The sequence below is a fragment of the Holdemania sp. 1001302B_160321_E10 genome (assembly GCF_015552275.1).
Classification (GTDB): Bacteria; Bacillota_I; Bacilli_A; order Erysipelotrichales; family Erysipelotrichaceae; genus Holdemania.
On record NZ_JADNEM010000007.1, the window covers coordinates 1 to 57,671 of the forward strand.

48 protein-coding genes (1 of these 48 running past the window's edge) are annotated in these 57,671 nt (G+C 53.3%); 43 read left to right on the top strand and 5 right to left on the bottom strand.

Going from position 1 to position 57,671, the window contains the following annotated elements:
- From I2D94_RS05585 to I2D94_RS05635, 11 genes are all read left to right on the top strand, one after another.
- Positions 1–1,568 (top strand): phosphodiester glycosidase family protein (locus I2D94_RS05585; protein WP_229056772.1); only part of this gene is annotated, 1,568 nt, incomplete at its 5' end.
- A 4-nt stretch (positions 1,569–1,572) separates the two neighbouring features.
- Entirely contained in the window at positions 1,573–1,869 is a 297-nt protein-coding gene (locus I2D94_RS05590; protein ID WP_195395924.1) for a DUF4406 domain-containing protein, read from the top strand.
- Positions 1,870–1,885: 16 nt separating this feature from the next.
- Positions 1,886–2,143: a phage holin family protein gene (locus I2D94_RS05595; RefSeq protein ID WP_195395925.1), complete on the top strand. Its 258-nt coding sequence runs from the start codon at positions 1,886–1,888 to the stop codon at positions 2,141–2,143.
- Positions 2,144–2,149: 6 nt separating this feature from the next.
- Positions 2,150–2,467, top strand: a complete 318-nt coding sequence (locus tag I2D94_RS05600) for a CTP synthase (protein WP_195395926.1) — start codon at positions 2,150–2,152, stop codon at positions 2,465–2,467.
- 323 nt (positions 2,468–2,790) lie between these two features.
- Positions 2,791–3,459: a response regulator transcription factor gene (locus I2D94_RS05605; protein ID WP_072685775.1), complete on the top strand. Its 669-nt coding sequence runs from the start codon at positions 2,791–2,793 to the stop codon at positions 3,457–3,459.
- The gene (locus tag I2D94_RS05610; RefSeq protein WP_195395927.1) at positions 3,456–4,481 is read left to right on the top strand and encodes a HAMP domain-containing sensor histidine kinase; all 1,026 of its coding nucleotides are present in this window, start codon (positions 3,456–3,458) and stop codon (positions 4,479–4,481) included. The genes I2D94_RS05605 and I2D94_RS05610 overlap by 4 nt, the downstream gene beginning before the upstream one ends.
- A 107-nt stretch (positions 4,482–4,588) precedes the next feature.
- Positions 4,589–5,107 (top strand): HD domain-containing protein, encoded by a 519-nt coding sequence (locus tag I2D94_RS05615; RefSeq protein WP_195395928.1) that lies wholly within the window; start codon positions 4,589–4,591, stop codon positions 5,105–5,107.
- Between the two features lie 212 nt (positions 5,108–5,319).
- Positions 5,320–6,846, top strand: a complete 1,527-nt coding sequence (locus I2D94_RS05620) for a DNA methylase (protein WP_195395929.1) — start codon at positions 5,320–5,322, stop codon at positions 6,844–6,846.
- Positions 6,847–6,857: 11 nt separating this feature from the next.
- Positions 6,858–7,310, top strand: a complete 453-nt coding sequence (locus I2D94_RS05625; protein ID WP_195395930.1) for a hypothetical protein — start codon at positions 6,858–6,860, stop codon at positions 7,308–7,310.
- A gap of 122 nt (positions 7,311–7,432) precedes the next feature.
- Entirely contained in the window at positions 7,433–8,575 is a 1,143-nt protein-coding gene (locus I2D94_RS05630; RefSeq protein ID WP_195395931.1) for an amidohydrolase family protein, read from the top strand.
- On the top strand, positions 8,572–9,726 hold the full coding sequence (locus tag I2D94_RS05635; protein WP_072685787.1) for an amidohydrolase family protein: 1,155 nt from the start codon (positions 8,572–8,574) through the stop codon (positions 9,724–9,726). Before I2D94_RS05630 ends, I2D94_RS05635 begins: the two co-directional genes overlap by 4 nt.
- Positions 9,727–9,943: 217 nt before the next feature.
- On the opposite strand, the gene I2D94_RS05640 is transcribed toward I2D94_RS05635, so the two are convergent.
- Complete coding sequence (locus I2D94_RS05640; protein ID WP_195395932.1) at positions 9,944–10,585, bottom strand: flavin reductase family protein; 642 nt, start codon at positions 10,583–10,585, stop codon at positions 9,944–9,946.
- 355 nt (positions 10,586–10,940) lie between these two features.
- On the opposite strand from I2D94_RS05640, the gene I2D94_RS05645 reads away from it, so the two are divergent.
- The 23 genes from I2D94_RS05645 to I2D94_RS05755 all read left to right on the top strand — a co-directional run bounded on the left by I2D94_RS05645 (position 10,941) and on the right by I2D94_RS05755 (position 44,261).
- The gene (locus I2D94_RS05645) at positions 10,941–11,708 is read left to right on the top strand and encodes an ABC transporter ATP-binding protein (RefSeq protein ID WP_072685792.1); all 768 of its coding nucleotides are present in this window, start codon (positions 10,941–10,943) and stop codon (positions 11,706–11,708) included.
- Entirely contained in the window at positions 11,698–13,716 is a 2,019-nt protein-coding gene (locus I2D94_RS05650) for an ABC transporter permease (protein ID WP_195395933.1), read from the top strand. Before I2D94_RS05645 ends, I2D94_RS05650 begins: the two co-directional genes overlap by 11 nt.
- Before the next feature lie 271 nt (positions 13,717–13,987).
- Complete coding sequence (locus I2D94_RS05655) at positions 13,988–15,409, top strand: D-alanyl-D-alanine carboxypeptidase family protein (RefSeq protein ID WP_195395934.1); 1,422 nt, start codon at positions 13,988–13,990, stop codon at positions 15,407–15,409.
- A gap of 261 nt (positions 15,410–15,670) precedes the next feature.
- Positions 15,671–17,203, top strand: a complete 1,533-nt coding sequence (locus I2D94_RS05660) for a flotillin family protein (protein ID WP_195396013.1) — start codon at positions 15,671–15,673, stop codon at positions 17,201–17,203.
- 235 nt (positions 17,204–17,438) lie between these two features.
- Positions 17,439–19,280, top strand: a complete 1,842-nt coding sequence (gene typA, locus I2D94_RS05665; RefSeq protein WP_195395935.1) for a translational GTPase TypA — start codon at positions 17,439–17,441, stop codon at positions 19,278–19,280.
- A 176-nt stretch (positions 19,281–19,456) separates the two neighbouring features.
- Positions 19,457–20,050: a YcxB family protein gene (locus I2D94_RS05670; RefSeq protein ID WP_195395936.1), complete on the top strand. Its 594-nt coding sequence runs from the start codon at positions 19,457–19,459 to the stop codon at positions 20,048–20,050.
- A gap of 129 nt (positions 20,051–20,179) precedes the next feature.
- Positions 20,180–22,117, top strand: coding sequence for a bifunctional diguanylate cyclase/phosphodiesterase (locus I2D94_RS05675; protein ID WP_195395937.1), 1,938 nt, complete (start codon positions 20,180–20,182; stop codon positions 22,115–22,117).
- A gap of 40 nt (positions 22,118–22,157) precedes the next feature.
- Positions 22,158–22,679 (top strand): nitroreductase family protein, encoded by a 522-nt coding sequence (locus I2D94_RS05680; protein ID WP_195395938.1) that lies wholly within the window; start codon positions 22,158–22,160, stop codon positions 22,677–22,679.
- A gap of 154 nt (positions 22,680–22,833) precedes the next feature.
- The gene (locus I2D94_RS05685) at positions 22,834–23,394 is read left to right on the top strand and encodes a TetR/AcrR family transcriptional regulator (RefSeq protein WP_072685806.1); all 561 of its coding nucleotides are present in this window, start codon (positions 22,834–22,836) and stop codon (positions 23,392–23,394) included.
- Between the two features lie 101 nt (positions 23,395–23,495).
- Positions 23,496–25,031: an FAD-dependent oxidoreductase gene (locus I2D94_RS05690; protein ID WP_195395939.1), complete on the top strand. Its 1,536-nt coding sequence runs from the start codon at positions 23,496–23,498 to the stop codon at positions 25,029–25,031.
- A gap of 455 nt (positions 25,032–25,486) precedes the next feature.
- Positions 25,487–28,393 carry an EAL domain-containing protein gene (locus tag I2D94_RS05695; RefSeq protein ID WP_195395940.1) on the top strand — a complete coding sequence of 969 codons (2,907 nt, stop codon included), beginning with the start codon at positions 25,487–25,489 and terminating at the stop codon, positions 28,391–28,393.
- A 141-nt stretch (positions 28,394–28,534) separates the two neighbouring features.
- Positions 28,535–29,326 carry an HAD family hydrolase gene (locus I2D94_RS05700; protein WP_195395941.1) on the top strand — a complete coding sequence of 264 codons (792 nt, stop codon included), beginning with the start codon at positions 28,535–28,537 and terminating at the stop codon, positions 29,324–29,326.
- A gap of 96 nt (positions 29,327–29,422) precedes the next feature.
- A complete protein-coding gene (locus I2D94_RS05705) occupies positions 29,423–31,042 on the top strand; it encodes a GGDEF and EAL domain-containing protein (protein WP_195395942.1) in 1,620 nt (539 codons plus the stop codon).
- 131 nt (positions 31,043–31,173) lie between these two features.
- A complete protein-coding gene (locus I2D94_RS05710; RefSeq protein ID WP_195395943.1) occupies positions 31,174–32,163 on the top strand; it encodes a hypothetical protein in 990 nt (329 codons plus the stop codon).
- Positions 32,164–33,050: 887 nt separating this feature from the next.
- Complete coding sequence (locus tag I2D94_RS05715; RefSeq protein WP_072685818.1) at positions 33,051–34,505, top strand: 4Fe-4S dicluster domain-containing protein; 1,455 nt, start codon at positions 33,051–33,053, stop codon at positions 34,503–34,505.
- 18 nt (positions 34,506–34,523) lie between these two features.
- Positions 34,524–34,772 carry a (2Fe-2S) ferredoxin domain-containing protein gene (locus I2D94_RS05720; protein ID WP_072685820.1) on the top strand — a complete coding sequence of 83 codons (249 nt, stop codon included), beginning with the start codon at positions 34,524–34,526 and terminating at the stop codon, positions 34,770–34,772.
- Positions 34,769–36,457 carry a [Fe-Fe] hydrogenase large subunit C-terminal domain-containing protein gene (locus I2D94_RS05725; protein WP_195395944.1) on the top strand — a complete coding sequence of 563 codons (1,689 nt, stop codon included), beginning with the start codon at positions 34,769–34,771 and terminating at the stop codon, positions 36,455–36,457. Before I2D94_RS05720 ends, I2D94_RS05725 begins: the two co-directional genes overlap by 4 nt.
- Positions 36,450–37,637: a SpoIIE family protein phosphatase gene (locus tag I2D94_RS05730; protein WP_072686144.1), complete on the top strand. Its 1,188-nt coding sequence runs from the start codon at positions 36,450–36,452 to the stop codon at positions 37,635–37,637. Before I2D94_RS05725 ends, I2D94_RS05730 begins: the two co-directional genes overlap by 8 nt.
- Positions 37,638–38,327: 690 nt before the next feature.
- Positions 38,328–39,149, top strand: coding sequence for a papain-like cysteine protease family protein (locus I2D94_RS05735; protein ID WP_195395945.1), 822 nt, complete (start codon positions 38,328–38,330; stop codon positions 39,147–39,149).
- A 551-nt stretch (positions 39,150–39,700) separates the two neighbouring features.
- On the top strand, positions 39,701–41,296 hold the full coding sequence (locus I2D94_RS05740) for an ABC transporter substrate-binding protein (protein WP_229056773.1): 1,596 nt from the start codon (positions 39,701–39,703) through the stop codon (positions 41,294–41,296).
- A 91-nt stretch (positions 41,297–41,387) separates the two neighbouring features.
- Positions 41,388–41,951 carry a TetR/AcrR family transcriptional regulator gene (locus I2D94_RS05745; protein ID WP_195395946.1) on the top strand — a complete coding sequence of 188 codons (564 nt, stop codon included), beginning with the start codon at positions 41,388–41,390 and terminating at the stop codon, positions 41,949–41,951.
- A 95-nt stretch (positions 41,952–42,046) separates the two neighbouring features.
- Entirely contained in the window at positions 42,047–43,411 is a 1,365-nt protein-coding gene (locus tag I2D94_RS05750; protein ID WP_072685830.1) for a radical SAM protein, read from the top strand.
- Between the two features lie 271 nt (positions 43,412–43,682).
- Entirely contained in the window at positions 43,683–44,261 is a 579-nt protein-coding gene (locus I2D94_RS05755) for an ECF transporter S component (protein WP_072685832.1), read from the top strand.
- 135 nt (positions 44,262–44,396) lie between these two features.
- Here the strand turns inward: I2D94_RS05755 and I2D94_RS05760 are convergent, their stop codons facing one another.
- Together I2D94_RS05760 and I2D94_RS05765 are read right to left on the bottom strand one after the other, a co-directional pair.
- A complete protein-coding gene (locus I2D94_RS05760) occupies positions 44,397–45,641 on the bottom strand; it encodes an MFS transporter (RefSeq protein ID WP_195395947.1) in 1,245 nt (414 codons plus the stop codon).
- Between the two features lie 244 nt (positions 45,642–45,885).
- Complete coding sequence (locus I2D94_RS05765) at positions 45,886–47,121, bottom strand: pyridoxal phosphate-dependent aminotransferase (RefSeq protein ID WP_195395948.1); 1,236 nt, start codon at positions 47,119–47,121, stop codon at positions 45,886–45,888.
- A gap of 97 nt (positions 47,122–47,218) precedes the next feature.
- On the opposite strand from I2D94_RS05765, the gene I2D94_RS05770 reads away from it, so the two are divergent.
- On the top strand, positions 47,219–48,349 hold the full coding sequence (locus tag I2D94_RS05770; RefSeq protein ID WP_195395949.1) for a pyridoxal phosphate-dependent aminotransferase: 1,131 nt from the start codon (positions 47,219–47,221) through the stop codon (positions 48,347–48,349).
- On the opposite strand, the gene I2D94_RS05775 is transcribed toward I2D94_RS05770, so the two are convergent.
- The gene (locus I2D94_RS05775) at positions 48,333–48,914 is read right to left on the bottom strand and encodes a manganese efflux pump (RefSeq protein ID WP_195395950.1); all 582 of its coding nucleotides are present in this window, start codon (positions 48,912–48,914) and stop codon (positions 48,333–48,335) included. The two genes, I2D94_RS05770 and I2D94_RS05775, sit on opposite strands and share 17 nt — an antisense overlap.
- A gap of 131 nt (positions 48,915–49,045) precedes the next feature.
- Here I2D94_RS05775 and I2D94_RS05780 point away from each other — a divergent pair, with 131 nt between their 5' ends.
- Positions 49,046–49,396: a hypothetical protein gene (locus I2D94_RS05780; RefSeq protein WP_072685838.1), complete on the top strand. Its 351-nt coding sequence runs from the start codon at positions 49,046–49,048 to the stop codon at positions 49,394–49,396.
- A 59-nt stretch (positions 49,397–49,455) separates the two neighbouring features.
- Here I2D94_RS05780 and I2D94_RS05785 read toward each other — a convergent pair whose 3' ends face one another.
- On the bottom strand, positions 49,456–50,097 hold the full coding sequence (locus I2D94_RS05785) for a YggS family pyridoxal phosphate-dependent enzyme (protein ID WP_195395951.1): 642 nt from the start codon (positions 50,095–50,097) through the stop codon (positions 49,456–49,458).
- A 52-nt stretch (positions 50,098–50,149) separates the two neighbouring features.
- On the opposite strand from I2D94_RS05785, the gene I2D94_RS05790 reads away from it, so the two are divergent.
- From I2D94_RS05790 to I2D94_RS05820, 7 genes are all read left to right on the top strand, one after another.
- Entirely contained in the window at positions 50,150–51,037 is an 888-nt protein-coding gene (locus I2D94_RS05790) for a PHP domain-containing protein (RefSeq protein WP_195395952.1), read from the top strand.
- 302 nt (positions 51,038–51,339) lie between these two features.
- The gene (locus I2D94_RS05795; protein ID WP_006059835.1) at positions 51,340–52,305 is read left to right on the top strand and encodes an ABC transporter permease; all 966 of its coding nucleotides are present in this window, start codon (positions 51,340–51,342) and stop codon (positions 52,303–52,305) included.
- A gap of 13 nt (positions 52,306–52,318) precedes the next feature.
- The gene (locus I2D94_RS05800; RefSeq protein WP_195395953.1) at positions 52,319–53,170 is read left to right on the top strand and encodes an ABC transporter permease; all 852 of its coding nucleotides are present in this window, start codon (positions 52,319–52,321) and stop codon (positions 53,168–53,170) included.
- 14 nt (positions 53,171–53,184) lie between these two features.
- Positions 53,185–54,153 (top strand): ABC transporter ATP-binding protein, encoded by a 969-nt coding sequence (locus I2D94_RS05805; protein WP_072685846.1) that lies wholly within the window; start codon positions 53,185–53,187, stop codon positions 54,151–54,153.
- Positions 54,154–54,156: 3 nt separating this feature from the next.
- Complete coding sequence (locus tag I2D94_RS05810) at positions 54,157–55,176, top strand: ABC transporter ATP-binding protein (protein ID WP_195395954.1); 1,020 nt, start codon at positions 54,157–54,159, stop codon at positions 55,174–55,176.
- A 155-nt stretch (positions 55,177–55,331) separates the two neighbouring features.
- Positions 55,332–56,927 (top strand): ABC transporter substrate-binding protein, encoded by a 1,596-nt coding sequence (locus tag I2D94_RS05815; protein ID WP_195395955.1) that lies wholly within the window; start codon positions 55,332–55,334, stop codon positions 56,925–56,927.
- 163 nt (positions 56,928–57,090) lie between these two features.
- Positions 57,091–57,671: the beginning of an ABC transporter substrate-binding protein gene (locus tag I2D94_RS05820; RefSeq protein WP_195395956.1), read on the top strand. It continues 1,027 nt past the right edge of the window; the window shows 581 of its 1,608 coding nt (coding positions 1–581); it begins with the start codon at positions 57,091–57,093; its stop codon lies off the right edge, out of view.

The following is a 57,671-nucleotide window of genomic DNA, read 5'->3' on the forward strand; positions in this document are numbered from 1 at the left end:
ACAAAGGGGACAGTGATCGTTTAATACGGAAAGGAGTGATGCTTATGTACGATTACACCTCAGCTGCTGAACTCTGCCGATGGGCAGAGCAGCAGCTCAACCGCCAAACGTTTTACCAGCTCGGCGGGATCGGCCGCTACGATTCATCCGGCCGCCGGGTGTTTGATTGCATCGGCCTGATCAAGTGCTTTTTATGGCACGATTACGGCCCGGGCAATACCAGCTACTACGGTAAGATTGCGCCGGATATCAACGCTGATCAGATGTACGCCCGGGCGACCGACAAGGGGCCGATCAGCACGATCCCTGACATCCCGGGGCTGCTGGTCTGGCAGCAGGGGCACATCGGGATCTACATCGGCAATGGCCAGGTCATCGAGGCGACGGCTAAACGCTGGGGATCCGTCGGCGGCTGCGTCGTCAAGTCACAATTTAGAGATAAAACTGCGGCGATGTACCGCGGGACATGGACACACTGGCTCAGGTGTCCTTTTTTAATGTATCCGAAGGAGGCTGAAGATATGGGTATTAAAGACAGTTACACCACAGAGGTCTACAACGGATTAACGATCCAGATTGCGCGCATGGGGCTGGATCCAGATTATGAGTATAAGGGTACAGTGGTTGGCAAGCCGTTTGGCCCTAATGCAGTACAACGATCCCAATCTATCGATGATCCAGAGTTGGAGGCGGCCAGCTGGCAGTCCTGCGGTCACACCAATGGCGGGATTTTTTATAAAGAGCCGAGTGACGGTAACTGGATGGCCAGTGGGATTGAGGTGCTAATGGGTAACGCCACTCAACTCTGGGATACACGTTTTGACAGCTGCGCTGCGCTTGGGTTTTACCACTCTGGGGAGATGATTATCGCCACCCAAGCGGAGATCAAGACTTTAGCTGCAGCTGGCCAGCTCCGCGGAGCGGTCACCGCAGCTTTTGGCGTTAAGCTCAACGGCCAGCGATGGACAGCTGGATCAGAGTTTAATTCTCAGAGGGATTACATCTACTCTAACAAATCCGGCCGAACGATCGTCGGGCAGGCGGTCAATGGTCAATACGTCATGGTGTCTGTGCCGGGTGTAAGCGGCAAGTCCGGATTAACTGGCAGCCAGCTGCCGGCGTTGGCTGATCATTTGGGTTTAACGGCAGCGGTCTGCTTGGACGGCGGAGGCAGCCGATACCTGTCCTACTGTGGATCGATCAAAACCAACACAACCCGTGCTGTAAAAAACGACATCATCATCTACCGTCGTAAAAAGGCAACACCGGCGCCTGATCCGGATCCAGACACACAGCCAGATCATCAGCCGGATGTCAGCGGTGACGGTATGGTACTGATCACCGACAAAGGGCCGTTACGGATCCGCAATGCTGTGATGGGTGACAAGATCCTTTATACAGTGCCGCAGGGCGAGCAGATCGACATTCTGGACATGCTGGCCGGCCGGCAGCGAGATGGATATCAATGGGCTTTTGTGTCCTATACGCCGCCAGGCAAGTCTGATAAGATCATCGGGTATAGCCAAGTGGATGGCAATTACTCAGTATTGGATGAAAAGGAGGACTAAGTCCATGAAAAAAGTATTTATCAGTCAGCCGATGAGAGGAAAAACAGAAGACGAAATCCTCACGGAACGAAACCAAATTATCGAAGAAATTCAGGCATCTATCGGCGATCATGAGGTCTTGGATACCTACTTTGACGACTTCGGTCCCGGGACTAAACCGTTGCAGTACCTGGCAAAGTCACTCTGGATGCTTGCGGACGCAGATTGCGCTTACTTTGCGCCGGGGTGGCAGGATGCCCGGGGGTGCCGAATTGAGCATGATTGTGCCGTAAATTATGGGATTACAGTCCTGAAGGACTAGTGGAGGAAAAATAAAAATGGAAATCACAGAAATCATCACTCAGTTTTTAATGCCGCTTGTGCTGGCCGCGTGTTACGCGATCGGCGCCGCGCTCAAATCTACGGAACGCTATCCAAACAAATACATCCCGGCCACTATGCTGTTTATTGGTGCAGTGCTTGCACCTTTGGCCACCGGCGACTGGTCAGCGCAGACTATCATGATCGGCGCGATCTCCGGCTGGGCGTCTACGGGTCTCAACCAGACAATCAAGCAGCTGTCCAATAAGGAGTAACCTCTGATGGAGGGACTTACCATCAGCGTGGCGGATATCTTATGGATCGCCGCAGCACTAAGTACCTTGACTGCTGCCTGGAAAATCATTAAAAATAACCCGATAGCTAAGCACGAGAAGCGCTTTGAAAAAGATGAAAAGCGTCTGGATGATCACGATGAAAAATTGGCAAGAGATCTTGCCCGTTTGCAGGATGCAGAAGCCGCTGATAAGATTATGTGTAAGTGTCTGCTGGCTCTGATTGATCACGAGATCACCGGCAATGGTACGGAGCGTATGAAGCAGATCAGGACAGAACTGCAGCAGTATCTTATCGACAAATAGCAAACACCCCACCTTCCATGCCAGACGGTGGGGATTTTTTATTTTGCCAAAATCGTTCAAAAAATCGTTCAAAATTTCTGATCAATATTATATAAGAGCTTAACTAAGCCTTAATTTTGACGCTTTTATGCAGATATATAATCCCGTTCGGTGCACCATTTGAAATCAAATTTCCCGGGAAACCGGGATTGAAAGTCCTGTAATCAGGACTTTTTTGTGATTTCCAAACCATGGAATCTAACAGTTTTGTTAGAGAGAGGAAAAGCCATGGCAGGAAGATTTTCTGTTAGTGTATAATAAGACCATACGAGGAGGGATTGGGAATGTTCAAAATCTTGATTGTCGAAGATGAGGAAAAAATCCGGGTGGAGCTGCAGAACCTGTTAAACCGCTATGGCTATGAGGCGCTGACGCTCTCCGATTTTCATGAGGTCGACCAACAGATCCTGCGGATTCAGCCGCATCTGGTCTTACTGGATATCAATCTGCCGGAAATGGACGGCTATATGATCTGTCGTTCGCTCCGCCAGCAATCTTCGATTCCCATCCTGATGGTGACCAGCCGCAGCAGCGATCTGGATGAGTTAATGAGCATGAGTTTAGGCGCCGACGACTTCATCACTAAGCCTTACAATGTCCAGATCCTTCTGGCGCATATTCAGGCAGTTTTAAAGCGTGCCTATCCGCAGGATCAGGGACGGCTGTTAGAGGTCAAAGGCGTGACGCTGGATTTAAGCAAGGGCTGCGTGATGCACGAAAATCAAAGCGTGGAGCTGACGAAAAACGAAATTCGAATCCTGTGGCTGTTGATGCGCAAGCAGGGCACGATCGTCAGCCGCGACGAAATCATGACTGATTTATGGCAGTCGGAGGAATTTGTCGACGACAACACGCTGACTGTCAATATCAACCGGCTGCGGCGAAAATTGGAAAGTATCGGCGTAAGCCCGGACTATCTGTCGACCAAACGCGGGCTGGGGTATCGGATATGACGTTCAAAGAATTCCTTCAGGACCGCTGGCTGTTTCTGTTGGGCCAGACGATTTTTCTGCTTTTTGCCGGGGTGCTGCTGCGGTTACTGCGCGTCAGCGGTTTCGCGCTGGGATTTCTGGCATTTCTCTATCTGACGTTGACCAGCGTCACGCTGGGCGTGGAATTTTACCGCAAGAAAACCTTTTTCGATCAGATGTTCAACTTGCTTGACCAGCTGGAAGAAAAGTATTATCTTTCTGAGATCGTCGAGTCGCCCGGCTTTGTCGAAGGGCAGAAGCTGACGCAGCTGTTCCGGATCGTCAGTAAGTCGATGAACGATACGATCGCCGAATACCGCCGCCGCAACGAAGATTACAGCCGTTACATTGAAACCTGGGTGCATGAAGTCAAAACGCCGATCGCCTCGAGCAAGCTGATCATTGAGAATCATCCTGATCCGGTGACGCGCTCGCTGGAGGAGGAGATTGACCGGATCGATCAATATGTCGAACAGGCACTCTACTACACCCGTTCCTCAGTGGTGGAAAAAGACTACGTGATCCGCCGCTGTTCGTTGGATCACATCGTCAGTCAGGTGATCAAAAATCATGCGAAAATCCTGATCTCCCGGCAGTTTTCAATTCAGCGGGAGAATCTGGATCAGATCGTCTATACCGATGTGAAATGGATCGATTTCATCCTCGGCCAGATCGTGACCAACGCCGTCAAATATCGGGCGGCGGAGAAACCTCAGCTGCGATTTGCTGCCGAAGCGCGGGACAGTCAGGTGGTGCTGACCATCGAAGACAATGGGGGTGGGATCAGCGCCCGTGATCTGCCGCGAATTTTCGATAAAGGCTTTACCGGAGACAACGGCCGGCAGGTGGCCCGATCGACGGGGATGGGGCTGTATCTGGTTAAACAGCTGTGCGAGAAAATGAATATCGGCATTCAGGCTGAATCCCAGCCCGGCATGGGAACGATGATCAAGCTGAGCTTTCCGCTGTCCGGCTTTTTGCTTCCGGAATCAATGAGTGAATAAGGCTGTGCGCTGAAACGGAAAACTTTCAAAAAGATCGAAGTTCAGGGAAAAACGCTTGCTTTTCGATCGCCTCTGATTATAATAAGGGCGAAAAGAATGGGTGAACTATGATCGAAAACAACGAAGAACAAACGGAGCTGGTAGAGCTTCTGAGAGTCTATGCGCGGGCGACGCTGAATACGGAAAAGGTGCAGTCGATGCGCGGCTATCTTCAGCATGGGGATACGACGACGCTGGATCATGCGATTGCCGTGGCGTATTACAGCCTGATGCTGGATCGAAAATGGAATCTGAACTGTGATAAAAGCAGTCTGGTGCGGGGAGCGCTGCTGCACGATTATTTTCTTTACGACTGGCATCAGCCGCATAAGGAATACGGGCTGCATGGGTTTACGCATCCCTTCACAGCGCTGCGCAATGCGGTGCAGGATTTTAATTTAAACGCCGTGGAACGCAACATCATCGCCCGTCACATGTTTCCGCTGGTGCCGATTCCGCCGCGGTATCGGGAAAGCATGATCGTCTGTCTGGCCGACAAGTTCTGTTCGCTCAACGAAACGTTCAGCTCTCAGCGCTACTGCGCGCTGGTCAAGCTGCTTTCCACAGCGTTAATTTTCCATCAATGAAGCGTCCGCAAGGACGTTTTTCTTGTTTTGGATGAAGTGGGAGTCCCGGCGCAGACTAAGCAGAGAAGACGAAGCGAAGGGGAGAGAAACGCCGCGAAGACCGGAATTAAACTTGAAAATAATTCAATTTACAGGTATAATAAATTCAAAGTCAGCTGGATTAAGGAACGGGCATCGGATTCATCAGACGAAGGGTGAAAGGGGACTTGGGTATGCAGAAGGAACGTGTGATTCTGGCGATCGATCTCAAATCGTTTTATGCTTCGGTGGAGTGCGTCGATCGGGGACTGGATCCATTGACGACGCATCTAGCGGTTGCGGATGAAAGCCGCACGGAAAAGACAATCTGTCTGGCGGTTTCCCCCTCGTTAAAAAAGCTGGGATTGGCGGGGCGTCCGCGTTTATTTGAAGTCGTTGAGAAAATGGCGATCGTCAATGCCCAGCGCCGTCAGCATGCGCCGCATGGGAAGTTGATCGGTTCATCCTGGAACGCGGAGGAGCTGGCGCGTTCTTTGCAGCTTGCGGCTGCCTATATTGCCGCCACGCCGCGGATGGCGCGGTATATTGAGGTCAGCCGCCAGATATACCAGCTGTATCTGAACTACGTTTCCCCGCAGGATATCCATGTGTATTCCATTGACGAGGTGTTCATGGACGTCAGCGCCTATTTGAATCCGTTGGGGATTTCCGGCAGGGAGCTGGCGAAGCGGATCGTTCAGGATGTGCAGCAAACGACCGGCATTACCGCGACGGTTGGCATCGGCACAAATTTGTATTTAGCCAAAGTGGCGATGGATATCGTCGCCAAGCATGTCGAAGCGGATCAGGACGGAACGCGGATCGCTGAACTGGATGAGATGAGCTACCGCCGGCTATGCTGGACACACCGGCCGCTGACCGATTTCTGGCGCATCGGCCGGGGCTATGCTAAAAAGCTGGAAGACCACGGCTTGATGACAATGGGCGATATCGCGCGCTGTTCGCTGGCCGATCCCGATCACTTCCGCAGCGAAACGCTGTTGTATAAATTGTTCGGCGTGAATGCCGAGCTGTTGATCGATCATGCGTGGGGCTGGGAACCTTGCACGATCGCGGATATCAAAGCTTATCAACCTGAATCCCGCAGTCTGGGCAGCGGTCAGGTGCTGCATTGTCCATATCCGGCAAAGAAAGCCCGCCTGATCATCCGGGAAATGACGGATTTGTTAGCGCTGGATTTGGTGGAAAAGGGACTGGTTACCGATCAGCTGGGGCTGTATGTCAGTTATGCCGCCGAGAATCTGCGCGATCCAGAAGTGCGTCGACGGTATCAGGGGCCGGTGAAAACGGACCGCAGCGGGCGTGAGGTTCCCCAATCCGCGCATGGAACAACGCGTCTGACCCGCCCCTGCGCTTCCGGCAAGCTGATCGTCGAGGCGATGCTGGCGCTGTTCGACCGAATTGTGGATCCCTCGCTGCTGGTTCACCGCGTCGGCGTGAATGCGCTGCATGTGCGGCCGGAAAGCGAGGCGGGGAGTGGGCAAAGCGTCGAACAGTTCGATCTGTTCAGCGACGCCGAAGCGATTCTGCGCCAGCGGGAACAGGAAAATGCCGATCTGGAAAAAGAGAAGCAGGTGCAGCAGGCGATTTTGAAAATCAAACGGAAATATGGCAAGAACGCCATTTTAAAAGGAACCAATCTGCTGGAGGGGGCGACGACGATCGAGCGCAACCGGCAGATCGGCGGACATAAGGCGTAAGGAGGCGGAGGATGCAGACGAAGAAAGCGGATTATTTTCCCTATGAAGACATCGTTGATCTTCCTCATCCTACCTCGAAAATCCACCGGCCGATGGCGCGGATGGACCGGGCGGCGCAGTTTAACCCGTTCGCCGCGTTGACCGGGTATGACGATGAAATCCGGGAAGCAGCCCGATTAACCAGCGAAAAGATTCTGTTAGCGGAGGATGAAAAGCGGGTGCTGGATAAAAAGCTGCAGGGACTCATGCAGCGGATCCATGAACATCCTGAACTGGAAGTGACTTACTTTATCGCTGATGAGAAAAAAACAGGCGGCGTTTACCAGACGCTTCAGGGAGTATTAAAAAAGATCGACGCGATTCAGCGGACGCTCGTCTTGATGGACGGGACGCGGATTGAAATGCAGGATATTTTACGTTTAGAAAGCAGGATCTTTGACGGCTTGCCCGAGGCGGAGGGGTAGGCCGTCTGTTTTTGATCCGCATATTGATCCATCTTTTTAAATGAGGAGTTCCTGCATCTGCGGCTTGCCTTTCCTTGTTCCTCTGGCGTACAATAAAGACATGATTCTTGAGGAGGGATTTTATGATCTGCATCACGGGCGGCACAATCCATACCGGCAAGGGGGAAGTGCTGGAAAACACCGATATTCTGATCGACAACGGAAAGATCGTTGAAGTGGGGAAGAATTTAAAAGGAAAAGCCGAAGGGTACATCGACGTTTCCGGCAAAGTCATTCTGCCGGGATTGATCGACGCGATGAGCGAGCTGGGCATGGCGATCCGGCGTGGGGAAGTGCGCGATAACGACGAAAAGAGCGATCCGCTTACGCCGCATTTAAAGGCGCTCTACGCTTATGATGGGGACTGCGTCAGCGAACAGGCGCCGTACACCTATGGAATAACCGCGTTGGCAGCCTCGCCGAGCAATTCCAATATTCTGGGCGGTCAGATGGCGGTTTTCAGAACGGCCGGCATCAATCCGTTTAAAATGTTGGTAAAGGATGAGGTGGGGATGAAAGGTTCCGTGACCGATCAGGTCAAGGAAGCCTATGGTTCCCGCAATGCAGCGCCGATGACGAAGATGGGAATTTTCAGCTTGCTGCGGGATGCGCTGCGGCAGGCGCAGGACTATGATGAGAACAAGCCGGAAACCAAGCGGGATGAAAAAGCCAAGGCGCTGAAAAAGGTGCTGGCGAAGGAAATGCCGCTGGTGATCGCCGCCAACAACGCTGCCGAGCTGCGGGGCGTGCTGCGGGTTTGCGCCGATTACGATCTGAAACCAATTCTGGCGCTGGGCTATGATATCCATGCGGAAGACGTCGATCTGTTAGATAAGATTCAGGGCGTGATTCTGGGCAATCTGTCGTATGGCTTTAACGCCTATTCGCAGAAAGCGGATTTGGAAGGATTGTATGCGCTATATAAGAAGGGACTGCCAATCGCGATGGCGACGATCGGCAACAACCCTAATGGAAAGGAAGGGCTGATCTGGACGGCGGCGCGGATGATGCGCGCCTGTGGGGACAGCGAAGCTGTGTTAAGCATGCTGACAAGTCAGGCGGCGAAGCTGCTGGGCTGTGCGGATCAGATCGGTTCGATTGAAGCGGGCAAGGACGCGGACTTCGTCATTTGGAGCGCCAATCCTATCGAAACCTATGAAGGCCGGGTTGAAAAGGTCTTCATGCAGGGCAAGGTCGTCTATGTTCAGGGAGGTTATCAACAATGAAGCTGATTAAAAATGGAACCGTCATGACGATGGGGCCGCAGGGAACGCTGCAGGCCGATATTCTGATTGAGAACGGGAAGATCGCTGAAATTGCGGAAAACATCACGGCGGAAGGCGCGGAAATCATCGACGCTTCCGGGCTGCTCGTCTTGCCGGGGCTGGTCGACGCGCACAGCCACATCGGCGGCTTCGACACCAAGACCGGCGCGCAGGATCTCAACGAAAGTGTCAATCCGGTTACGGCGCAGCTGAACGCCTATGACGGCGTGGATCCGTTATCGCCGCAGTTTGCCTCCGCTTTGGAAACCGGCATCACCGCCAGCGGGATCGTGCCGGGCAGCGCCAATGTGATCTGCGGTCTGGGCTGCGTGATCAAATCTGCCGGGGCCAGTCTGGCAGAGCGCTGCGTGAAGCAGCCGTTTGCGCTGAAGGCTGCGGTCGGCGGCAATCCGAAGGGCGTCTACGGCAAACGCAATCAAAGTCCGATGACGCGCATGGCGATCGCCGAAACAATCCGCGAATACTTCCATCAGGTTCAGGACTACCGCAAGAAGAAGCAGGAAGCCGGGGACGATCCGGCCAAAATGCCGAAGTTCGATCAGGGGTTGGAAAACGGCGAGCTGGTGCTCGATAAAACGATCCCGTTAAAAATTCATGTCTATCAGCACGATATCCTGACGTGCATCGAACTGGCGAAGGAATTCGACATCCGGATCACGATCGACCATGCTTTAGGATCCAGTGATTTTCTTGATGAAATCGAAGCGGAAAAAGACCGGCTGGCGATTATCTACGGTCCGATCGGGGCACAGAAGGGGCAAAACGAGCTGCATTTGGTCGATACCGGCTGCTTGAAAGATCTCGATGAGCGCGGCGTTTTGTGCGCGATCATGACTGACGGTCCGGCCCGCAATCCATGGATGATTCTGGCTCAGGCGGGGGAAGCGGTACGCTTCGGCTGTCCGGCGGAGCGCGTGCTGCGGATGATCACGATCAATGCGGCGACAATCCTGGGCTGCGAAGACCGGATCGGTTCGCTGGAAGTTGGCAAGGATGCCGATCTTGTCCTGTTTGATCATAACCCGGTCGTCTCCACTGCGGCCAAAGCGCTGCTGACCATGGTTGACGGCGAGGTCGTTTACCGCCGGTAAGTGGATTCCCTTTGCCTGCGTTATTGTGGAAGCGTGCCTCTGTGTCTCTTTGAAAGAAAACAGGGAAGATCGCGATTTATGACATGTTTTTGCGATCTTGGTAAAAAAGACTGGCCGATCAAAGCGTTTGGATAAGCTTTGGACGGCCAGTCTTTCTGTATTGGAAAAATTAAGCATACCGCAAGAGGAGGAAGCACCTGTCGCATGGCAGGCTGTGCTAATCCCGCTTTTCAATCGTGAGCGAAGCGATGATTGAGGGATTCGGCTCGCCGGTGCTCAGGTTCTGTGCGCCGGGCATTAACAACATATATCCCGCTTTCCCGCATCGGCTTTCCGGGGACAGATCGGCGTCGATCCAACAATGCCGCACCTGGCCCACAACCATTGCGGTGATTCCAGCCCCGCTGAGATCCTCCATGGATTTCAGCGAACATTCCAACGTGAGAAAACTTTCCTGAATGATCGGCGCGGAAATCGTGCGGGCGTTTTCCAGCGTGAAGCCGCCGGCGGAAAACTCATCGGCGTCCAGTTCGTTTTGACGGATGGTTTCGATCAGCGCATCATAATAGTGCACCGGCAGAAAATTGACCGCAAAGCCGCGGGTCCGTTTGATATTGGCATAGGTGTGCGTGTGCTGATACAGATTGCCGAGCACGGCGAAGAACGCCGTTCTGTCGCCATGGAAGCAGCTCCAGCTGTGAAAACAAACATTCGGCTTGCCATTTTCCTTCCACGTCGTCACGGCAAATAAGACCTGTGGGATCGCTGCGGCCAGCTCCAGATGGGAAAACAGATCAAATTCCTCCGGATAGGCAGGCTGGAAACAGGCTGGTCGTTCGATTCCGATTTCAATTTTCATAGTTTTCCTTTCAGCAGGCTTGCATGGCCCTGCGGATTCCCGGATTTTTAGTCCCGAATCCTCCTGCCTTGATTATACACTCTCTTTGTTTATTCGCGGCGCAATAACCCGACGTGCGAAGAAAAATAGGAAACGATATCGCTGAATGATGAATCTTACAATTCTGTTAGCGAGCTGTAAGTCCCTTCTAAGGTACAATAGACAGGACAAGCTTATAATAAAGCCGTAATCAAGGAGGAATCATAAAATGAAAACATTCAATAAGATTCTGATTGTATGCCAGGTTTTATTTCAGGTCATTGTGTTGGGCCAGGACGGCCTTGGCGATATTCATTAATAAAGGAAGGGAAAACTTATGGAAACGATATTACAGGTAAAACAAATTGAAAAGATTTACGGCAATAAAGGAAGCATCACCCGGGCGATCGAGGATATCAGCTTCGAGGTGAAGAAAGGGGAGTTCGTCGGGATCATGGGACCCTCTGGTTCCGGCAAAACGACGCTGCTCAACTGCATCTCGACGATCGACACCGTGACCAGCGGCCACATATTGATCGGAAAGGACGACATTACCAAGATGAAAAGCAGCCAGCTGTCCAAGTTCCGGCGCGAACAGCTCGGCTTTATCTTCCAGGATTTCAATCTGCTGGATACGCTGACGGCGTATGAAAACATCGCGCTGCCGTTGACGATTCAGCGGGTTAATCCGAAGAAGATCGACAGCCGCATTAAAAAGCTGTCAGTTCAGCTGGGAATTGAGGAAGTTTTGAAAAAATATCCGTATCAGATGTCCGGCGGCCAGCAGCAGCGCGTCGCCTGCGCCCGCGCGATGATCTGCCATCCGTCGCTGATTCTGGCTGACGAGCCGACCGGAGCATTGGATTCCAAAGCATCAAGAATGCTGCTGAACAGCTTTGAGGTGCTCAACAAATCGCTGGAAGCCACGATCTTGATGGTTACCCACGACGCCTTTACCGCCAGCTTCGCCCACCGCATTTTGTTCATCAAGGACGGCCGGATTTTCAATGAATTAGTCCGCGGCGGCGACGACCGCAAGACGTTCTTCAACCGCATCATCGAGGTCGTCAGTTTGTTGGGAGGGGACACCAACAATGTACTTTAAAATCGCGCTTGGCAATGTCCGCCGCAGTATCCGGGATTATGGCGTTTACTTTCTGACCCTGACCTTCGGCGTCTGCCTGTTCTATGTCTTCAATTCCATCCAGTCCCAATCCGTCATGCTGGCGCTGAGCCAGTCGCAGGCGAAAATGCTGGTATTGTTAAACAATCTGATGCAGATTTTCTCGGTGTTTGTCTGTATCGTTCTGGGCTTTCTGATCGTTTACGCCAATAACTTTCTGATCCGGCGGCGTAAAAAAGAACTTGGCCTGTATCTGGTGATGGGCATGAACAAAGGCACGGTGGCCCGGATCCTGATGATCGAAACCGTGATGATCGGCTTGTTGGCCTTCGCGGTCGGTCTGGGCTTGGGGATTCTGGTCTCGCAGGCGCTGACGGTCGTCACTGCCAATCTGTTCATGGTTCAGCTCAAAGCCTTTGAGTTTATCGTTTCCTTGAAAGCGATTCTGTTGTCGGCGCTGTTTTTCGGCGGGTTGTATCTGATCGTGCTGATCTTCAACAGCGTGGTCGTCAGCCGCTATAAGCTGATCGACCTGCTTCAGGGGGATCGGCATAACGAAACGCTGAAGCTGCACTCGATCGGCTTGTCCGTCGTGCTGTTCATCGCCAGTCTGATCATTCTGGGCTGTGCTTACGCGCTGATCCTGGACAATGGCTTTGTGATGTTCACGCTGGAGTTCACCGCCTCGATCGTGCTTGGTTCGATCGGGACCTTCCTGTTTTTCTTCTCGCTGTCCGGCTTCCTGTTAAAGTTTGTGCAAAGCCGCAAGAGTTTCTATTACCGTAATCTGAACATGTTTATCATGCGTCAGCTGAACAGCCGGATCAATTCGGCGTTCGTGTCAATGACCGTCATCTGCATCATGCTTTTGTTGACGATCGGCGCGTTGTGCACTGGATTGTCCTTTGGTCAGGTCCTGGCGGGCGACGTTGAAAAGACTTCGCCCTATGACGCGACCGTGTATGTCTATGATACGCAGACGCTGGGGTTCAGCTTATCTCAGGACTATCGCGAGCGGGGTCTGGATCTGGATGGCCTGGCCCGTGAAGCCGCCGATCTGGATCTGTACGATCTGGCTGTGAAAATCAAGGATTTCAGCAGCCCGGAAGTCATCGCGACGATGCAGAACAGCACGTCCCATGATGTCGGGGAAATGGCGATTGATTTCCTGCCGTTGTCCCAGCTCAACGCTGCCCTGACGATGCAGTCAAAACCGCAGGTCACGCTGGCGGAGAACGAATATCTGATCACCTATTCGATGAACGCTGCGGAATCGGATATCTTCAAGGCGGTGAAGGAGCACCGCGAGCTGACGGTCGATGGCAGGACGCTGACGGTGAGCCAGCCCGCGATGTTCTTGCAGCTGCAGAATTTCAGCGCTTACGGCAACTTCTTAACGATCGTGCTGCCGGATTCGTTTTTCGTCAATAAAATTCCGGCCAGCCAGTCTTTTAATGTAAATTACAAGGTTTCAGCCGAGGAAGGCGACGTGTTGTTGAATGAAATGGCGAAAACGTATGGAAAGCAGACCGGCCTGGCCTACAACGCGGTTACCCGCGGGGAAATGTTTGAGGCCTCCGGGGGCATGAAGCTGATTCTGTCCTATATCGCCGTCTATCTGGGCCTGGTTTTCCTGATCGCTTCGGCCGCGATACTGGCTTTGCAGCAGCTGTCGGAATCTGCGGACAACGTGCATCGGTACGCTCTGCTGCGAAAGATCGGCGTTGAGGAAAAGATGATCCGCCGCTCGCTGTTCACCCAGATCGCAATTTATTTCCTATTCCCGTTGGCATTAGCCATCGTGCATTCCATCGTCGGCGTCAGCGCGGTGATTCAGTCGCTGGTGGCGCTGGTCAAAATTGATATTGGCAGCCAGGTATTGCTTGTCGGCGGGTTCCTGGCCCTGATCTACGGCGGTTATTTCCTGATCACCTACACAAGCAGTCTGAGCGTGATCCGCGACCGCGTACAAGCCCGCCGTTTGGAATAAGCTCGGCATGACCCCCTGATGAAGGCTGGCGGAGAATGGACTCTGCCAGCTTCTTTTTTGGCGATGAAGACAAGCGCCGATCAATCGGAGGAATACAAGGCCAAAAGACCGACAACCCGCGCTTAAGCTTTCTCCCGCCTTGTTTGATCAGAAAATCGTAATCATTAAGGAATAAAAGTTAAGCAGATTGAGAAAAATGAAAGAAAATCGCAAGGAACATCGACAGGACTTTTGTTATAATAAGAAGGAATTCAGCGAGGAGTTTTGCAACGTGAAAAAAAGAATGATTCAATTAAGTTTACTGGCGCTGGGTCTGACACTGACGCCGGTTCATGCGGAAGTCTCTGGCCGCGCGCTGATCACGGCGGATTCCCGGATCGGGGAAATCGTGCGCCAGGATGCGCCGAGCTTTGAGGATGGGACTGCTTATTTGGAAGAGGATGCGGATTTTCCGCAGATCAAAAGCGATTTTGTCTACATGGTCGATATGGACACCGGCCAGGTGATGATTGACAAAGGCAGCGAGGATCAGATTTATCCTGCTTCCATGACGAAGATGATGACGCTGTTAGTGGCGATTGAAAACGCCCCGGCGCTGGACAGCACGATGACGCTGGGGCCGGAGGTGTTCGCCGGACTGGCAGAGGCGCACGCTTCGGTCGCCGGGTTCAAGCCGGGGGAAATCGTATCGGTCAAGGATCTGCTTTACGGTCTGTTTCTGCCTTCGGGGGCGGATGCCGCCCAGGCGCTGGCGCTGGAGGAAGCCGGCAGCGAAGCGGCGTTTGTCGATTTGATGAATGAAAAAGCCGCGGAGTTGGGGATGTCGGGAACGCATTTTGTCAATACGTCCGGGCTGCATGATCCCGATCACTACACGACGCTGCGTGATCTGGAAAAGCTGATGCGCTACGCTTTGGAAAACCCGACGTTTAACGAGATTTTCCAGACCCGCCGCTACACCGCCACCCCGTCGCTGCACCCCGGCGGGCTGGTGTGGGAAAGCACGCTGTTCGCGAAGATCTCATCGACCGATCCTACCAAGATCGCCAACGATTCGATTCTTGGCGGCAAAACAGGGTATACCAATCCGGCCGGTCTGTGTCTGGCTTCGATCGCGGAGAAAAACGGCACGCGGTATCTGTTGATCACCGCGCATGCCCCGGTATCCAATACCCCGTATCACATTCTTGACGCCGCTCACCTCTATGATTATTTCTATGACCATTACAGCAAGCAGACCGTTTTGACGGCTGATCAGACACTCTTGGAAACCAAGGTTCCGTTTGTCCTGTTCAACGACAAGCTGACATTGAAGGCCGGGACCGACGTTGTGCTGAACCTTCCCAACGGCGATGATCGGTCTGCGCTGCAGATCGAAACCCAGCTGGATGGCAAGCTTCAGGCGCCGATTGAGGAAGGTCAGCGCTTGGGCACGGTGACAATCACCCGCACCGACACGGAAACTCCGCAGGAATTGGCTCGGATCGAGCTGACCAGTCCGCGCAGTTACAAACGCAGCGCGCTGCTCTATGGCTTCCATCAATTTCAGCTGTGGGTAAAAGCGCATACCGTCTTTTTCGGGTTAACCGTGCTGGGTTTGGTTCTGTGTCTGATCTTGATTCGCGATTACCGGCGGGAACAGCGCCGCTACAAATCGGCCAGGAAGAAACGCAAGCGCCGTCCGCATCTGTGATTCAATAATGAACTGACAGGAGATTCGATTCCTGTCTTTTTATATGGAAATAACGGAGGGAGATAACTGCTGAATAAGAATTTTGTGAATATATTTACAAAATGGAAAATCTATGCTAAACTAAGATCAACAATTTGATAAGATAAATAAGAGAAATAAATTATCGAAGCAAATTGCCGGAAAGAGGTGAGGAATCGGCAAACAGAAAGCAAGCAAGGCGCCACCACAAGTGAAGGAGGGATGTTTGTGTTGGAAGCAGTAATGGCTTATCAGAGTTTGATCATCGTGCTCGTCATTGCTGTGCTCGTCATCGTAATTTTGACGACCGGCTACATCAAAGCGCCGCCCGATACGGCGTATATCATTTCCGGCCTGCGGAAGAAAATTATCATCGGCAAGGCCAGTATTAAAATTCCTTTCTTTGAACGGATGGACCGGCTGAGTCTGAAGCTGATTCCGATCGACGTCAAGACGTCTACCGCCGTGCCGACCGCGGATTACATCAATATCCAGGTCGACGCCGCCGTCAATATCAAGATCAGCAGCGACAGCGGCCGGTTGTCCGTCGCCGCAGAAAACTTCCTGAATCAGGATACGGATTACATCGCCCGCGTCGCGCGCGAAGTGCTGGAAGGCAACATGCGCGAGATCGTCGGCCGCATGAAACTAGAGGAAATGGTCAGCGACCGGCAGAAATTCGCGGAGCTGGTCAAGGAAAACGCGATGCCGGATCTGGCGGCGATGGGACTGGACATCATCAGCTTCAACGTCCAGAACTTCTCCGACTCCAACGGCGTGATCGACGATCTGGGCATCGACAATATCTCGCAGATCAAGAAGAAAGCCGCGATCGCCAAAGCCGAAGCGGATAAGGAAATCGCCGTGGCGAAGGCCGAGGCCGACCGGCAGGCCAGCGATGCGCGGATCAATGCCGAGCGCGAGATCGCGATTAAAAACAACGAGCTGGAAATCCAGAAGGCTGAACTGAAAAAGGAAGCGGATCTCAAACAGGCGGAAGCCGACGCTGCATATCAGATCGAACAGGAAACCCAGCGCAAAACGATTGAAATCACATCGGCCAACGCCAATATTGCCAAGCAGGAACGCGAGGTTTTGTTGAAGGAAAAAGAAGCGGAGGTCAAGGAAAAAGCACTGGACGCGCAGATCCGCAAGCAGGCGGAAGCGGAGAAATACGCGCAGCAGCAGCGTTCCGACGCCCAGCTGTACGCTCGCCAGAAAGAAGCGGAAGCGCGTAAATTTGAAATCCAGCAGGAAGCGGAGGCGCAGAAAGCCAAAGCCGACGCGGAGCGGTATACGAAGGAACGCGAAGCGCAGGGCATCCAGATGGTCGGCGAAGCGGAAGCGGAAGCCGCCCGGGCCAAGGGCATTGCCGAGGCGGAAGCGATGGAAAAGAAAGCGCTGGCCTATCAGAAATACAACGACGCCGCAATGGCGGAAATGTTGATCCAGATTCTGCCGGAGGTTGCCGGCAAGATTGCCGAACCGTTAAGCCAGATTGACAAGATCACGATTATCGGCGGCGAAGGCAGCGGATTGGACGGGGTGTCCAATAACGTGCCGGCCGTCATGGCGAAATTATTTGAGTCGATGAAGGAAACCACCGGCATCGACCTGAAGGAAATCGTCCGGGCTGGCTCCTATGACGCCAAGGTTAACCGCAATCTCAACGTCCGCGGCCTGACGCTGCCGTCTTCAACGGAAGTGTCCCAGCCGGAAACAGAAGCCGAGCCCGCCGCTACGGTGCAGGAGGAAAACGAACCGGTCGCTGACTGACCGGTTTTCGTTTGCTTGAAATTCATGGATTCTCACAAACTGCAAAGCGTCCGGGATTGTCCCATTCGGGAAGAAACGGGAGAAAACCGGGGTCTCAACAAGACGTGAGGAAGTCGTTCCATCGCGTTTTTCAAAATTTGTCAATCTTCGATTTATCGCTTTGTTATGCGGTTTTTGTTGTAATTTAATGATAATGCGTCTATAATAAATCACTGTGTAAAGGAATGGTACTTTTATGGCATATCAGAAGATTATTAACATCGCGGTCATTGCCCACGTCGACGCCGGTAAGTCGACGCTGGTAGATGCGTTTTTAAATCAGAGTCACGTTTTCCGGGATAACGAGGAGACGGTCGACTGCGTTATGGACAGCAACGATCTGGAACGGGAACGGGGAATTACGATTTATTCCAAGAACTGTTCCGTGACGTACAAGGATTACAAAATCAATATTGTCGATACTCCGGGCCACGCGGATTTTTCCTCCGAGGTTGAACGGATTATCAAGACGGTCGACACCGTCATCCTGCTGGTGGACTCCAGCGAAGGACCGATGCCGCAGACCCGCTTCGTGCTTCAGAAAAGTCTGGAATGCGGTCTGCGTCCGATCCTTCTGATCAACAAGATCGACAAGAAGGATGAACGGGCTGATCAGGTTATCGACGAGGTTTACGATTTGTTCCTCGATCTGAACGCGACCGATGAGCAGCTGGATTTCCCGATTCTTTACGGCATCGCCCGTCAGGGAATTGTACGCTATCAGCCAAATGATGAAAACGAGGATATCATCCCGTTGTTCGAAACGATCCTGAAGCATTGCGAAGCGTATCCGGATTTCACGGAAGAGCCGGTGCAGATGCAGGTTTCCGCTCTGGCTTACGACGATTACATCGGTCGTTTGGGCATCGGCCGGGTTTATGAAGGAACGCTGAAAGAGGGCAGCACAGTGATTCTGTGCAATGACGAAGGCCGTCAGGAACGCCGTAAAATCAATCAGGTGTTCGTGTATAAGGGCTTGAGCCGGATTGCGGTTTCGGAAGCCCAGTGCGGTGAGATCGTCATGATCTCCGGCGTGGCTGATATCTCGATCGGCGATACGCTGTGCGATCCGGAAAGCATCCGGCCGCTGCCGATGATCCGGATCGAAGAACCGACCCTGTCGATGAACTTCATGGTCAACACCTCGCCATTTGCCGGACAGTCCGGAAAATATGTCACCTCCCGCAACATCCGCGAACGGCTGGAAAAGGAACTGGAAGTCAACGTCGGCCTGAAGGTCGAAGAAACCGATACGACCGACTGCTTCAAGGTTTCCGGCCGCGGCGAGCTGCATCTGTCGGTCCTGTTGGAAAACATGCGCCGGGAAGGCTATGAAGTGGCGGTCTCCAAGCCGGAGGTCATCATGCACAAGGTCGACGGCGCGCTGTACGAGCCGGTTGAGGAAGTCGTGTGCAGCGTCCCTAACGAATATTCAGGCACGGTCATTTCCAAACTGAATCTGCGTAAGGGAATCATGGTCGATATTCAGGATGAAGGCAGTTATACGCGAATTTTATACACGGTTCCGACGCGCGGCTTATTGGGCTACCGTTCGGAATTCATCAACGATACGCGCGGGGAAGGCACGATGGTTCGCCGTCTGGCCGGCTATGAAGCCTACAAGGGCGATATCCCGCAGCGGGCCAACGGCGCGCTGATCTCTACGGAAACCGGCAAGGCGATGACCTACGCGCTGTGGAATATCCAGGAACGCGGCCAGCTGTTTGTATCCCCGCAGACCGAGGTCTACGAAGGCATGATCATCGGGATGGCGGCCCGGAATATGGACATGGACGTCAATCCGCTGAAAAACAAGAAGATGACGGCCGTTCGTTCCACCGGCAACGATGAAGCGATGAAGCTGGTTCCGCCGAAGATCATGTCGCTGGAAGAAGCACTGGAATTCATCAACGACGACGAACTGGTCGAGCTGACGCCGACCGATATCCGGATCCGCAAGAAATATCTGACCGCGCTGGAACGCCGGCAGCACATGCGCGAGCTGAACAAGGCCGCGGCGGAGCTGGAAGAAGAATAAACCCTGAAACATTCGTTTGATCGCGGATGTTTTTTCTTTCGCGCGCCAGAGTGGATCCGTCAGACGAATGCCCGTTGTTTTTCACCGAATCCGCCGGTATAATGAAGTTAAAGAAAAAGTCAGCCTTGCGCGCCGGAATGGATCCGCAAAGCGATAAAATCGAACAGGAGAAATTGATGATGGATCAGAATCATGTTCAAACTCACGCCGGCCCCTACTCTCTCAGCGTATTCTACAAACTTTCCACGCGCTCTGATTATGCTTTATTAAAATGGAATTATCTGATCATCTGCTGGGGCGAAGCGCTTTTATTGATGGGACTGGGAGTTTTATTTATCTTGCGGGGGACGGACTTCGCATTAGCCTGTTTTCTTATCTTTGGCGGAAGTTTCTTTTTCGTCAGGGCGTGTGCTACACCCAAAATCATCAAATCCATGGTTCAGCATGCGATCAATGAAATAATCGAAGAAAATTTCAGATCGAAGACCGGTTATACAATCCGCTTTTCCTTTGGCGAGGATGCATTTGAAGTCAGCACGGAAAACAGCTGGAGCCGATTGAACTATGCCGAATGTTACGGTTATCTGGAAGATCCGGAATTTCTTTTTGTCCAACCGCAGAAGAATAAAGGATACCCGTTAGAAAAAAAGCATTGTGATCCCGAGCTTCTGGATTTTTTGAAGCAGAAGCTGACAAACAGAGAGCCTGTTAAGCCTTCTGTAAAGGCTTTCCTGAAGGAAACGTTTAAGTTGGCAACAAGTAAAATCTAGGAAGGAGAGAGCTGGAAGAACGATTTTTCCATCATTCGCGGCGATCACTCTTGAATTGTAATTGCTTTCAGAAATGGTTATAATGAAAGCGATTGAATAACGAACTAATTCAAAGAAAAGAGGGAGCGTATGTCCTGGAATATCGCGGCGGAGTGCATCTCCATTGTTTTCTTATCGATCATTCTGGTGTATGCCCACAAAGGCACGCTGCTGCCGTCGTGGAAAAACCGGATGTTTCAGTGCTGTCTGGGGGCGACCTTTGCCGCGATGGTATCGAACGTCCTTTCAACGCTTATGCTGGCCAGTCCGCATTGGGTTGAATCGTGGCTGTGCTGGGGCGTGACGGAAATCTATTTTTTAGCGACGCCGTTAATGGGGCTGGCGTATTATTGCTACACGGCAGCGACGATTTTCGAGGAACACGCGGGGGGACGGCTGGCGTTAATACTCGGCGTTTTGCCCGGCGTTTTCTATGCCGCGCTGGTGCTGCTGAACCCTTTCACAGGCGCGTTGTTTTCAATTCGCGCGGGGATGTATCTGCGCGGCCCGCTGATCATTGCAACGTATCTTATTTTTTATTTCTACTGCCTGATTTCGGTGCTGCTGGTGCGGCGGTACCGCCGCTGGCTTCAGCCGCAGATTTATCGCATTCTATTTGTTTTCCCGCTGATCGCCTGCAGCGTCATCGTAGTCCAGCAGCTGTTTCCCCACGTCGTCTTAAGCGGTTCGGCGGCGACGACGGCGATCCTGTTGATTTATCTCTATCTGCAGAACAAGCAGATCTCTCTGGATCCGTTGACCGGATTGGGCAACCGCCTTGAATTTCAGAAGCTGATCAACCTGTCGATGCAGCGCGGCCGTTCGCTGTTTTCAGTCATGGTGATTTCGCTGCGCGACTTCAAGCAGATCAACGATCACTTCGGCCAGCGAACCGGCGATCACTTCCTCAAGCAGATCGCGGCGACGTTGAAAACGATGGCGGCGCCGTATCCGGTATACCGGTTTTCCGGCGATGAATTCGCACTGCTGATCCACAACCGCACGCCGGAAGAAATGGAAAAACTCCAGCAGGACATTCTGGCCCTGTTTAACAAGCCGTTTCACGTCGACGGATATGAGTACCGGCTGCACGCGGTGATCGGGCTGGCAGCTTATCCCAACAGTGCGGAAAATCTTGAAGGCTTGATCAACGGGCTGGAATACGCGGTCAATCAGGCGAAGCTGCATCACTGGCCGACATGCTATTGCGATCCGGCGATGCTGGAAGGGATGCGGCGGCGCACGGAGATCATTGAAATCTTAAAACAAAAGCTGCAGGAAGCGGCGCTGGTTATGGTTTATCAGCCGATTGTGGCGGTGAAGACCGGACGCATCAGCGCGGTCGAATCACTGATGCGGATTCCCGAAAGCCCGTTGGGAGCGCTGTCTCCGGCTGAATTTATACCGATCGCTGAGGAAACCGGTTTGATCATCCCGATGACCTGGCAGATTCTGCGGCAGATCTGCGCGATGATCGCCCGGCTGCAGGATCAGGGAATTCCGCTGCCGGCGGTTCACGTCAATTTCTCGGCCGTCCAGCTGGTTCAGCCGGAGCTGGCGGAAACCGTCTTGCAAACGTTGAAAGAATGCCGGACCGATCCCAAACAGATCATCATTGAAATCACCGAAACAGCTCTGGCGGAAAATCCGGAGGAAACGATCCGCTTTGCCCGGGCGATGATGGAACATGGCGTGAAGATGGAGATGGATGATTTTGGCACCGGCTATTCCAACATTGATTCAGTCATGCACATGCCGCTGAGCACAGTGAAGCTGGACCGCAGCCTGGTCGTGTCGGCGGTGGAAAACAAGCGCAGCGCGACGATGCTCGGATATTTGATACGGGTCTTTCATGAATTGGGGTATGAAGTACTGGCGGAAGGGGTGGAAACATCCCGACAGGATCAGTTTGTGCGAGCGGAAGGCGTCGATCTGATCCAGGGGTTTTATTATTCCCGGCCGCTGACGGAAGCGCAGCTGGCCGATTTCCTGACGCATTTTCATGATCGTCAGCCAGCCGGCGCTTGACGGACGCGGTATAATGGAGACAAAAAGGAGGGTCATTGAAATGTCAGAAGCTACGATCAAAGATCTTCAAACACGCCGGGCAATCCGTCGTTTTCACTCCGAAGCCCCATCTGCCGAACTGCTGGATATCGTCTTGAAAACAGGAACCTATGCGCCAAGTGGTCAGGGAAAACAATCGCCGGTGATCATCGCCGTTCAAGATCCCCAGCTGCGCGCGCAGCTGACGCGCATGAACGCCGAATATGCCAAGCCGGGCACCGATCCTTACTATGGCGCGCCGGTGATCATTCTGGTGCTGGCCGACAGCACGGTCAGCACCTGGGTTGAAGACGGCAGCTGCGTGCTGTGCACGATGATGCAGGCGGCGCATGCGCTGGGATTGGGCAGCGTGTGGATTCACCGCGAACGCCAGATGTTTGACAGTGAGGAAGGCAAGGCGCTGTTAAAGGCCTGGGGATTAAGCGGGAACCTGCGCGGCGTCGGTGCGCTGGCGCTGGGAATTCCGGAAGGCGAAGCGCCGCAGCCCAAGCCGCGCAAAGCCGATTATATCCTGAAGCTGTAAACGCAGAAAACGCTGGTTCGCCGGCGTTTTTTGTACTTTCAGCCAGGCATGGTGGGAAAGTAGGGAAAAGCGATTGTCAAGCCGTGATCCTTTCGCTATCATAGAGAGGGTTAAACGCGGCGGACAAACGCCGCCAGCGGGAAGGAGGATGAAAATGACGATTGCGATCAATCAGAATGAAGAAGAACTGGAACAATGTCTGTTCGACGCGCTGATCGAGCTGATGCGGCGGATGCCGTTAGACAAACTGACCGTCAACGATCTGCTGAAACAGGCGCATGTCAGCCGTTCCAGCTTTTACCGGCGTTATCAGGACAAATATGATCTGGTCAACAAGAGCTATCAGAAAATTCTGGATAAGACGCTCTATACCTTTCTGGACGGCTGCGGCTGGCATGATTCGGTGAAGGCGCTGTATCAGGTATTTCAGGAAAATCTGTTTTTCTTCCAGAACGCGCTGCGCTCGCACGATCCCAATTCGCTGCGCAACTATATCTTTCAAATCAGTCTGAATTTGTATGCGGAAACGCTGGAACGCAACGGCGAGGACATTCAGGACTGGCATACGATGGCGATGCTGCGGGTACACATTTACGGCAATCTCGAGCTGATGTGCGAATGGGTGGAAAAGGGCATGGATCGGGATATCGACGAGATGATTCAGTTGTCTTTCGACACGCTGCCGGAACAATTTAAGCCATATTTCAACGACTGATCGTGAAGCTGCGGACAAAGAGAAACAAAAATGCCGACCTGTTTCTTGAATCTTCTTTCTTTGAATTGGATAATAAAATCACAAAGCAGGAGGAAAGAAACATGACAAAGAAATCAATCAGCCGCCGGGATTTCCTGAAAGGCGCCGCTGCTTCCACATTGGGACTGGCCGCCGTCGGGATGTTGGGCGGATGCAGCAGCGAGGATGCGCCGAAGGCCTCGGCGTCCACGATCAGCTGGACAAAGGAAACCGACGTGTTAATCGTCGGCGCCGGCGGCACCGGGGTGTGTGCAGCGGCGGCTGCGGCGGAAGCCGGGGCCAAGGTGCTGGTTCTGGAGAAGGCGGGCGTAGCCGGAGGGACAACCAATCTGTCCGGCGGCGTCATGCAGGCAGCGGGCACAACCTATCAGAAACAATTTACGCAGTATCAGGACGATACGCCGGAAAAGCATTTTGAATGCTGGATGGCGGAAGGCGAAGGACAGCTGGACGAAGCGCTGGTCAAGGATCTGGCGCTGGGCGCGCCGGCGGACATCGAATGGCTGGCCAGCACCTGCGGCTTAAAATGGACGAGCGTTTACGGTCATTGCCACGTTCCTTATGTAAAGGACGACGTCCTGGCTGATCGGATTCACGTCTATGAAGGCGGCGGCGCTTCCGGCAGCGGCGGAATCTACGTGCAGGCGGTTTTAAAGGTTGCCGAGGGCTTGGGCGCGGTCGTGGAATATGAAACTGAAGTAACCCGGCTGATCACAGACAATGGCAAGGTGATCGGCGCAGAAGCGGTTCAGAACGGTCAGACGATCACGATCAAGGCGAACAAGGGCGTCATCCTGGCAGCCGCCGGCGTCGACCAGAACGCCGAAATGGCGAAGGAACTGAATCCGCAGCAGTATTGGGATGATACGACGCAGATCTGTCTGTGCGTCGCTACCGATACGGGCGACGGCATCCGCATGGGAATGGAGCTGGGCGCGGCCTATGTCAGCGGCGGCACAATCGACTTCTGCGGCAAGACCGGCGCGGCGACGGATAACCGCAAACCGGTATTCCCGTCGTTCATCGTCAATCAGGCCGGACGCCGGTTTGTCTGCGAGGACGCAACATACGCTTATCATTACCGTGCGATCTATCAGCAGGAAATGCAGCTGCAAGGCCCGACGTATATGATTTTCGGCGCGAGCAGTCTGGAAGCGGACGGTGCGCCATGGACGGCGGAAACAGTAGCCAAGGACGTCGCCGACGGCGTGGTGATCACGGCGGATACGTTGGAGGATCTGGCGGAAAAGCTGGGCATCGACGCGGCAGGCCTGGTCCGGACGATGAAGGACTGGAACGAAGATGTTGCGGCTGGAAAGGATCCGTTTGGCCGCAAGGACGGCCTGGAGCCGATCAGCGGCCCATTCTACGCCTATAAGAATACCGCGTATAACTTGGGCGCGTTAGGCGGCTTGAAGATTACGACGGATTGCGAAGTGGTCGACGTCAACGGCAAGGTGATCGAAGGCTTGTACGCAGCCGGCTTAAATGCCGGAGGCTGGGTTGGCCCGTACTATCCCGGCAGCGGCACCGCGGTCATCGGCACCTGTCACTTCGGACGCAAAGCCGGGGCTGCGGCGGCGAAGCGCTCAGCGTAAACGGCAACCGGTGAAATTCATTACAATCTCAGAGGTACGCAGTGGAAGAAACGGGGCAAACATCTCCGGTTCTTCCGCTTTTTAATTGGTTTTTCAACGGCTTTAACCCGGGACCCGTTTGAGAAATTTGGGCAATCGTTCGGATTCAGGCGCAGTATGAATGCCAAACAGGATCTCTTTGTCTGTCTGATTCACATCCTGCCGTCAATTCCAGCTTAAAAGATGGCGCATACGCGGTGCATCATGAAGCAATCCAAAACAAAAACGTAAAAAGTGAACGATTTAGGGTAAGAATGGCGATCCGGCGGAGAGAAACCGGAATATTCCCCAATTTCTGACAAATCAATGATATAATCCTATTATAGAACAATACAGAAATATACAAGACCATGACCGCCGGGAAACGGGCAGCGGCCTGAACCGGACCGCTCCTCAGGAAGGAAAGAGAAAGCCGTATGAAAAAGCGCAGTCTGATTTTAATGCTTGGATTCTGCCTGGGATTGTGTTTCAGCGTCCCGCGATTGCCGCCGGCTTCCGTGAAAGCGGAAGCGCCTCTCATCCGCGTCGGCTACATTGACTACGCCGGCTTTATAGAAGAAACCGGAACGGGAAAATACACCGGCTACGGCGTCGAACTGCTCGAGCGGATCAGCCGGATTACGGGCTGGCGCTATGAATATGTTTATGGCGACTGGCAACAGATTCTCGATCAGTTAAATGAAGGCGCGATCGACCTGGTCATGACCGCGCAGTATACCGAAGAGCGCTCCGGGCGGTTTCTATTTTCACACCAGCCGATCGGCGAGGAGCTGGCGGTTGTGTACGCCCGCGAAGACGCGGCGGTGTATTATGACGACAGCGCGGCGATGAACGGCTTGCGCGTCGGGCTGCTTCAGGGCAGCTATCAAAATGAAAGCTGGCAGAGATATGCGCAGGAAAAGGGGCTGGATTGTCCGCAGACGGAATATAAGACGGAAAATCAGCTGATGGAAGCGCTGCTGTCAAACCAGGTCGACCTGATCATCAGCGGCGGGCTGGCGCTGCATAATGAAGCGAAAGCCGTGCTCAAGCTGGAACCGGCGCCGTTTTACATCATTACCAACCAGAACCGGCCAGATCTGATGGCGCAGATCGACGAAGCGCTAAAGGAAATTCAGCTGGCGGATCCTTATTTTGAAGCTCATCTGTACGACGAGTATTATGGCGACAGCCAGTATTCCGTGCAGCCGCTGTTCACCCGCGAGGAAGACGCCTATATCCGCAACGCGGGGGAAATTCCCGTCGGTCTGGACGGTTCGCAGATTCCCTTTGCCGGTATGGAAAACGGCAGGCTGAGTGGCATCTGGCCGCAGCTGCTGGCGCTGATCGAAAAGAAATCAGGGCTGCGGTTTGCGCTTACTCCGCAGCCGCCGCATGCCGATTACGTCGCGTTTCTCGAACAGAATCCCCGTCAGGCACTTTATTGCGGCATTACCCGGCGGAATCTGCGGCTGACGCACAACGCCGCTGTTCAGCTCAGCGATCCGCTGCTGCAGCTGGATCTTATGGTTGTGGTCAACGCAAAGGATTTCGGCGGGGAAAGTGCGGAAGGGTTCAGTCTGATCGTAACGGAAAATACCGCGGTCAATAGCGAATTCTTAAATCAGATGCCATCCGGTCAGATCCTCTATGCTGATTCGCTCTATGAGTGTCTGCTTGCGGTCGCCGATCATCACGCCAACGCGACGGTCTGCGATTCCTATACGCTGAATTATTACAGCTGGAAACCGGGGATCAGCGATCTGCAGGACAATTACCCGCTGGAATTCCCGGCGCTGCAGCCCTGTTTCGCCGCCAGCGTCGATCTCGATCCACTGCTGATGACAATCTTGAACAAGACGATCGCCTGTTTGTCGCAGAAAGAAATCAATCAGATCATTTATGATTCCACCCTCGGCCTGCACTATAAACCCTCATGGATGGACTGGCTGAAAGCCAACCGCTATCTTGTCGCCTCGCTGGCTCTGGCGTTGATTCTGGGCGTCACGCTGCTGCTTTACCGCAGCCGCAAGCAGACCGAGGAACAAATCCAGCGGCGGCGCACGGAAATGTTCAGACACAAGGCGGAAATGGACCGGATCAGCGGTTTGTACAACGAGGATACGTTCACGGAGAAAGCCCGGGCCCTGCTGATGCAGGATCCGCAGCCCTACTACCTGATCTACATCAACATCCGGCGCTTCAAGATTGTCAACGAACTGCTCGGGGTGGAACAGGCCGATCAGCTGTTAAGTCATATCGGCAGCCGGCTGCAGGATTATTGCCGGCGCTATCCCGGCTCGCTGGCGTGCCGGATTACGGCGGATCATTTCATGTTGATGACGTCCTGCGAAGCGTATCAGGCCAATGGCCGTGAGGAGATTCTCAGCGACTATCCCAGCGATCTGAATCTGTCTCTGGAATACGGCGTGTATCCGATCACCGATCGCTCGCTGCCGATGAAGCTGATGCAGGACCGCGCTGCCCTGGCGGCTAAAAACCGGATCGATCCGATGTTCAGCGAGGTCGGCTTCTACACGGATCAGCAGCGCCAGCGGATCATCCGCGAGCAGCAGGTTCTGGATGAAATCGAGGGGGCAATGGAGCGCGGGGAGATGATCATTTATATCCAGGCGAAATACGATATCATCGCCCGCCGCGTGATCGGCGGCGAAGCGTTGGCCCGCTGGCGGCATCCGACCCGCGGTTTGTTAGGGCCGGGGCAGTTTGTCAGCGTCCTGGAAGAAAACGGCCTGATCATGAAGCTGGACTATTATATCTGGGAAAAGACGTGCCAGTTTCTGCAGCGGCAGCGCCATCTCCATGCGCAGGTGCTGCCGATATCGGTCAACGTCTCGAAGTATAACTTCTACCGCACCAATCTGGTCGCTCTGTTTCTTGATCTGATCGCAAAATATGAATTGAAGCCCGCAGATTTGCAGCTGGAGATTACGGAGACTGCCTGCGCTGAGGATACCGAACAAATTTACGCGGTGATCCGGCAGCTGCAGCAGGCCGGCTTTACCGTGCTGATGGACGATTTCGGGGCCGGTTATTCCTCGCTGAACATGTTCAAGGATGCGCCGGTGGATATCATCAAGCTGGATATGGGCTTTATCAGCTCTGATGAAAACAATGCCCAGCGCAGCGGCGCGGTGATCGCGTCGATCGTCAATTTATCCCATTCCCTGAATATTCCGGTGATCGTCGAAGGTGTGGAAACACAGGCCCAGGTTGATTTCCTGAAATCCATTAACACGCGCTACATCCAGGGCTATTATTTCTCCCGGCCGGTGTCGGAGGAGGACTATGCCGCGCTGTGTTGTGCGAAGGATGAAGCTTGAAGCCGGCGGATCGGCGCTGACAAAACATTTTCCAAAGCAGGCGCAAACCTGCGGGAAAATGTTTTTTTCTGAGCTGTGAAAGGGAAAAACGCGCCCGGGATGAGTGAATTCTGGTACAATAAGGCCAGGAGTGATGATTCGATGATAAAACTGTTGGTCTTTGACGTCGACGGGACGTTGTATGATTTAAACCGCCATGAAATACCGCGCTCATGCCGGGAAGCGATCGCACAGGCAAAGCAGAACGGCCTGATTTTTGTGATTGCGACCGGACGGACGCATTACGGATTGGGCGCGGCGCTTAACGCCTTGAACCCCGATTACATTTTGGCGGTCAACGGCGCGGTGGTCGCCGACGGTCAGGGACGGATTCTGGCGCATCATGATTTATCGCGGGGACAGGTGGAGCGCGTCAACGCGTTCTGCCGTTCTCATCAGGCGGGGCTGGCCTGGAAGTTTCTTGACCATTGTTATATTTATCAACATCCGGAGAAGATTGACTGGCTGCAGCCGCAGAAAGAATCGGATATCGGACCGGAACCGTTTATCGACTGTCCCACGCAAGACCGGCATCTGAGCGCTTTGCCGCAAAGCGCGAGCGTGCATGCCGAGCCTGAGGCGGTGGATGAAGTCTTCCATGCCGATTCAGAGTTGGCGTTTCTGCGCTATTCCGCCGACGGCTACGACGTCGTGAGCCGCGGCATGAACAAGGCGGTCGGTTTGCGGGAGCTGATCGATCAGTTGAAAATTGCGCCTGAAGAAGTCGCGGCGTTTGGCGATAATTACAACGATGTGGAAATGTTGAAGCTGGCCGGCACGGCAGTGGCGATGGGCAACGCCGTGGAAGAAGTGAAGGCGCTCGCGGATTATGTCACAACTTCGTCCGATCAGGACGGCATCGCCCGGGCATTAGCGCATCTGGGCTGTATTTGACGCTGATTTAAGTCGGAAAACGATCCGTTTAGGTAATCAATTTGAAATTTGGCAGGAATTCCCTAAAATAGAAAAGGATACGAAAGGGGAAAACGGATGCCTACGATTTTGGACAACGCTCTGTTCACCGCTTTTTCCGAAGCTTCTGAACAGGTTTATATCTATGTCTGCGACGTCAAACGGGATTTGTCTCACTGGTCGAAAAATGCCGTGACCTTTTTCGGCCTGCCGGGCGAATATATGGAAAATGCCGCTGCTTTGTGGAAGGCAAAAATCCATCCGGAAGATCGCGGCCGATACCTGAAGGACATCGCAGACGTTTTTTCCGGCGTCAAGACGCACCACAGCTGTGAATACCGGGCACTCAGCCAGAGCGGCGATTATGTGTGGCTGGAATGCCGCGGCACGATGATGAAAAACGAACAGGGTGAACCGTGGTTGTTCGTCGGAATGATGACGCGCCTGGACGCGCGCAATAAAATCGATCCGCTGACCGGTCTGCCGACGATGCGGGAGTTTGCCGAACTGGACTTTACAGATATCAAAGGCGTGGCGATGGTCGTCGGCTTCGATGGTTTCCGCGAAGTCATCAACAATTATGGATACCGCGGAGGCGATGAAATTCTTGCGGATTTCGCCGTAAAGCTGCGTCAGGTCTGCCCGATGGCGGCGACGCTGTACCGGTTTGAAGGCGATGAATTCGCCGTTTTGATTCCCGATGGCAGCCGCAATCAGGCCGGCAGCGTGTTTGAAGCGCTGAGGCAGGCGGCAAAAGAGCTGGGCAGCCGGCAGGTCAGTCTGGAAATCACCGGCGGCGCTGTCTGCGTGCCGCAGGATGGAACGACGCAGGAGGCGCTCATCAGCAAGCTGGAACATTCTCTGGCCCATGGCAAGGCACACCGGCGTTCTCAGCTGGTCTTTTTCAGCCTTGAGGTTTCGTCCGAATACCGCCGGATAAGTGGTTTGAAGCAAATGCTGGCGCGCTCTGTCAATCATGCGTGCGAGGGCTTTTCAATGGTTTATCAACCGTTAGTCGATCAGGATCACCGCGTGGTCTGCTGCGAAGCGCTGTTAAGGTGGAATGCCGATCCCGACGTCGGGGAAATGATCCGGCTGTTGGAAAACACCGGGGAAATTCTTCCGGTCGGCCGCTGGATCGTCCGTCAGGTGTTTGCCCAGGCGCGCTCCTGGCAGCGCAAAAGTCCGGATTTTATCACCGGGTTTAACGTTTCCTATTTGCAGTTTAAGGATCCAGGGTTTGCCGATTTTCTGATCGCGGAAGCCCGGCGGTTGGAAATCAACCCGCATCAGATTGCGATTGAGCTGACGGAAAGCTGTCAGGTCGAGGACTTTGAAGGACTGGCGCAGGAATTTGCCCGCTTGCGGGCGTTCGGCTTCAATCTGTCGCTCGACGATTTCGGCATCGCGTATTCCACGCTGCTGCTGATCCGCAACCTGCCGGCCGATTCCGTGAAGATCGATCAATCGTTTATCCGGGATTTGAGCGAACAAAATCAGGTGGATCTGGCGATTATCGAAAGCGTCGTGTCGCTGTGCTGCAAGCTGGAAATCAGACTGGTGGCTGAAGGGGTGGAAAACGCCCGCATCCTGAAGCTGTTAAAAGCTTATCCGATCACGCTGTATCAGGGCTTTTATTTTGCCAGGCCGATGATGGCGACGCAGCTGGAGCCGCTTATCGGCACGATTCTGCCCTAGATCAAACCCAGACGGAATGTTTTCCGTCTTTTCTTTTGTACAAGATTATCCCGTTGTCTCTCATTTTCTGAATTTTTGAGGATTAAGGTGGCCGCGTGTGGGAAATACTGCAAGGGAAAGCAGGTGATTGGATGCGTGCAGCACAGATCCGCAGAGAAGAAATGGGACTGCATTCCCTTGGCGAAAAGAAAGATTATTTTGAAGGCTGGTATTTCCGGCTGTGCGACCCGCGTTGTTCGCTGGCGGTGATCGTCGGTTTCAGCCCGCAGCATTCAGCCGCGCCGTTTTTTATTCAGACGACGGATACGTTGACGAATCAATCACAATGGGCGGAATTTGGCTGGCAGGACGCGGTAGTGCGGCAGTCGCCGTTTCATCTGACGCTGGGAAGCAACGAATTTTCGCTGACGCGCGTGAAGCTCGATCTGCCAAAGCTGAAAGTCCGGCTTCGTTTAAGCGGCTTGACGCCGCTGCCGTTTTCCCGGTACGCCCCGACGATCATGGGACCGTTCGCGTATTTGAAAAATATGGAATGCGTGCATGGCGTGATCAGCCTGCATCATCATGCGGAAGGTCTGGTTATTGCCAACGGACGTTCGCTTCCCGTAACCGGCGTGGGTTATCTGGAAAAGGATCGCGGCACTTCGTTTCCCCAGCGCTATCTGTGGTTTCAGTCCAACCAGTGCGGCGTACCGGATTCGTGCTTCTTCCTGTCGCTGGCCAGTATCCCGTTAGGACCGCTGACATTTAATGGTTGCCTGCTTGTCGTCAAGTTGCGCGATCAGCTGCATCGCTTTGCGACCTATACCGGCTGCCGTCTGGAATCGCTGCGCTGCCGTCAGTTTAAAGAGGGTTCCGGGTGGGCGAAGCTGCGGTTTCATCAGGGCGGCTGGCAGATCCGGATCCGTCTGGAATGCGGTCCGGCCTGTTCGCTGGCTTCGCCGCACAACGGGCGGATGCAGGGCCAGATTCAGGAAAGTCTCAGCGGCCGGGCGCATGTGACGCTGCTGCATCATGGCGTGAAGGTTCATGAAAGCCTGTGGTCGCAGGGCGGCATGGAGCTGCAATGGGAAAAAGAGGAAGATCAGAACGCGGAATACAGTAAAAAAGGGTTGTCCTGAAACGGCAACCCTCAACATTTTTATTATAGCACGAAAAAAATTTGAATGAAAGGGCTTACTTTTTTGAAAACTCTGTTTATAATGAAGTCGAAGATAAGGAAAGAGATCTTCAAACAGAAAAAGCTGATCCCTCAGACAGCCGATCAGAACGGTTGAGTCCGTTAAGGAGAGAACCTAGTTTCTCAATGAATCCATTAAGGCTGATAAAGTAAGAGGAGCGAAGCTTTCAGAATAAACGGAACGTTTATTCTAAGGAGGTTAAAGTAAATGGAACCTGGACAGAGAGGATACCGCCGCTAAACGCCGGCGCTGCGCGATGAATCGCAGATCCGTGTGATGCTTCTTACAACTTCCCATTTTGCTGAAAATTTACAAAACAGCCATCGAACAGATAAACAGCCATTTTGTGAGGATTAAGGGTAAACGCGAGGAAGAAATGAGAACGGTTTGGTTTCAGCAGTGGAATCGAATTGATGTCATAGAGAGAGTTGCGGAAATGTTGGAAAACAGCCGCTGCGGTTCATCGGTATAAATAGAATCAATAACATAGATGAAGAACCTGCAAAAAATGCGGGTTCTTTTTTCGTGCTTTGATTTCCGTTGATAACGAGCATCGGGAAATAAGCCGGTTTTGCTTCTTAGGTCTCTGTTTCAGCAGAATGGCGGCAGCAGGAAGCCGGAACGAGAGTTTTGAGGAACAGCGCCGTTTAAAGGTTGTTTTTCAGCCTTGAATTTCCCAGGAAATAGTAAGTTTAACGATTGTTAAACAAGCTTACAATTATTTTGAAAGCACTTGCGGAATATGCGATAATAAAAGTAGGTTTTCAGAATTGAAAATCAGCGCTATCTATGGTAATGTGAATTTGTTAGCAATGGAGGAGAAAACAATGTCCATGTTCAATCACGAAGCACGTCAGTTCAAGTTCGACGTGCTCAAGGAAATTTCACAGCTGGCTTATGAAGGAAAATTGACGGACGACAGCGCGGCCGCGATCAGCCGCAAACTGATCCCGGGGCGCAAGGCGGAATTCCGCTGCTGCGTGTATAAGGAAAGAGAAATCCTGCGGCAGCGCACGCGCCTGGCGTGCGGGAAAATGGCGGATGAAGCTGCGGCATACAATCCGCGTCAGATCGTTCAGGTGATCGACGCGGCGTGCGACGGCTGCACGATCCGCAAGATTCAGATCACCGACAACTGCCGCAAGTGCATGGCGAAAGCCTGTCTGGCTTCGTGTAAGTTCGATGCCATCAGCATGGGGCTGCACCGCGCCCAGATCGATTATACAAAATGCAAGGAGTGCGGCGCCTGCGCCCGCAGCTGTCCATACAACGCGATCGTCGTCACCGAGCGGCCGTGTTCCCAGCACTGCCCGGTCGACGCAATCCGCTGGGATGAAAATGGGATCGCTCAGATCGACGAAACCAAATGCATCAACTGCGGCGCCTGTCAGGCCGCCTGCCCGTTTGGCGCGATTGAGGATATGTCATGGATCGTGCCTGTCGTCAGCCTGTTGAAAATGGGAACGCCGATGTTTGCGATTGTTGCTCCAGCGATTCAGGGGCAGTTTGACAACGCCACCCTGCCGCAGATCAAGAAAAGCATTGAGCTGCTGGGGTTTGAAAAAGTCTACGAGGTCGCGCTGGGCGCGGACGCCGTCGCGTGGGAGGAACAGGCCGAGCTGGCGGAAAAGATGGAAGCCGGCGTGCCGATGACGACCTCCTGCTGTCCGGCTTTTGTCAACCTCGCAAAGATGCACTTCCCGCAGATTTACGAAAACAATATGTCGACCGTCGTTTCACCGATGATGGCGCTGGCCCGCAAGCTGAAAAAAGACCATCCGGATCACGGCGTGATCTTTATCGGCCCATGTCTGGCGAAAAAGCAGGAAGCGATGGAATCCTTTACCGCCGTTGATTACGTGCTGACCTTTGAGGAAATCGCGGCGATGATGATCGCCAAACACATTGATCCTTCGGAAGTAGAGGCGAAAGAGGAAGACTATCCGTCGATCTTCGGCCGCAACTTCGCTCAGGGCGGCGGTGTTGGCAAAGCGGTCGCGCAGGCTGCAAAGGAAAAAGCGATGGCCGCGCCGGTGAGCGTGTACGCCGACGGCTGCATGGAATGCAAGAAGCAGCTGACGTTAATGAAGTTCGGCAAGTTTACCGGCAACATTCTGGAAGGCATGGCCTGTCCGGGCGGCTGCATCGCCGGGCCGGCGGTCATCGAGCCGCCGATGGTGGCAAAAGGCCGGATGGCGAAAGAAAATAACGGCCAACAGAAAACGATTGAGGAATCGCTGGAAAGCTTTGATTTTACCGGCGTGCCGATGCATCGAAAATAAGCGAAAAGGAGAAGCGACATGGTCACTGTTGAAGTTTGTATTGGAAGCGCCTGTTACGTCAAGGGCAGCAATGAAGTCGTCACAATTCTGCAGGAGTTAATCAAAGAAAAAGGCTGGGAAGATCAGGTCAATGTAAAGGGGGCTTTCTGCATGCAGGTCTGCACACAGGGCCTGGGACTGCGCGTTAACGGCAAGCAGCTGCTGGGTGTCGGTCTGCATAATGTCAGAGAAGTGCTCGAGCGGGAAATTACGGCGGCCCTGGCATGAGCTACATCCAGCTGTCCGAGGCGAACTGCCGCAACTGCCTGCGCTGTGTGCGCGTCTGTCCCACCAAGGCGATGACGTATCAGAATCATCAGCCTACAATTCTTGAAGACGAGTGTATTCTGTGCGGCAAATGCTACGCAATCTGTCCGCACAGCGCCAAAAAGGTTCACAGCGACGTCGATCAGGTCCGTCAGTGGATCGCTCAGGGTCAGCCGCTGGCCTTAAGCATCGCACCGTCCTTTGCGTCGGTCTGGCCGGACTATCCGCGGCTGAAACGACAGCTGAAAGCGATCGGGTTTCAGGTGATCGAGGAAACGGCGGTCGGCGCCCGGCTGGTTTCTCAGGCTTACATGAAGCTGATCGAGGAACATCAGATGAAAAACATTCTGTCGACGTGCTGTCCGGCCGTCGTCACCTATGTTGAGAAAAATTTTCCGGAACTTGTCGATCAGCTGGCGCCGGTTGTGTCGCCGATGATCGCGCATGGCTATGATTTGAAAGAGCGTTATCCGGGTGTGAAGACGGTGTTTTTGACGCCATGCATCGCGAAGCAGAAGGAAGCTGCCGATCCGCGCTTTGCGGGGGCCATCGACGCGGTGTTAACGATGCCGGATCTTTCTGTCTGGCTGAAAGACGAACCTGTAAACGAGGATGAGGAACAACCGGAAGTCCGATGGGAAAGTCTGAAAGCCAGCACCGTACGAATGTATCCGACCCCCGGCGGGGTGATCCGCACCTTAAGCAGTTCGGACGAAGTGTACGAGCGGGTCAGTGCGGAAGGCATGGACCGCGTCCGGGATGCGCTGAAGTCGATCGCTCAGGGACACATGGAAGGCTATTTCTTCGAACTGTCGGCTTGCGAACAGTCCTGTCTGGGCGGTCCGCTGTTATGCCATGTCGATCACAGCGAATGGAGAGCGCGCAGCGCGATCCGACGCAACATGGATCCCCAGGATCAGGTGCGCCTGGCCCAGCTGCCCGCCAATCTGCGCGCGAAGTGGCAGGCCGATCCAATCGAGCGGACGACGCATACCGAAGAAGAAATTAAGGACATGTTGTTTTTGATGGGCAAGACGACGCGGGAAAAGGAGCTGGACTGCGGCGCCTGCGGTTACGAAAGCTGCCGCGCCAAAGCGATCGCAGTGCTGGAGGGCAAAGCGGATCCGAAGCTCTGTCTGCCCTACGCACTCGAGCACGCCCAGTCGATTTCCAATCTGATCATCGAGAACACACCGAATGGAATTCTCGTGCTGGATGAGCATAACTGCGTGCGCGAGATCAATCCTGCGGCGCTGAATATGATGAATTTGCAGGAAATTGATCCGATCGGCATGCCGGTCGAGTCGATTCTGCCGGATCAGGGGCTGCATGAGCTGCTTCAGGATTTTGTCGGCGTCCAGTATTACCGCTGCGAATATCCGCAATATCATAAAATCTTAAACCACGCGATGATCTCGATTGAGGATCACCGCTATGTCATCCTGATTTTAATGGATCTGACGGTGGAGGAAACCAAGGAGAAAGTCATCCGCCAGATGCAGATGAAGACGGCGGAGGTTGCGCAGACCGTCATCGACGATCAGATGCGCGTCGTTCAGGAAATCGCCAGCCTGTTAGGCGAAACGACGGCGAAGTCCAAGGTTGCCTTAACGCGGCTGATGAAAGCGATGGATGAAGATGATTGAAGAAAAAATCCATGTGGAAACGTCGTTTTCCTCGCTGATCAAAAAGAATGAGGAACTGTGCGGCGATAAGGTGGCGATCCGCTATTGCGATCAGTTCTGCATTCTGGTTTTGGCCGACGGGTTGGGCAGCGGGGTGAAAGCGAACATCCTTTCCACACTGACCAGCACGATCATCTGCGAGATGATGGCAGAGGGTGCGACGCTGCAGGAAGCGGTCGATACGATCACTGCGACGCTGCCGCAATGTCAGGAGCGCGGAATCGCGTATTCCACGTTTACCATCGTTCAGATTTACTACGACGGGACGGCGCATCTGATCGAATTTGATAATCCGGCCGCCGTGATCATGCGCCGGGGCACCTGTATTGAATTGCCGCGGACAACGCGGGTGATCGGGCAGCGGCGAATCCGGGAAAGCAGCTTTCAGGTAGAGCCAAACGATTTCATCGTCGTGTTTTCCGACGGGATTATCCACGCCGGGGTCGGTACGTTTTTGAACTTCGGCTGGGATCACGCCGATGTGGAAAAACATCTGACGGAATATTGCCGCTCGACTGATCCGGCACGCGAGGTGACGCGGATTTTACTGGCCTGCGTCAACGATCTGTATCAGGGCCAGCCAGGCGACGATTCGACGGTGGCCACGGCCAAGATCGTGCCGGCCACGGAGGCCCGCGTGATGGTCGGGCCGCCGGAACATCCGGAGGACGACCGCAAGGTGGTCGGCCGTTTATTAAGCGCCACGGGGAAGAAAATCTGCTGCGGCGGGACGACGTCCAACATTGTTTCACGGATTACCGGCAAGGAAATCCAGATTGAAAACCTGTTATCCTTAACCTCCGACGTCCCGCCGATGGCCTATATCGAAGGGCTGGATTTAGTGACCGAAGGGGTGCTGACGCTGCAGAAAGCGAATGAATATCTGCACGAATGCGCTCAGTCGCCGCAGTTTTACGAGCAGTTTCTGCTGACGAAGCAGGAAGACGGCGCGATCTTGCTGACGAAAATGTTTTTGCAGGACTGCACGAAAATCGTGTTCATGGTCGGCCGTTCCGATAATCCCGCGCACCGCCAGTTAGCCTATTCGACGATCTCGCTGCGGGCAAAAATCCGGATGATTGAACGGATGGCTGAAAATCTCAAGAAGCTGGGCAAGATCGTCCAGATCGAGCTGTATTAAACAAAAGGATAATCGGGAATGAAATTGACGTGCAAAGAGCGAAGATGCATATTGCCTGATGCTGAAGAATGGGACGATCCATTGTGGAATTTCCCAGTTGGCTTTGCGGACGTGGTTTATGGAGAAGTTGATAGAGAAGTAGAAAAGCTGCCGGATCTTGCGGCAGTTTTCATTTGGTCAGAAGGCAGCCGGAACCAATCGTTTCTCCTAAGGAAGAACACCGCTGCGCAATCATGCAGGCTTCAGCCAGAGAAATTGTTCAAAAGTTTAGTGTGGCTAAACAGATGATATCACTTTATTAAATTTATACTTGCGCTGACGAATTTTTTTGATATAATTTTTTCGTGATTGAAGTTAAGGAGGGATGGGAAAACAGACGATCACGCCCGTTGATTTTGAATGATGAGTACCACGTCATTGCCGGTTGAAAACGACCGGCCGCATGACCTGATGTTCCACGAAGAACAGGCCTCGGACAGCCGGGTCAAATGCCGAAATTGAAACAGGGTTACCCTTGTTGATGCCAAAGCGTAATGCTTTGAAAAAGTTCTGTGACACGCAATCACCAAGCGGCCAAAAGCCATCGTCTTGTCTTTCTATCCTGAAGCGCAGGGAGCGCACCGGAAGAAAATTGAAGAAACGAAAAGAACTGTTTTTGTTTTTCTATTTTGAAAGGGGAAGTATCATTTTATGAAAAAATTATTGACTGTGCTTTGCGCACTGCTTTTCATTGCGGGCTGTTCCGCCGCGCCTGCCGCGCCGACGCCTCTGGCTTCTGCGGACTCCGTCCCAACTCGCTCAGGCGGCAACTTTACGGATCAGATGAAACTGGCTTACCGCGATGATCTGGATCCGGAAGCCGGCGCGGATGCGGTTGAGCGGCAGGGCGATCATCCGGATTCACCTTATTTTTCCACGGTTGACTTTTACAATGCCGAAAGTACGGAAACGCTGACGATTCTGCCGCATTTTCAGACGATGCAGCAGACTTCGGAGTGGTCCTGCGGGGTGGTTTCCGCGCTGTTGGTTTTCAACTATTATGATCAGCTGGGCGAACAGACCGAGCGCACACTGGCAGAACTGCGAAGCAACGGCCTGACCCCGGAAGCGACCGACATGGAATCCATGATCGCGATCTTTAATCAGGTTGGCGGCTTCGATCTGGAAAGCAGTCTGGATTATCCGGCTGATCAGCTGGAAGCGGCCTTTCCATTAGAACGGTTTGAAGCCCTGCTGAAGGAAGGCACGCCGGTGATGGTCGCCTGGAACGACTGGGGCGGACACTGGCAGGTGGTGATCGGCTATGACAACATGGGAACGGAAACGACGCAGGATGATGTTCTGATCGTCGCCGATCCTTACGACACGACAGATCACAATCAGGATGGCTATACCGTCTATGGGGCGGAACGTTTTTATTACAACTGGACGATGTATGATTTCTTCGAAGAACAGGGAATGGAGAATCAGCGGGATCTGATGTTTCTGATCGCCACGCCGTCCGCCGGCTAACTTATCCAGATCAAGATCAAAGCTTTTCATCTCCGCTGTGGAAACTGACTGCGATTTTCTGAAAGCTGAAATAGAGAAAACAAACATGGAGAATTAATTTTCAGAAAATACTGAAAAAAGAATTGACAAGTTTTTCGGTCTGCGGTAAACTAATCCCATCAGCACAAATGCATAGATCAGGAAATGAGAAACTGGAACGTCGGGTTTAAGAGAGCTGCCGGAAGGTGCGAGGCAGTACGGACACCGGGGACAACTGCCCTGTTAGCAGCGAACTGAAAGGCATGGCCGAGTAGGGGAAGCCGGGAATTCCCGTTATAGAAGAAGACATTCTCGCAAGTGCGACGATGTCCGCAGAGTGATCCTGTTTTAACAGACAGGATAATAGGAGTGGTACCACGGATTGATCATCCGTCTTCTAATTGGAAGGCGGATTTTTTGTGTTTGATTAAAGGGGGCTTGAGGGCGTGAAACTGGGGAGACAAACCGGAGTTTCCGGAGCACTGCTTTTCTGAACTGCAGGGTTAAGCGAAATTCAGAAAAGGAGAAAATTAATGATGAAAAACTGGGTAAAGAAAATTATCGTCGGCGTCTGCGCCGTCATGTTAACAGCCTGTGCTGTTCAGGGAGAGAACAGCGCCGCACCTGCCGCCACCGCGTCGGACGAACCGGTCAGCGGAGGAACCTACATCGTCCGCGGAGCGGGCGATCCGTACAGTTTCAATCCGGATTTGAAAGTCGACGACTGGGGCGTCGTCGCCTATCAGAATATCTTCAACCGGCTGGTCAAGCAGACGATTTCCAATGAAGTAGTCGGTGATCTTGCGGAAAGCTGGGAATTTTCAGAAGATGGCCTGACGCTGACGTTCCATCTTCACGAAGGTGTGAAGTGGCATGACGGCGAGCCGTTCAGCTCCGAGGACGTCAAGTGGACGTTTGATAAGATCCGTACCGAAGGATATCAGTCCAACAGCTTCAAGCAGCTGAGCGAAATTACCTGCCCGGATGCAAATACCGTCGTATTCCATCTTTCCGAGCCGAATTCCGGGATTGTCGCCACGATCGGCTGGCTGGGAACCTTCATCATGCCAAAGCATATCTACGATACGCCGGAGTACGATTGGTCGACCAATCCAGCCAACTTCCAGCCCGTCGGCACCGGTCCGTTCAAGTTTGTTTCGTATGAAAAGAGCGTTGCGATCCGCATGGAGCGCAATGAGGATTACTTCAAGGGCGCGCCGTATATCGACGAATTAATCGTTTCGATTATTCCGGATGAATCGACAGCGTTCCAGGCATGGCAGAATGGCGAAGTCGACGACATTCTCGGCAAAGCCCCGTCTTCGGAAATCGCCGCGCTGAAGCAGGATCCGAATTACAACGTTTACCAATATGTCGCCACCGGCCGCGTTTATCTCTCGTTCAATCTGAAAGAAGGTCCGTTTGCGGACGTGCGCGTTCGTCAGGCGGTTGACATGGCGTTAAATCGTCAGGAAATTCTCGATAAGGCGGCCAAGGGCATCGGCAGCGTCCCGGAAACGTACATGACGCCGGTCTTTGACTGGGCGATGAGCGACACCGCGCGGATTCCGGAGATGGATCGGGAAGCGGCAAGGAAGCTGATTGAGGAAGCCGGCTATACCCAGGACGAAAACGGCTATTATTTCACCTGCACGCTGGACACGTTTGAAAGCGGCAACTTCAAGGATACCGCGACGGTCATTCAGGCCCAGCTGAAAGAAATCGGCATCGAAGTGAAGCTGAATATTTCAGAAATCGCCAACTTCCAGACCAAGGTGCTGGATAATTACAACTTCGATATGGCGATGAACTCCGGTTCGCAGGGCCCGGACGCCAACGCGATTGAAAACCGGATCGGTTCCAACGGTTCGCTGAACATCTCCAAATATGCCAATCCGGAAATTGACGAATTGTTGAAAGCGGGCATCGCCGTGTCGGATAAAGCGGCCCGAGGGGAAGTGTATAAGCAGATTCAGGAAATCCTGAAGCGTGATCTGCCGATGGTCATCGTTACCGATGAAATCTACAGCTATCCGATCAAGGCGACAATTCATAACCATCCGTTATCCACTGAAAAGTCCACGACGCTGGGGACCAACGAGTTCTCTGAAGTCTGGATCGAGCAGTAAGCCGAAAACTATGAATCTAAACAAATCCCCGGTTGTGTCGTTCCGGGGATTTCTTTTGGTTTTCGCATCGTGCTATAATGCGGGCGAGGTGATGGGAATGATCAGAACCCGGCAATGGATCATGGATAACTTTATGGCGCTGGCGCAGGAAAAACCGCTGAACAAGATCACCGTAGCGCAGATCGTAGGACGCTGCGGATTAAATCGAAACACGTTCTATTATTATTTTGAGGATATCCCGTCTTTGGTGGAAGCAATCTTTGCCCAGCAGGCGGCGGCTTTGCTTCCCGAGCAGCGGGATACGCTTTCGCTCCTGGACAGTCTGGATCAGGCGCTGGCCTGGTGTCAGAAGTATCGGCAGGCGGCCCTGCATATTTATCATTCGGCCAGCCGCGAATTGTTTCAGCAGCATCTGACCGATCTGATCGGCAATACGCTGGACGCTTATGCCTGTCAGGCGGGACTGGATGGAAAATATGAACCGGAAGCTCTGAAGACTGTGCTGCATTTTTACCGCTGCCTGCTTTTGGGGGTAACGCTGGACTGGCTGGACCACGATATGCGCTATGATCTCAAGGAGGAAGCGCGAAGTCTGATCACGCTGGCGGAAAACGGCGCGCTGCTGCCATCTGAATATTCAGGCAAACAGCCTTGATTGTCTGATCGTTTTACACCTGGCGAAATCTGTCGCTGGGTTTCTTTTTCTGGCTTTCCTATAATGAAACCAGTGGAAAAAGGAGAAGCTAATTTATGAAAACGATCGAAAAAATGAAATCCGCTGCTTTGGAAACCGCTGTTAAAACAGCGTTGGCGTATCTGGAACGGGATCCGGAGGCCAATATTCCCAAGGTGATGAAGCTGGTGGATCAGGTTTGCCCTGAGGACTGGTACGCGTCTCAGCGCCGGGCGGTGCGCGAGGTGATCGAACAGAAGAATCATTGGTATGACCTGATGCTGAAGCTGTATGATCTGGACGCCGGCGTCCGGAAAACATTCTTCACCAATTTCATTATCAACGCCTCCCTCAGAGGCAGCGCCCGTCAGATTGAAGCCTCGGCTGAAAATCAATGCAATGTTCCGTGGGCGATTCTGCTGGATCCGACCTCGGCGTGCAATCTGCGCTGCACCGGCTGCTGGGCGGCGGAATACGGCCATCAGCTGAATCTCAGCGTGGCGGAAATTGACAACATCATCACTCAGGGCAAAGCTCTGGGGACCTTTATGTATATCTATACCGGCGGGGAACCGCTGATGCGCAAAGCGGATCTGCTTACGCTCTGCCGGAAGCATCCGGATTGCGAGTTTCTGGCGTTTACCAATGGAACACTGATCGACGAGGCGTTTTGCGAAGCGATGCTGGAAGTGAAGAACTTTGTACCGGCGATTTCACTGGAAGGCTTTGAAGAAGCCAACGACAGCCGCCGGGGCGCGGGGTGTTATGCGAAGGTCCGCGCGGCGATGGCGCTGCTGAAGCAATACAAGCTGCCCTTCGGCGTATCGACGTGTTATACCAGCGCGAATGTGCAGGATGTCAGCAGCGAGCGGTATTTCGATCAGATGATCCGGGACGGCGCGTTGTTCGCCTGGTTCTTCCACTACATGCCGGTCGGCAATGAAGCGGCGCCGGTGTTATTGCCTTCTGCGGACCAGCGGGCCTGGATGATTCAGCAGATCCGCGGCTTCCGCAAGACGAAGCCCATCTTCACGATCGACTTCCAGAACGACGCCGAATATGTCGGCGGCTGCATCGCCGGCGGCCGGCGTTATCTGCACATCAATGCCAACGGCGATGTCGATCCGTGTGTGTTCATCCATTATTCCAATGTGAATATCCGCGAGCATACGTTGCTAAAAGCTCTGCAAAGCCCTTTGTTTATGGCTTATTATCACAACCAGCCGTTTAATGAAAACATGCTGCGGCCATGTCCGATGCTGGAAAATCCGGAAATCCTGCCTCGGCTGGTCAAGCAAAGCGGCGCTGTTTCGACAGATTTGCAATCGCCGGAAAGCGCGGAACATCTGTGCGCGAAATGTCAGAACTACGCGCAGGTGTGGGCGGTTCGTTCCCAACAGATCGCAAACGAACTGCATCCGCAGGGAAACTCTGACAAGTAAGCGGTTTGCTGAGAAAACCCGGCCGGTCATGAGAATCGGCGCGGGTTTTTCTCTTTTTTCTGCGGCTTGGCCGAACTGACCCACGTTAATCTGGCCGGGGGCTCACGCTTGGAAAATCAGTCGTATAACCCCTCAATAAATAATAAAAAAGTTTTCCCCCGCCATTCTTTTTGTATTACAATAAGGAAGACCGCGGCGCCGGTTTTCTCGGGAATCCTGTGGGAAGCGGATTTTCTACGCGGTATTCTGAAAGCAAAAAGGGGGATTTGAAATGAAAAAAAGGACGCGGACGATGGCGTTTATCGCTATCTTTGCGGCGATCAATTACATTGTTTTCAGCTATTTGAAGATCGACATCCCATTGGCGGCCGGATCTTCAGTCGCGATCCACGTCGCAAATGCGATCGTGGTGGTGTCGGCTTTTTTGTTAGGACCAGCCGAGGGGGGCGTTGCCGGAGCGATCGGCTTGTCGATTGCCGACTTGCTGGATCCGCGCTATGTCGCATCCGCACCGAAGACATTTTTCCTGAAATTCTGCATCGGCTATCTCTCCGGAAAAGTCGGACAGAAGCTGGGACTGGCGCAGGCCGCAGATTCCAGACAGGCGGCTCAAATCGCAGCGATCAGCGCGGCGGCGGGCCTGGGCTTCAACGTGGTCTTTGATCCGATCATCGGTTATTTGTTCAAACGGTTTATTCTGGGGATCAATGCCGAAGCCGCGGCGATCATCCTGACCTGGACCGGCGGTGTTACCGCCTTCAACGCCGTGATCTGCGTCTTTGTTTCCGTATTCTTGTATATGGCGTTAAGAAAACCGTTCGCCAGTATTTACGGGCGGAAGGAGAGTTAAGGCAAAACACGTCCGGGCGGAAAAGGAAACAAGTTCTCTCAAACAAAAAAGAAAAACCACCGCAGGAACAAGCTTCTGTCATGCGGGCAGAGAGCAGGATTCCATTCGGTGGTTTTTTTGTGGACCCGCGGGATTTCAGACTTCCGGATTCAATTCCGCCTGGATGAAGCGTTCCTTGATTTCCGGATAGACAAACAACAGAATAAACGGCAGAATCGAGATCAGGCTGGAAACGGTGCCCAGTACGCTCAGATCGACGAATTCCGCGATGAACCCGAAAGCCAGCGAGGATAACGCCTGACCGCCGCTGGAGGCCATCATGATAAAGCCGGAAATCATCGCCCGCTTTTCCCGCGGGATGACCAACATGAACGCGGCGTTGAGAATCGCGTTGGCCACGGCGCTGACAAAATAGCTGATCAGAAAGGTGAACGCCAGCGAGTTGAACGTCTGCATCGAATAACAGACGGCAAACAACAGGGAACTTAACGGAAAACCGAACAACATCAGCCGGATCCGCAGCTCCGGTTTGATATTCAGCGTGCCCATGAAAATCGTGCCGATCAGCGCGGAAATCGACTGCAGCGACATCAGATAGCCATACTGTACGACGTCCAGCCCCCGGCCCAGACAAAACGGCAGGAACACGGCGCCCATGCCCGAGCCGAAGAAATTGGCGGACACCGCGATGATGACGATCAGGCGGAAGCAGCGGTCGTTGAACACATACTGGGCGCCCTCTTTCAAATCGGCAAACAATGTTTTCAGGTTGATCGGCATGCCTGTCTTGGGCGCCCGCGGCACGTCGATGAAGCATTCGGTGAACGCGGAGATCAACAGGGAAACCCCGTTGAGCAGGATGACGAAGGGAACGCCGAGAAACGCGATGATCGCTCCGCTCAAGCCTTTGCCGGCCATCGCGACGAGCGAGCGCATGCCGCCGGAGAGCGACTGCGCCCGGACCAGATCCTTCGGCATCACAAGATCGGTCATGACGGTCATCGAAGCCGGTGTGAAAAACGCGTTGCACAGGGCGGCGATGAAAGCTGTAGCCAGCACCATCCAGACTTCCAAGTGCTGGCTCATCGCGATCAGGCCCAGTCCGATCATCGTTAAGCCGCGGATCAGGTCCGTGCCGACGATCATCCATTTGCGGTGGCTGCGGTCGATGATCGCGCCGCAGAAGGGGCCCAGGATCATCGCGACAAACATGGAGATGCTTGTCAGCAGACCCATTAATGCGGTGGATCCGGTTTTCTCATAGACCCAATAGCCGATGCAGATGCTGTAAAGCACATCGCCGAACGTGGAGAACAGCGTACCCTGCCACAGCAGGATAAAATTTTTATTCCAGAGCTTCAGTGTTTTCGTTTCATTCATGACGTCCACCTCTTGTTAGTTCCATAATATGACAAAGCGATTAAACTGTCAATTAAAATTATGAATTATAAAATAAAAATAATTAATTTATTCTTTTAAATTTTGATTTTTAAAATAAAAATGATGAAAGAACAGTTGTTTGTTCGAATAAAGGGGCCAAGCGGGGGCCGGTCTGAGCGAAGGGTAAAGCAAACCCTGCCAATGTCTCGGCAGGGTTTACTTAAATCCAAAGAAAATGTGAACTTTATTGCAGCGAATCCAGAATCGCTTTCATCCGCCCGGCCAGTCCCTGCACTTTTGACAGACTCAGCGAACAGAGTGCGACGCGGATTCCTTTGTTGACCTTGACGGTGTAGATATGATTGTCGATCAGCTTCTGGTGATATTGATCACGCAGCGCGTTATCCTTCATCTGCAGCGTTACAAAGAAACCTTCTTTATAAGGATAACAAAGCAGACCGCAGGCAGCGGCTTCTTCGATGAAGCACTGGCTGCGCTGTTTCAGCAGATCGACATAGCGCTGTTTTTCTGCCTCAAAGCCAGCGCGGTTTTCCGTCGTGATCCAGGTGAAGTTTTCCATCGCGGCGTTGGGGATGTTGCTCCATGTGGCGCGGGCGGTCTTTTCGAAAACGATCTCGGCTTCGCGCACGCGCTGGGCGTTTTGTCCCAGAATTAATGCCGCCCCGCAGCGCAGGCCGTAAGAGGTCAGCGTTTTGGAACAGCTGAACGCGATCACGGCCAGCACGTTTTCATTTATTTCATTAAGGCAGCTCAGATAATCGCGGCTGTGCAGGCCCTGATAGCTGTAATCAATATAAGCGATATCGTTGAGAATCACGCACGGTCCCTGTTTGCTCAGCTCGTTGAGGAAGTGGACGATTTGCCGCCATTCCGCCAGACTCATGGAATAGCCGGTCGGGTTGTGGCATGGATCATTGATCACGGCCAGCAGCCGTCCCTGCTCGCTCATCACCTGGCGGCAGACGCTTTCAAACGAAGCGAAGTTGAAGTGATCGTCGTCAAACATCGCGTAGGAAGCGGTCTTCAGCCGGGCCTGGGCGGCCATCAAGTTGTACGATCCCCAGCAGATTTCCGGCAGGACGACGGTTTGTCCCGCTTCCAGAACATTGATCATCGTCATGTTGACGGCGCCGGTGCCGCCCGGGGTAGCGATGACGGAGGCGTTTAATTTGATCGGCTGATCCTGCAGCACCCAGTTTCTGACCTGAGTCCGGTAGCCAGGATTGCCGGTGAAGCTGGCGGCGTAAGCCGCTTTGACTTCCTTGGCGATCGCGTTGTAGTGATCGAAGACATTCTGGTAGGCGACAAGTCTGCCCTGTTCATCGTAAAGGGAGCCGATCGTCGCGTCGACGACGGCCTCTGCGCCATGTTCGGCGATATCCTGCTTCGCCATCGAAACGACGGCGAAGACGGTATCTTCAATCGGCTGCAGATCGGCGGATTGTTTCATAAAAGACATCGGGATCATCTTCTTTCCTTGATTAATGTCTTGATTATAACTGAATTGCACAGAATTGAAAAGAACCTTTCATACAATGAAAAGAAAGGAGGCAATTATGCGAATTCATGAAGAAGTACGAAAAATGCCGGTCAGTCCGATCCGGACCTGGACTGCGCGGCTGCATGAGTCCGGTGCGCGGGCGCAGCTGACGCTGGGCGAACCGGCGCAGAGCACGGATTTGAGGATAGCGGAAGCCGCGTCGGAAGCGCTGCGGCAGGGCCTGACGCACTATCCCCCAGCCGCCGGACTGGCCCCGCTGCGACAACAGCTGGCAGAGCGCGAACGAGCTTTGCGCGGCTGGACGTTTCATCCGGAACAGATTCTGATCACCAATGGGGCACAGGAGGCGCTGGCAGTCTGCTGCCTGGCGTTATTAAATCCCGGCGACGAGGTGCTGGTGATGGATCCCGGCTATCCCGGCACGCTCAGCGCGATCGCACTGGCGTCTGCCGTACCGGTGTTCTGTTTGACCGACGATCAATTTCAGCCGGAGTTTGCGGCGATGGAACGTGCGGTCAGCGCGCGGACCCGGGCGATTATCGCCGCCAGTCCGAATAATCCGACCGGTCAGGTTTTATCTGCCGACGCATTAGAGCATCTGGCAGCCCTGGCGGAAAAGTATGATCTGGCGCTGATCCTGGATGCGGCTTACGAACAGTTAAGCTGGAAACCGCTGAATTTCAAGGGGTTGCGGTCTGCCCGTCACCGCGTGATCTTCGTCGGCAGCTTTTCCAAGACGTATGCGATGACCGGCTGGCGGCTGGGCTGGATCAGCGCTCCCCGGCGCTGGAATCCGGCGCTGCTGAAAACACATCAGGCGCTGGTCTCGGGCGTGGCTGGATTTGTGCAGAAGGCCGGCTGCACCGCGCTGACGCTGTCGGCTGCGCCCTGGCGGCAGACTGTTGAAAAACAATGCGAACACGCCTGGCGGCGGCTGAATGAAATCGGTTTATCCTGTCTTTGTCCGGAAGGCAGCTTTTACTGCTTTCCGTCGATCGTCTCAACCGGTTTGACCAGCGAACAATTTGCGCTTGCGCTGGCGGAACAGGCCGGCGTCGCCGTCTTGCCGGGAACGCTGTTCGGCAGGCGCGGAGCAGGTCATGTGCGGATATCGGTCGGCGGCGAGTGGGAAACGCTGAACTGGGCGCTGGATCAGATCGAAAAGTTCGTCAAAGCAGCCGGCTGAAGGCCAAAAGCAAAAACAGCAGCGAAGGCAGGTATTCACTGCCTTTTTCAATTCTTCGGACAAACGGCAGCACCGGGCAGAGATTGCCGGCCATGACCAACAGGAAATTCACAAGCGCAAAACACAGCGCTGTCGAGCCCACCGGCGCTCCATCCAGAGCGAAGCTGAATCCCAGCACGGCGTTGTCCAGACTTAACGCCAACCCCAATAACAACGCTTCGCGGCTGCTCAGACGCTGGTTGTGATCCAGATCGGAGCTGGCCGGGTCGTTGATCATCGTGATCAGCGTGGGTGAACCGGATCTGCGTTTTTTTAACGCCTCTGCAAACGACAGGTAAGCCAGACAGAAAAACAACACAAAGCCTAATCCCCGGGCGGCGCCCTGGGGAATGGCGGCCGTCATTCGCCGCGCGGACAACATCACCGCACTGACGATCACCAGCGGGCAAAGCGAGATGAAAAGCAGCTGCGGCAGACAGATGCGGATTTTTTTCAGCCGGAAGGTGAATCCGCTGAAAAAACCGTCCAGACTGACCAACAGGCTTAAAAAGATCAGATGGGCCATAACACTCCTCCTCTATCGTCAGGGTATGAGCGGCCCGGCCGCGCTGTCCAGGCGAAGAACCCGGGAAGTTTTCTTTGTCAGATTCCGTCGAAGTCATGTATAATAGAGGACGTTAAGTTAGGAGTGAGTTTATGAGCTTTGCCAGAAGATATGGCATTCCCTTTCTGATCATGATCGTCAGCGGCCTGATCGTGCGGCTGTTCAATATGTATCTGCCGGTTTCGATCCGTTCGACGCTGGTGACGATCGCGATCGCAATCAGTTTGTTCGCGTTCGGCCTGAGTCTGCATATCCATAAAAAAAGACGAGATGAGTCATGGTTTAAAAAACTCGTCATCTCGTTCTTCCTGATGTTTTTCGTGTTATGGGATCTGGGCTATATCGTCTTCCCGCAGCTGAAATCCATTTTCAACTTTCTGGGGATCCAGGGGTTCGTTATCTATATGGTTTATGTGTACTGCGGCTGGGCGTTTTTTGATTGATCCGCTGCCGTTGTTCCCATTAAAAACGAAAAGCGCAGCCCCCGGGGGTGTGCGAAGGCTTAATCTTCGAACAGAATCGTCCCCAGGCGCAGCTGCGTGGAGCCTTCGCGCAGGGCGATCGGGTAATCGTGACTCATCCCCATCGAACAGATCGTAAACTGCGGGCCGCCGTAGTTCTTTTTCAGCCGATCAAATAAGGCGCGGGCCTGACGGAAGACGGCGGCAATGGCGGCTTCATCCTCCACATGCGGCCCCATCACCATGATTCCTTCGGGAATCAGATGTTCAAACTGGCTGAGTGCTTCAAAGAAAGCGTCGGCCTGGGCGGCTGCCAATCCGGTTTTGGTCGTCTCCTGGGCCAGATTGAATTCACTCAGCACGCCGATCGTCCGGCTGAGGCGGGCGGCTTCCTTGTCCAGCACGGCCGCCAGCTCCAGCGAATCCAGCGAACAGACGCGGTGCAGATAAGGCAAAACGGCGCGGACCTTGTTGCGCTGCAGGTGGCCGATAAAATTCCAGCGGATATCGGATGGCAGCTGCGGCGCCTTCTGCAGCAGCTCCTGTGCCCGGTTTTCTCCGAAATCGCGCGCGCCGCGATCGTAATAAGCCTGGATCTGGGCGATGGAGCGATGCTTGGAGACGATTAAAAGCTCGCATTGGTCTTGACATTGATGAAGAATGGTTTCATAAAGCTGCGGCATACTATCCCTCTTTTCTTGGGATATTATACCACTTTCAAAGGAGGAATGAACGATGAAAGCAGATCTGCACATCCACTGTTCAGCCAGTTTTGACGCCACGGAATCCGTGGAAACGATCCTGCGCCTGGCGCGGGAAAAGCATCTGGACCTGATCGCGATCAGCGACCATAATGAGATCGACGGCGCGCTGAAGCTGGAGGCCAAGGCGCAGGAAACGGGGATCGAAACGCTGCGGGGCATTGAAATCGACTGCTTCTTCGGCCGCAATATCGTACATTTGTTAGGTTACGGCTGCGATCTGCGTGATCCCGGCTTCACGCGCTTAAAGAATCATTACATCGAAGAGCTGCGGCGCACCGGACGTCATCGGCTGGCATTGATCGAGGAGCATTACGGCTTGAAGCTAAACGAAGCGGCGATCATCGCACGGGCGCACGGCCGGCCGTATACCAACGTTGAAATTACGCAGGAGCTGCTTGAAACTCAGGCTCATCCCGATCTGAAGCCATATCAGACAGGCGCACGCAGCGCCAATCCGATCGCCAACTTCTATTGGGATCAGCTGGCGGTGGGGTGTTGGGGCTATGCCGAAATGCGGCTGCCGGACTGGCGGCAGGTTGTGGATTATGTGCATCGCTGCGGCGGAGCGCTGATCGTCGCTCATCCGATGCAGAATCTGAAGCTGGACGCCGCGGCGGCGGAAGAACTGCGTGAAGGCGGAGCGGACGGCTTTGAAGTTTACAGTTCTTACCATGATGAGAAAGGCCGGCGGTTTTATCATGAATTCTGCCGGAAATGGGGACTGGCCGAAACTTTCGGCAGTGATTTTCATGGGGCGACCAAACCGAATATTGATTTGGGAAAGACGGGCTTTGACGGCGACTGCGCGGCGATGATCGCGCTGCTGAAAGCCCGGATCGCGTACTGGCAGGCGCGCTGAACAAGGCGCGCCCGGCTTATTTCAGGGGCTGAAAAAGGAGATGTCCGGCGGCAAATTTGAACAAGTTCCGTTTACAAGCGCTTTCTGAAAACGAATGTAAAAAATAAGAAAAACGGCGCAAAATGGTAAAAAAAACGGGAAAATTCTTTTCAGGTTATTCCATTTGACAGATTTTCGTGTATAATAGAAAGCAATGAAATTATGTTTCATTGAATGTAAAATTATGAAAATTTTACATTTTTATTTTCCCGTTTGAGAGGACAGAGGAAAAAGATTTTTAGGTAAAAGGAGGAAATCTTGAAATGAAACGTTATATTGGAAAACGTGCATTGAGTGGTCTTCTCGTTGTCCTGTTGTCAGTCTGCTTCAACTTTACGTTGATCCGTCTGGCTCCGGGCGATCCGATCCGCATTATGGCGGGCACGGATAATCCAAACGAAGAGATGATCGAAGCACTGCAGCAAAAATATGGCCTGGACAAATCCATTCCGGAGCAGTTCGTCATGTTTCTTGGCAATGTAGCGAAGGGGGACTTGGGGTATTCTTACATCAGCGACGAATCCGTCATTAAACTGATCGGTGAGAAGATCGGCCCGACACTGGCGCTGTCGTTAACCGCGGTGCTGCTGTCCGTCACCATTGGTACATTGATAGGAATCTACGCTGCACGAAAGAACGGGTCCAAGTTTGACCAGTTCGTGTGCAGTATCTCGTATGTGTTCGACGCGACGCCGGGATTCTGGCTGGGGTTAATGATGATTCTGATCTTCGCTTCGACGCTGAAATGGTTCCCGACCTCGGGCATGGTGAACCTGAGAGCCAATTATAAGGGGTTTGCGTACTTCGCCGACGTCTGCCGCCATCTGGTGCTGCCGATTACGACGATGGTGCTGACGCAGACGCCGTATTACTTCCGAATTGCGCGTTCTTCCGTCTTACAGGTGATGTCGGAAGATTTCATCACGACGTTCAAGGCGACCGGCATGAAGGAAAGCCGGATCTTCAACAAGTATGTTCTGCGCAACGCGATTCTGCCGACCGTGACGGTTTTGGGCATGTCGCTGGCGTTTTTGCTTTCGGGTTCCGTCTTAATCGAAACGGTTTTCGCATGGCCGGGCATGGGCCGACTGATGTTCAGCTCGATTTCCAAGCGTGACTATCCGGTGCTGACTGGAATTTATCTGGTCACGTCCGTCGTTATCTGTATCGCGATGATTCTGGTCGATATCCTCTACGGCTTTATCGATCCGCGGATCCGCTACGACTAGGAGGAACAGTACAATGAAAAAAGACAATGTTTTTCAGGCTGCGATGCGGGTGTTGAAAAAGAACTCCCAGCTGCGCACGGGCGTCATTCTTCTGATCGTCTTATTGTGCATCGCTTTCTTCGCGCCGATTATCGCTCCGTGCGATCCGTATAAATTATATGATGCGCTGGTTGCCGGACCGGGCACGCCGGGACATATCCTGGGTACCGACGGTCTGGGCCGCGACGTTTTAAGTGAGATTATCTATGGGACGCGGACGTCGTTAATGATCGGCGTCGTCGCCGCGAGTATTTCCGGTATTCTGGGTACCTGCATCGGCGGCATCGCGGGTTTCTTCGGCGGCAAGATCGACCGGCTCATTTCGGAATTCATGAACTTCTTCCTGATGACGCCGTCGTTCTTCCTGATTCTGATCATCGTCGCGCTGTTTGGCAGCAACATCATGTACATCATGATTGTTATCGGCCTGACTTCGTGGACCGGCAATGCGCGTTTAATGCGTGCGCAGGCGATCTCCTTAAAGGAGAGAACGTTCGTCAAGAGCGCGCAGGCGATGGGCGAAAGCCGCTTCAGCATCATGTTCAAGCACATCATTCCAAACGGGATTTTCCCGATTATCGCGCAGACCACGATGAACGTCTCCAGCGCGATCCTGTCCGAAGCCGGCCTGTCATTCTTGGGCTTAGGCGATCCAAATGTCGTCAGCTGGGGTCAGATTATCTACCATGGCAAACAGTACATGCCGAAGGGCTGGTGGATTTCCACCTTCGCCGGCGTTGCCGTTGTCTTCACCGTTCTGACATTCTTCCTCATCGGTGACGGCCTCAACCGCGTGCTCTCGCCTAAGATGGACGCCAATAACTAGGGAGGAAGGAAAAAATGGCATTATTAGAACTGAAAAACGTCAATGTACGTTATATTATGAAGGACAAGAAGGTCCATGCCTGCCAGCATGTCAGCCTGGAAATTGAGGAACAGGATTCGATCGGTATCGTCGGCGAGTCCGGTTCCGGCAAATCCACGCTGGCCAGCGCCGTTCTGCGCCTGCTGCCGCACCGCATCACGCAGGTCGACGGCGAAATTTTGTACAACGGCAAGGATCTGTTAAAGTTAACGAAGGATGAAATGGATGCGCTGCGCTGGACCGATCTGTCGATCGTATTCCAGAAGTCGATGAGCGCGCTGAGCCCGGTTCACAAGGTCGGAGCGCAGATGGAAGACGTTTACCGCGTGCATTTTCCAAACGCGGACAAGAATGAAATCAAACAGCGGGTTTACGATCTGTTCAAGGTCGTCAACCTGTCTGACCGTGTTTACGAGTTATATCCGCACGAACTGTCCGGCGGCATGATGCAGCGTGTTTCAATCGCGCTGAGCCTGCTTCACAATCCGCGCTTACTGGTTCTGGACGAAGCGACAACGGCGCTGGACGTCGTTACGCAGAGTCAGATCCTGCGCGAGATCATGAGTCTGGAACAGAATCTGAACGTAACCCGGATTATGATTACCCACGACGTTTCCGTCGTCGCCTCGACCTGCAAGAAGATCGCCGTCATGTATGCCGGCCGATTGATGGAAAGCGGCGAGACGAAGGACGTCTTAGTCAATCCGCAGCACCCATACACGCAGGGTTTGCTTAAATCGTTCCCGTCCTTTAAGGGCGCCAAAAACGATCTGCGCGGGATTCCGGGTTCGCTGCCGGATTTAAGTCAGGAAATTCCAGGCTGCGTCTTCGCGCCGCGCTGCCCGTTTGCGACTGAGAAATGCCGCACGGTTGAGCCGGAATTGAAGACGGTCAACGAGAAGGGCAACTGGAAGGTTGCCTGCCACAAGGTAGGAGGTGAATAAGCGATGTCGGATACAGTAAACTCAGATGTAGTTATTCAGGTCAAAGACCTGACCCGCTGGTATATCCAGAAAAAAGTGACCAAGCAGGATGGCAAGGTCAGCAAGAAACAGACGATCAAGGCTGTCGACGGCGTCAGCTTTGAACTGAAACGGGGCGAAACCTTAGGCGTTATCGGCGAATCCGGATGCGGTAAGTCGACGCTGGGCCGCGTTTTGATCCATTTGGAAGATCCGACGGCCGGTGAGATTTTATATCACGGTGTTTCCAGCACTCAGCTGAAAAAGAAGGATCGGCTGGCTTTCTGCCGGACCTGCCAGATGATTTTCCAGAATCCGTTTGATACATTTGATCCGCGGTACACGATTGAAAAAATCTTCATGAGCACGATGAAGCTTCACAAAATCGGCGCCAATGATGAAGAACGGCATAACATTATGATCAAAACGCTGGAAGACGCCGGAATGGCGCCGGCCACCGATTATATCTACCGTCACCCGCATGAACTGTCCGGCGGTCAGCTGCAGCGTATTTCGATTCTGCGAAGCATGCTGCTGCGCCCGACGTTCTTAGTTGCGGACGAACCGGTCAGCATGCTGGACGTTTCGATCCGTGCGGATATCATCAATATGCTTCAGACATTAAGCAAGGAAGAAAACACGGCGATGGTTTTCATCAGCCATGATATCGCGACAACCCGTTATATTTCCGACCGGGTTGCGGTCATGTACCTGGGCCGGATTGTGGAAACGGGCGTTACCGACGAGGTTCTGCACAATCCGCAGCATCCGTACACCAAGGTCCTGATTTCCAACTGCGCATCTTTGGATCCATTGGAAAAACGCGAAATCATCGAAATTGAGGGCGAACCGCCGACCCCGATCAACACTGGCCCGGGCTGCTACTTTGCCCCGCGGTGTTATCAGGCTTGCGAGAAGTGTTTTAAAGAATATCCGGAAGCCCGTGATCTGGGCAACGGACATATTGTTTCCTGTCATTTTGTCGGCAACGACGCTGAAAAATAAACAGCGGTTCAGGCTCATCTGTGATTGACGGATGAGCCTTTTTTCGAACTTTTCTTCCTTCATTCACGAGCAAGGCCGCGTGGGAAACGACCTTGAGGGTGGGGAGTTTACCGCTCCGGCAAGGAAGCTGAAATAGAAGACAAGGAGAAAGAAAGATGAAATTTGCAAGAAAAGCACTGACTGCGCTGTTGGCGCTGGCGATGCTGGCCGGTTGTTCTTCTGCACCGAAAGAACCTGCCGCAGCGCCGGAAAACCCGTCCGAGGGCGAACAGACGCCCGTTCAGGGCGGAACCTACATCATCCGTCAGGCTACCGATCCAGGCAGCTTTAACCCGGATGTCAAGGGCGACGATATGGCGACCTACACGGCGACCAATGTCTTCAACCGGCTGGTAAAGACAACGGCGTCGACCGAAATCATTCCCGACCTGGCTGAAAGCTGGGAATTCAGTGAGGACGGCAAGACGCTGACATTCCATCTCTATGAGAATGTGAAGTGGCATGACGGCGAACCATTCAGCTCGGAAGACGTCAAGTGGACGCTGGATATGATCCGCACCGAAGGTTTCCAGTCCAACAGCTTCAAAATGATTGAAGAAATCACCTGCCCGGACGCCAACACGGTTGTCATTCAGATGAGCTCTCCGAGCGCCGCAATTTTAAGTTCGTTAGGCTGGCTGGGGACGTTCATTCTGCCAAAGCACATCTACGAAGGTACGGATTGGACGGCCAACGAGGCTAACATGCATCCGATCGGCACCGGCCCGTTCAAATTTGAAAGTTATGAAAAGGGTCAGGCGATCACGTTAGTCCGCAATGACGATTACTTCATGGGCGCGCCGTATCTGGACAAGCTGGTCATCACGATCATCCCGGATGCCAACACGGCTTTCCAGGCGTACATGAACGGCGAAGTCGACGATCTGATGCTGAATATCCCAAGCAACGAAATCGCCGGCTTAAAAGCCAATCCGGACTACACCGTTTACGAACGGGCATCCAACAACCGTACCTATCTGACCTTTAATTTTGACGAAGAACCGTTTAACGACGTGCGCGTGCGCGAAGCGGTCAACCTCGGCATCAACCGCCAGGAAGTTCTGGATAAGGCGGCGAAGGGCATCGGCGCAGTGCCGCAGTATTACATGACGCCGGTCTTTGCCTGGGCGATGAACGACGCGGTGACGATTCCGGAACGGGATGTGGAAAAAGCTCGTCAGCTGCTGGAAGAAGCCGGGTATACCGCCGACGCTAACGGCATGTACATGAGCGTAACGCTCGATCTGTTTGACAGCGGCGATTTCAAGGATACCGCGACGGTATTGCAGCAGAATCTGAAAGAAATCGGGATTGACGTGAAGCTGAACATCACGGAAATGGGCACCTGGCAGCAGAAGGTTCAGGTCGACAGCGATTACCAGATGGCGATGCTTTCGGGATCGCAGGGACCGGATGCTTCAGCGATTTCGATGCGCGTGCATTCCGCCGGCGCATTTAACCTGGCGCATTGCAAAAACGCAGAACTGGACGCGTTGTTAGACGAAGGCGCGATCACGACGGATCAGGCGGCCCGGGCTGAGATCTACAAGCAGGCGCAGGTCATCCTGGCGGAAGAACTGCCGATCGTTCCGGTCAAGGAAGCGACGTTTATTGTCGCCGTCCGCAATACGATCCATGGGCATCCTTATTCTGAGGAAGGTATCCATACCGTAGCTTCCAATGAATTCTCCCGTGTCTGGGTCGAAGAATAAGCAGAAATATTCAGGAAAAAGAGTTTGTGGTCAGACTCTTTTTTCATTGGATTGAAAAACTTTCTGAAAACTGCGAAGAATGATGAAAAAGAGATTGACTTGATTTACAGGAAGGGATAAACTGAAATTAATCTCTAGGGGAGAAAGAAAGGATCATAAGTTTATGAAGAAACTGATTCAAAGCCTGGCGGTGATCTTGGCTCTGGCGCTGACACTGACCGGGTGCGGTGGGGAAGGCAAGCCAGCGGCTTCACCGGCAACGGACGACAATTCGCAGATCAGCGAACCCAAGCAGGGAGGAACGTACGTGATGCGCAGTCACGGTGAACCGAACTCGTTTAACCCGAACATGAAAACTGACGATCTGCAGCTGCCTGCAACTTACAACATCTTTAACCGGCTGGTTAAGATGACGGTTGATAGCAGCGTCGTTCCCGATCTGGCGACAGATTGGGAATTCAGCGAAGACGGAATGACGCTGACTTTCAATTTACGCGAAAATGTAAAATGGCATGATGGAGAACCATTTACATCCCACGACGTTGTCTGGACGTTTACGCAGGTGCTTAAAGACGGTTATCAATCGAATACATTGAACATGATCGATTCGGTTACGGCCGACGGAGATTATAAAGCTGTCTTCCATCTGAAACAGCCGGACGCCTCGGTTGTCAGCGCGCTGAGCTGGCTGGGAACCTGGATTATGCCGGCCCATTTATACGAAGGTACGGACTGGACGCAGAA

What these genes read in the sequence shown, in the direction of transcription:
- I2D94_RS05720 (WP_072685820.1), top strand. Translation starts at nt 34,524, where the DNA reads ATGGTCACTGTTGAAGTTTGTATTGGAAGCGCCTGTTACGTCAAGGGC.
- I2D94_RS05695 (WP_195395940.1), top strand. Translation starts at nt 25,487, where the DNA reads ATGAAAAAGCGCAGTCTGATTTTAATGCTTGGATTCTGCCTGGGATTG.
- I2D94_RS05805 (WP_072685846.1), top strand. Translation starts at nt 53,185, where the DNA reads ATGGCATTATTAGAACTGAAAAACGTCAATGTACGTTATATTATGAAG.
- I2D94_RS05610 (WP_195395927.1), top strand. Translation starts at nt 3,456, where the DNA reads ATGACGTTCAAAGAATTCCTTCAGGACCGCTGGCTGTTTCTGTTGGGC.
- I2D94_RS05620 (WP_195395929.1), top strand. Translation starts at nt 5,320, where the DNA reads ATGCAGAAGGAACGTGTGATTCTGGCGATCGATCTCAAATCGTTTTAT.
- I2D94_RS05795 (WP_006059835.1), top strand. Translation starts at nt 51,340, where the DNA reads ATGAAACGTTATATTGGAAAACGTGCATTGAGTGGTCTTCTCGTTGTC.
- I2D94_RS05770 (WP_195395949.1), top strand. Translation starts at nt 47,219, where the DNA reads ATGCGAATTCATGAAGAAGTACGAAAAATGCCGGTCAGTCCGATCCGG.
- I2D94_RS05785 (WP_195395951.1), bottom strand. Translation starts at nt 50,097, where the DNA reads ATGCCGCAGCTTTATGAAACCATTCTTCATCAATGTCAAGACCAATGC.
- I2D94_RS05775 (WP_195395950.1), bottom strand. Translation starts at nt 48,914, where the DNA reads ATGGCCCATCTGATCTTTTTAAGCCTGTTGGTCAGTCTGGACGGTTTT.
- I2D94_RS05715 (WP_072685818.1), top strand. Translation starts at nt 33,051, where the DNA reads ATGTCCATGTTCAATCACGAAGCACGTCAGTTCAAGTTCGACGTGCTC.
- I2D94_RS05630 (WP_195395931.1), top strand. Translation starts at nt 7,433, where the DNA reads ATGATCTGCATCACGGGCGGCACAATCCATACCGGCAAGGGGGAAGTG.
- I2D94_RS05740 (WP_229056773.1), top strand. Translation starts at nt 39,701, where the DNA reads ATGATGAAAAACTGGGTAAAGAAAATTATCGTCGGCGTCTGCGCCGTC.
- I2D94_RS05765 (WP_195395948.1), bottom strand. Translation starts at nt 47,121, where the DNA reads ATGTCTTTTATGAAACAATCCGCCGATCTGCAGCCGATTGAAGATACC.
- I2D94_RS05650 (WP_195395933.1), top strand. Translation starts at nt 11,698, where the DNA reads ATGTACTTTAAAATCGCGCTTGGCAATGTCCGCCGCAGTATCCGGGAT.
- I2D94_RS05760 (WP_195395947.1), bottom strand. Translation starts at nt 45,641, where the DNA reads ATGAATGAAACGAAAACACTGAAGCTCTGGAATAAAAATTTTATCCTG.
- I2D94_RS05725 (WP_195395944.1), top strand. Translation starts at nt 34,769, where the DNA reads ATGAGCTACATCCAGCTGTCCGAGGCGAACTGCCGCAACTGCCTGCGC.
- I2D94_RS05685 (WP_072685806.1), top strand. Translation starts at nt 22,834, where the DNA reads ATGACGATTGCGATCAATCAGAATGAAGAAGAACTGGAACAATGTCTG.
- I2D94_RS05800 (WP_195395953.1), top strand. Translation starts at nt 52,319, where the DNA reads ATGAAAAAAGACAATGTTTTTCAGGCTGCGATGCGGGTGTTGAAAAAG.
- I2D94_RS05615 (WP_195395928.1), top strand. Translation starts at nt 4,589, where the DNA reads ATGATCGAAAACAACGAAGAACAAACGGAGCTGGTAGAGCTTCTGAGA.
- I2D94_RS05595 (WP_195395925.1), top strand. Translation starts at nt 1,886, where the DNA reads ATGGAAATCACAGAAATCATCACTCAGTTTTTAATGCCGCTTGTGCTG.
- I2D94_RS05790 (WP_195395952.1), top strand. Translation starts at nt 50,150, where the DNA reads ATGAAAGCAGATCTGCACATCCACTGTTCAGCCAGTTTTGACGCCACG.
- I2D94_RS05780 (WP_072685838.1), top strand. Translation starts at nt 49,046, where the DNA reads ATGAGCTTTGCCAGAAGATATGGCATTCCCTTTCTGATCATGATCGTC.
- I2D94_RS05810 (WP_195395954.1), top strand. Translation starts at nt 54,157, where the DNA reads ATGTCGGATACAGTAAACTCAGATGTAGTTATTCAGGTCAAAGACCTG.
- I2D94_RS05680 (WP_195395938.1), top strand. Translation starts at nt 22,158, where the DNA reads ATGTCAGAAGCTACGATCAAAGATCTTCAAACACGCCGGGCAATCCGT.
- I2D94_RS05745 (WP_195395946.1), top strand. Translation starts at nt 41,388, where the DNA reads ATGGGAATGATCAGAACCCGGCAATGGATCATGGATAACTTTATGGCG.
- I2D94_RS05640 (WP_195395932.1), bottom strand. Translation starts at nt 10,585, where the DNA reads ATGAAAATTGAAATCGGAATCGAACGACCAGCCTGTTTCCAGCCTGCC.
- I2D94_RS05625 (WP_195395930.1), top strand. Translation starts at nt 6,858, where the DNA reads ATGCAGACGAAGAAAGCGGATTATTTTCCCTATGAAGACATCGTTGAT.
- I2D94_RS05675 (WP_195395937.1), top strand. Translation starts at nt 20,180, where the DNA reads ATGTCCTGGAATATCGCGGCGGAGTGCATCTCCATTGTTTTCTTATCG.
- typA (WP_195395935.1), top strand. Translation starts at nt 17,439, where the DNA reads ATGGCATATCAGAAGATTATTAACATCGCGGTCATTGCCCACGTCGAC.
- I2D94_RS05705 (WP_195395942.1), top strand. Translation starts at nt 29,423, where the DNA reads ATGCCTACGATTTTGGACAACGCTCTGTTCACCGCTTTTTCCGAAGCT.
- I2D94_RS05645 (WP_072685792.1), top strand. Translation starts at nt 10,941, where the DNA reads ATGGAAACGATATTACAGGTAAAACAAATTGAAAAGATTTACGGCAAT.
- I2D94_RS05635 (WP_072685787.1), top strand. Translation starts at nt 8,572, where the DNA reads ATGAAGCTGATTAAAAATGGAACCGTCATGACGATGGGGCCGCAGGGA.
- I2D94_RS05600 (WP_195395926.1), top strand. Translation starts at nt 2,150, where the DNA reads ATGGAGGGACTTACCATCAGCGTGGCGGATATCTTATGGATCGCCGCA.
- I2D94_RS05815 (WP_195395955.1), top strand. Translation starts at nt 55,332, where the DNA reads ATGAAATTTGCAAGAAAAGCACTGACTGCGCTGTTGGCGCTGGCGATG.
- I2D94_RS05670 (WP_195395936.1), top strand. Translation starts at nt 19,457, where the DNA reads ATGATGGATCAGAATCATGTTCAAACTCACGCCGGCCCCTACTCTCTC.
- I2D94_RS05730 (WP_072686144.1), top strand. Translation starts at nt 36,450, where the DNA reads ATGATTGAAGAAAAAATCCATGTGGAAACGTCGTTTTCCTCGCTGATC.
- I2D94_RS05660 (WP_195396013.1), top strand. Translation starts at nt 15,671, where the DNA reads ATGGCTTATCAGAGTTTGATCATCGTGCTCGTCATTGCTGTGCTCGTC.
- I2D94_RS05710 (WP_195395943.1), top strand. Translation starts at nt 31,174, where the DNA reads ATGCGTGCAGCACAGATCCGCAGAGAAGAAATGGGACTGCATTCCCTT.
- I2D94_RS05700 (WP_195395941.1), top strand. Translation starts at nt 28,535, where the DNA reads ATGATAAAACTGTTGGTCTTTGACGTCGACGGGACGTTGTATGATTTA.
- I2D94_RS05755 (WP_072685832.1), top strand. Translation starts at nt 43,683, where the DNA reads ATGAAAAAAAGGACGCGGACGATGGCGTTTATCGCTATCTTTGCGGCG.
- I2D94_RS05735 (WP_195395945.1), top strand. Translation starts at nt 38,328, where the DNA reads ATGAAAAAATTATTGACTGTGCTTTGCGCACTGCTTTTCATTGCGGGC.
- I2D94_RS05590 (WP_195395924.1), top strand. Translation starts at nt 1,573, where the DNA reads ATGAAAAAAGTATTTATCAGTCAGCCGATGAGAGGAAAAACAGAAGAC.
- I2D94_RS05690 (WP_195395939.1), top strand. Translation starts at nt 23,496, where the DNA reads ATGACAAAGAAATCAATCAGCCGCCGGGATTTCCTGAAAGGCGCCGCT.
- I2D94_RS05750 (WP_072685830.1), top strand. Translation starts at nt 42,047, where the DNA reads ATGAAAACGATCGAAAAAATGAAATCCGCTGCTTTGGAAACCGCTGTT.
- I2D94_RS05605 (WP_072685775.1), top strand. Translation starts at nt 2,791, where the DNA reads ATGTTCAAAATCTTGATTGTCGAAGATGAGGAAAAAATCCGGGTGGAG.